This window comes from Ensifer adhaerens (genome assembly GCF_028993555.1).
Classification (GTDB): Bacteria; Pseudomonadota; Alphaproteobacteria; order Rhizobiales; family Rhizobiaceae; genus Ensifer; species Ensifer adhaerens_I.
In genome coordinates this window covers 1,697,501-1,753,936 of record NZ_CP118611.1, presented here as the reverse complement: position 1 = coordinate 1,753,936, position 56,436 = coordinate 1,697,501, and the positions used below count along the sequence as shown (strand labels likewise).

The window sequence follows — 56,436 nt, the reverse complement described above, 5'->3', positions numbered from 1 at the left end:
GATCGATCAGGCGCTGCAGCAAATGTTGCTGAACTTTCTGCGTCCATTGCACACGAGGTAAGTCACCCGTTGACGACTGTGCTTACGTCTTCGAACGCCTGCCGAAGGTGGCTCACAACAAATCCTCCCAACATCGAGCGGGCGCTGCTGTCGATAGAGCGCATCACCCGTGCAGCGAACACGGCCCGCGATGTGGTGAACCACATCCGGGTTCTCTCGAGACAACCTGCAGAGACGCGGGATCTGACAGCGCTCGCGGGTCTTGTCGAAGACGCCCGTGATCTCATGGTCGACGAGGCGTCGCGATACTCTGCCCAGATGGAGCTGGAGGTTGAAGCCGATCTCCCCCGCGTCGCGGTCGATCGGATCCAGATCCGACAAGTTCTCATCAACCTTATTCGCAACGGCCTGGAGGCGATGGAGTTCGTTGCACGCAGCAGGATCTTGAGGTTGTCGGTGGGGCGCTCCGACGACACTGTCCAGATCGCGGTCAGTGACCGCGGCATCGGTCTGGAGTTTCCAGACAAGATCTTCGAACCATTCTTTACAACGAAATTTCAGGGCATGGGGATGGGATTGGCGATCTGCCGCACGATCGCGGACGCTCACGGGGGACGTCTTTTCGCGAAGCAGAACGAGCCGCATGGAACCACGTTTGTGTTCGCGCTGCCGTTTGAGCCAGCGTCGCTCGCCCGAAGTGTTTGAGTAAGCCGGGTCAATCGACAAGTCCGAGTGTTTACCGCACTTAGGGGGTCGTCGATACCGGCGTCTGGTTGAGGTCGCTTTCTCAGCGGGTTGGTGGTCGGGGAAAGTGCCGGGAATGGCTAGCCCTTGCGTCGCTCAACAAGCCAGCATGCTGTCGTGGGCAATCGGGACGCCGAAGTACCTGCTTTCAGGATCGCTGACGATGCGCCTTGGATCCTCATCGGCTGCGAGAAGCATTCTTCCAAGGTCGTCGAGTTGCCAGATCTCCGGCCCTGCGATCTCGACGAAGCTGTCCCCTGTGCCTTCCTCAACAGATCGGATCAGGAAGTGGACGACATCGTCTGCAGCGATGGGCCTTATGAGGGTAGATGGAAGCAACAGGTCGTCGTCGATCGGATTCATGACTGTGACACTTTGAAGGAACTCGAAAAACTGTGTCGAGCGGACAACCGTGATGGATAACGGTGAGGCTCTGGCAATGTTCTCCTGGACGAGCTTTGCCCGGAAGTAGTCGTTTTCCACCAGCCGGTCCGTGCCCACGACCGAAAGAACGATGTGGCGCTGCACGCCGGCCTCGACGGCTGCGGCGACGAGATTGCGCCCCGCCGCGCGAAAGAAATGCAGCGCGTTGACATCTCCGAAGGCGCCCGCATTGCTGACATCAACTATGGCCTCCACGTCCTCGAGCGATTGGCGAAGCCCCTGTCCAGTGACAGCGTCGACGCCAAATGTCGGCGAGACAGCGATGACCTCGTGCCCGCGGGCGATCAGTTCCGATGTGACGCGCGAGCCGATGAAGCCGCTCGCACCTATGACTGCAATTCGCATCGTGGTGTTCCTTTTGGAAGAGCTCGACTAAGCCGACGCTTTCGATCCAGGCATCAGAAATCCGGCCTCAAACCGGGTCGACAACATCACCAGAGGTTTTCCTTCCCGCAGTTCGAGCACGCGCAGCGCCAGTCGGTGAGCTGGCAATACTGTGTGCGCAACGGCGAAAAGCACTTTGCAGACTGAAAACATGGCGGGGAATTGAACTGAAGTTTAGGTTCCCAGCCCTTCGCACCCAAACTGGTGGTGAGGTCAACAATGACCGCCGCGGCACTTTGCAAACAATCCCGTGCGCCCACGGGTTGCCAGGGCGCTCAAAGGTGGCCGGGGCGAAGTCGGGGATGATCAAGCGACATGGCGATCGACCGTCATTTTCGGCAGACGCCCTGTTCGAAGAAGGCGCCGGCCGATCTGTACCATGGTATAGGTTCGAGTGACGGTCTGCTGTGCTATTTGAACCGAACCCTGACGACTGTGGGCTCGGCGTCGAAGGCACGACTATCACACAGGGCTGAAGAAAAAGCGGTTGGCCATAGGTCCCGCCCTCCGCGTGAAATCGGAAGCACCAGGAAGCGCAATGCCGAAGCAACCTGACATCGCGGGAAACCTCGATCCGATTGTCTATGTCATCGATGATGACCCGGAGATTCGTGACGCGCTGCTTGACCTGTTGGCCGCCAGCAACAAACGGGCAGCCGCCTTTGCCAGCGGCAAGGAGTTCCTGGAAAGGGCCCATATCGATGCGGCCGGGTGCGTTCTCGTAGACTTCAGAATGCCAGGGCTGAATGGACTGGATCTTCAGGATCAGTTGGCGACGATGGGCAGCAATCTGCCGGTGATTTTTTTGACGGCTTTCGCAGACATACCAACCAGTGTACGAGCGATGAAAGCTGGTGCCGCCGATTTCATAACCAAGCCGTTCGACAGTTCGGTACTTCTTGATGCGATCGAGAACGCCATCGAGCTCAATCGCGAGCAACGGAAACACTCTGCGGAAAAAGACCATATAGACGAACTCATGGGTTCTCTCACCCCGCGCGAAAACGAAGTGATGCAGGCCGTCGTTCGTGGCCTGATGAACAAGCAGATCGCCTTCGAGCTTGGGATCAGCGAGATGACGGTCAAGCTCCACCGCATGAGCCTCATGCGGAAAATGCAGGTCAGATCATTGGCGGAGTTGGTGCGGACGGTCGAGCACGCGCGGCGCTGAAGGTGCCGTGTATCAACCGAAGACCCGGACGACTGTGACGCGCCATAGGTCCACTGTCGGTCCTCGTTACTGCAGGAGTTCGGCTTTACTGCAGGAGTTCGACTTTCTTTACCAGGTCCGCGAGCGAGCGCGCCTGCATCTTTCTCATGGCACTGCCGCGATGGAGCTTGACCATGATTTCGCTGATCCGCAGTTCATAGGCGACCTGCTTGTTCATGAGCCCGTCCGTGACGAGTTTCATGACCTGGCGTTCCCGCGGCGTGAGGCTTGCCGCGCATTCGGCGACATATCTGCGCCTGCAAGCCAGCTCGCGTTGCTCTCGCCCTCGTGTGATGGCGGTGTTGACGGCCATGAGCAAATCGTTCGTGCAGAATGGCTTCAACAGGAAGTCGACCGCCCCAGCTTTCATGGCCGAGACGCTCATCGACACATCGCCATGACCGGTCATGAACACGATCGGGACCTCGGATCCCGCTGCAGATAGCCTTCTTTGAAACTCAATGCCGCTGAGACCAGGCAACCGCACATCCAGAAGAAGACAACCGGTCCTTTCCGGATCCGCACGGTGATTGAAGTCAGTCGTATCCACGAAGGCGTCAGAATCGATGCCGACCGTCTGGAAGAAGTCGACCAGTGACGCCCGCAACTGTTCATCGTCGTCGATGATGTAGACCATCTCATCGGTGGGAATTCGCACATCGGTAGTTTGATACGCCGACATCGTTTCTCCCTCCAGTTCGGGTCACCAATCCATTGGCGCGCCGATTCTACAAAATGAGGCGAGGTTGGCTATAGAACCAACGTTTGCTGTGTGCCGTCCAATCGGTCCCGCTGCAGTCGGCGCTTTGCGCGTGCGGCTGTTGTGCTGTGCTGCACGGTGCAGGTCGGGCCAAACCACCGTATAGTTTTCGGCGGTCAATTCGATCGCCTAGCCTGCTCGTAAACAGCGCAAGCGACAATGTGGGGCGTCCGTCACGTCGCAGCGTGATGCTTGGCGCGACTGCAGGCGGATTGCACTCATGACATCCACAGAGGTCAGATTGATCGCTCCGGAAGCGCAGCCGCTGTTGGACGTGTCCGAGTACTGCAAGCGAACAGGCATCTGCGAAGCAGAAGAGCGAAGGCTGCTTTTGCTCCTCGGGCGGCATGCTTCCTGCCACGAACTGCAAATGAACATCGCAAAGCGTCGATTTCGTGCGCGTTAGCCGCCAGCCGAAAGTTGTTGTGCCAAACCTTGCGGCCATCGGCGAACTGACAATTGTGGCCCGGATATCGACGCGCCCTTGTATGCGGTGCCGCACCCCGAGAGAACAGGGGTTGTCAGATCCATTTGGCCTAGAAGTTCCATGCTGGTCGATATCAGCATGCCCGGCGTGACCTGGACCAGCGATCACCGAATCCGCCGCCAATTTCTGTGACCTCGTAAGATGATGATGTTTCGCCAGTCGCGGAGCGCGTTCCACCAGCCAGACTGCGAAGGGCCTCTATCACTCCGGCAAGCCTGCCAGCCGCAATCCGTCTGCAAACCGCGCAAAGTCGTCTGGTCGGTGAATCGGCAGCCATTCTCGGAGATTTGAAACGCGCAAAGACGGATCAAGTGCCCGAACGCGCTGCATATAGCGACTTGCCTCGTCGGAACGGCCCGCAAGCGCGTGGCTCGCCGCAGCGAGCGCAACTGCCACCAGCAGGCTCGGCAGGTTTGCGAGTGCTTTTTCGGCCCAGACCAAAGCGTCGTCATAATTTCCGGAAAAGAAATGCGCGATTGCCGTTCCTGTCTGCATTCGGAACATCTCCGGATCGAGCGGGCTCAGGCGAACGGCATGGGCAAGATCCTTGATTGCGTTCTCCGCCTCACCGCGGAAGACCCGCAGCACGCCGCCCAGAAACCACGCAAGCGCGAAGTTGGGATTGAGCAGTCGAGCCCTGTCGATCAACGCGATGCCGCCATCGAGATCGTCGGCGAGGTGACCGAGTGCATGACCGCCTCTCGTCAGCGCCACGGCGTCGTCCCGGCCAAGCTCAACCGCAAGCCGCGCCAGTCGTGCGCCTTCGGCGATCTCCGCCGGGCGGTCGACCATCCATCCGTTGAGTTTTCGCCAGAAGAAGCACCAGGCGGCGCCGGCATAGGCGGAAGCAAACTCATCATCGAGGGCGATGGCCTTGTAGAAGAGCGGCAGCGCTGCTTCGAGCGCTTCCCGGGTCCCGCTGTGCAGTTTCGCCATGCCGCGAAGGTAGTAGTCGTAAGCATCCAGACTTTCGGTCGGCTTGCGCTTGGCGCGCTCGATCTCGATCCGTTCGAGTTGCGGCGAGATCGCGCCGACGACGCTTTCGGCTATGCTATCCTGCAGCTCGAAAATGTCGTCGAACGTACCTTCGAAGCGCTCCGCCCAGAGATGTGCTCCGGTCGTGGCATCGACGAGCTGGCCGGTGATGCGTACTTTTTTACCGGACTTCCGAACGCTTCCTTCCAGAACATAGCGTACGCCGAGTTCCCGTCCCACTTCGGTCGCTTCCACGGCGCGGTCCTTGTACGTGAAGCTTGAATTGCGCGCGATGACGAAGAGCCAGCGGAACCGTGACAGTGCGGTGATGATGTCCTCCACCACGCCGTCGGTGAAATATTCCTGCTCCGGATCGCCGCTCAGGTTCTGGAAGGGCAGGACAGTTATGGAGGGCTTGTCGGGCAGGGGGAGCGCAGGGGGCACCATACTTGCCTCGTCAGCACTGCCAACGACGTGGCCCGGACCTTGCGAAAGAACACCGTTTCCAACATCGACGAGACTGACCTCGCCGACGAAGCGGAAACCCTTGCGGGCGACGGTGCGCACCAAATGTTGTTCTTCGCCGTTGTCACCGATGGCCTTGCGAACGGCGTTAATGTGGCTGGTGATCGTCGATTCCGACACGATCCGGCCGCCCCAAATGGCGAGCAGCAGATCATCCTTGCCAACGACTCTGTCGCGATTCTCGACGAGATGCACCAACAGGTCGAAGACCTGCGGGCCGACGGCGACAACCTGCCCGCTCAGGGTCAATTCCCGGCGTTCCGGATCGAGCAGATAGCCTGCGAACCTGAATTGCACCTCAGCCCTCCTGGCCGACTTTCCCCGGCCGGCGATTGCCATCGGCGGATAACTATCACGCTCTCGCGTGCTTAGGGCATCTCGCCACGATCACACAATCGCTTGGACGGACAATCAAGCTATCCTCATGGGTAATTCAAGGCAGGTCCAAGGACTTCCTTGCAGCATACGGGCACTCTCAGCGCAGATCGGCAGCAATGGTGCAGTCGAGAGAAAGCAGAGTGAACCCATGAAGATCGTCGTCATCGGAGGCACCGGCCTTATCGGATCGAAACTTGTGAAGAGCCTGCGCGAGCGCGGCCACGATGTCTTTGCCGCCGCGCCGAGTACTGGCGTCAACACGATCACGCGTGAGGGCCTGGCCGCAGCGATGGATCGGACCGACGTCGTCGTCGACGTCGCCAACGCCCCAGTTTGGGACGACAAGGCTGTTCTCGAATTCTTCGAGACATCCGGGCGTAACCTACTGGCAGCGGAAGCTGCCGCCGGCGTGCGCCATCACATCGCGCTGTCGATCGTCGGCAGCGAACGGCTGCCCGAGAACGGTTATTTCCGGGCGAAGGTCGCGCAGGAAGACCTCATCAAGGCGTCTGGCATTCCCTATACCATCCTGCGGGCCACGCAGTTTTTTGAGTTCGTCGGCGGTATCGCGCAATCGGCAACGGTCGACGGAGAGGTTCGCCTGTCGCCCGCGCTGTTCCAGCCCATCGCTTCCGACGATGTCGTGGCGACGCTTACCGATATAGCACTCGCGCCGCCGCGCAACGGAACGATCGAAGTCGCCGGACCGGAGGCCATACCGCTCGACGAGGTGGTCAGGCGTTTCCTGCGGGCGACAAAGAACGATCGAAAGGTCGTCCCGGATGTTCATGCACGGTATTTCGGCGCACTCCTCGACGACCAATCGCTGACCCCCGGCAAGAACCCGCGGCTCGGTGCAATTCGGTTCGATGATTGGGTCGGTCAACAAGTCGGGCACTGAAGTCGCAAGCGCCGGCAGGGGGCAAGGAGACCGTGCTCGTGCTTCGACATGCGGCTCTGAGATCCTCTTTGCCGTGAGGTCGCTTCGCAGCCGACGAAATCCAACAGGGACTGGGACAATGGATACGCTCGAGGACAAGATTGCCACCGTCACAGGGATCGCTTCCGTCGGCGTCGCCCCGAAGCGATCCGGCAAGAGGAAGAAGGTTGGCGTGTTGCTGTGCCTCGGCGCTGTGGTGGCCGTCGCAGGCGGCTGGGCCTGGGCTCGCCCGGGTGGTGAGGCGTCGACGGATAACGCCTATGTCCGCGGCGATGTGACCTCGCTTGCGCCAAAGGTTGCCGGTTATGTCGTGGCCGTCGAGGTGAAGGACAATCAGAGTGTTCGGGCGGGCGACGTGCTTTTCCGGATCGATGACAGGGACTATCGGGCTCGCCTTGCGCAAGCGGCGGCCAATGTTGAAGCCGCCAAGGCTCGGCTGGTCAATGTCGATGCGGAGACAGAGCTTCAGCACGCCCTTATTCGTCAGGCCGAAGCCCAGAAGCGATCGGCCGTCGCCGAGATGAATCTGGCTGCCAAGGCGTATGAACGTCGCCGCGAACTGATCCGCAGCAACACCATCAGCCAGGCGCATGTCGACGAAAGCGATGCGGCGCGATCGAGAACGGAGGCAAGCGTATCTGCGGCGTCTGCGACGATCGAGGCGCAGAAGCAGCGCATCGCCGTCCTCGCGGCGCAGCGTGAAGCCGCCGTCGCGGCCGTGGCACAGGCAGAAGCAGCGCGCGATCTTTCTCAGATCGATCTGGAGAGCACGATCGTTCGCGCCCCGGTCGATGGCGTTATCGGCAACCGTCAGGTTCGCGTTGGCCGGTTCGTTGCGCCGGGTGCCTCCCTGCTCGATATCGTTCCGGTCGACGACGTGTGGGTCGTTGCCAATTTCAAGGAAACGCAACTCGAACACATCCAGCCGGGTCAACGTGTCCGCATCACCATCGACAGCTACCCGGACCAGAAGCTTGAAGGCACGGTTGACAGCTTCGCTCCCGGCAGCGGCTCCGCCTTCAGCCTGCTGCCGTCAGACAATGCAACCGGAAACTTCGTTCGTGTCGTCCAGCGGGTGCCGGTCAAGATCCGATTTGCGAGTAATCCATTGACGGGGCGCCTCGTGCCCGGTCTGTCCGCACGGGTCGACGTGGATCTCGGGAGCGGGTCATGACGACGCACGTGGCCACGACCAGCAGCCGCGAGACGTCGGCGTCAGGCGCGCTACTTATCATCGGTATCGTGGTGGCGGCACTGACGGAGGCGATTGCCAGTACCGTTCTATCGCTCGGACGCGGTGATATCACCGGCGACATTTATGCCACCCCGGACGAGTTCGCCTGGCTCGACGTCGGCTACACTGCCTTCAAGTTCATCGGTTTCATGGTTGCGGCCCCGATGCTTAGCCGCGTCCGACCGCTGAGCCTCATTATCGCCTCGACGCTCATCATGGGACTTGCGTCCGGCATTGCGTCGATGACGACATCGCTGGACCTGCTGATTGCCCTCAGGGTCGTGCAAGGTCTCGCCGGCGGTATCCTCCTCGTTGCAGGGCAGGCCACCATCTTCTTTGCCTATCCGAAAGCGCATCAGCCAGTCCTACAGGCGTTGTTTGCCATGGGGGCCGTGGTCGCGCCTGCGACGATCGCTCCGGCGCTGCAGGGGTGGTTGCTGGACAGCCAGTCCTGGGCGTGGATCTTCTACTGTAACGTCATCCTGTCCCTGGCCGCCGCCGGGCTTTTGTTGATGGTCGATGATCCGGCGCCCACCACAACGCGGCCACGTCCGTTTGATTGGATCGGCTTCACACTTGTCTCGGTCGCGCTTTTCTGCGCCACCTATGTCTTCAGCCAGGGAAGCCGCTGGGACTGGTTCGAAGAGCCGCGCATCCTTTGGCTCTCCGTGTTGGGCGTTGCCTCGCTGCTCCTGTTCCTGGGGCAGCAGGCGCTCGGCAAGGGCAATGGCCTCCTCGATTTTTCCCTGTTCAAATCAGAGGATTTCGCCTTCGCCTTCATCGTCAGTTTCGTCGCTGGTGCCGCACTGTTCGGAAGCGCATTCCTGATCCCGTCCTTTGCCGTATCCGTGCTGGCGTTCACGCCAACCGAAGCGGGCCTGCTTCTCCTGCCGAGCGGCGCGCTCTTTGTCGGGGCATTGCTCTTTGCCGCCTTTCTCATGCAGGTCCGTCGTATTGCTCCATTCGCAACCGTACCTTTCGGCATCCTCTTGATCATGATTGCGATGTGGATGCTGTCCGGGTCGACCAGTGAAAGCGGGGCGGACGACATGATGGCCGCGATCCTTTTGCGTGGCCTTGGCCTCGGCTTCCTGTTTCTGTCGATCACGCTGATTGCTTTCAGCAATCTCAACAGCCGAAACCTCGCGTCCGGGATCGGGCTTTTCAACACCGGGCGCCAGCTCGGTGGCCTTGTCGGCGTCGCTGGGCTCCAGACCCTGATCGACCATAACGTTGCTGCAAATGGCGCCGTCCTCGGCTCCAGTATCAATGCCGGAGGTCAGGCCGTCATCGAACGCCTGACCAGCACCACCGCGATGCTTGCGGCGAGGGGGATGGATGCTGTTCCCGCCAGCCGGGCCGCGATAGCACTTCTCGGCCGCGCCGTTACCGGTCAGTCTGTCGTGATCGCATTCGACACCGCATTCAACGCCGTAGCGCTTCTGTTTGTCGTCGCAGCGCCCATCCTGGTGGCGATCAAGATCGGATTTGCCCGGCGGGCGAAAGCGCGCCGCGCGCGTTAGTGCAAGAATGGATGGCATGCGTGGCAAGCGGCGACCGTTGCGCCCATGGGCTGCCCTAAACCCAGGTATAGCTCGACCCTCAACACCGCTCCCACTTAGACTCCACCACATAACCGTGGGTGACACGTCTCGATCAGGCAAACAGGAGGGTATCATGTCCCAGGCCGAAGCAAGATCTCATACGATTGACCAGCAAGATACAAACACGACCTTGGACGCCTTGCACCGCAGTCGGTCGGCGCGCGACGAACTGGTGCCGTCGCGTTACGCGGTGCGGGTCGGTGACATCGAGGTGCTGGTGATCAGCGACGGGGTTCTGCCACTGCCAACCGCGATGTTGGGACACAATGCGGAGGCGGGTGATCGGGCAGCTTGGCTCGGCGACATGTTCCTGCCGCCGGATACTCTCGACTGGGCTCTCAACGTGGTCGTGGTGCGAAGCGGCGCCCAAACCATACTTATCGACGCAGGGCTTGGCTTGGACCCGGACTTGAATCTGCCGCGGGCGGGTCAACTGATCCGGCGGCTGGAGGCCGCGGGCATCGATCTTGGGTCCGTGACCGACGTGGTTCTTACCCACATGCACATGGACCACGTCGGCGGACTGCTCGTTGACGGCGTGAAGGAGCAGCTGCGTCCGGATTTGCGGATCCATGTGGCAGCCGCCGAGATCAAATTCTGGGAATCTCCCGATTTTTCCCACGCGGTCATGCCGCAGGGATTCCCGGACGCGCTCCGCGCGACTGCGAAGCGGTTCGCGAACGAGTACCGCAATCATCTGCGGCCGTTCGACGAGGAGTGCGAGGTTGCTCCGGGTGTGGTCGCCCAACGAACTGGCGGTCATACCCCGGGGCACTGCGTGGTCCGTGTGGCCTCTGGCAACGACCGGCTGATGTTTGCCGGCGACGCCTTGTTCGCGGTCGCGTTCGACCATCCCGACTGGTACAACGGCTTCGAACACGACCCCGAGGAGGCCGCCCGCGTTCGGGTGCGTCTCTTGACGGAGCTTGCGGCGACCGGATCGTCGCTGGTGGCCACTCACCTGCCGTTTCCGTCCGTCGGCCACGTGGCGGTCGATGGCGACCACTTCCGGTGGGTCCCGGTCTTCTGGGATTACTGACAGTTGGTCTTGCCGACCGATGGGCTCACAAGAGCCAACGGTTTGCCTGGTCTTCCGGGCGCCAAGCTTCCGCGGAAAGCCGGAGTTCCGGCTTATCAGGCCGCACTATTGGCAACGAGGGCGGCCACGCCCTCGTCTCTCCCGAGAGCATTGAAGGCGATGCAAACGTTGGTATATCTTTTGGGCGAATACAATCGTGATACGCTGGCGAAACTAAGCTGAGAACACGCCGCTCCGCTCATTTTCCTTAATGCCTGCTTGCACGTACCAGACGACCCACGACACGGCCCCGTTTCAGAAAAGATCGCCACGGATGTCCGGATCTCGAGCGAAGATTGTCGCGATAATCGATGATGACCGCAGCCTGCGGTTGGCGTTGCAGGACCTTTTGGAAGCCGTGGGGATAGTCGGCGAAGTCTACGAGTCGGCTGAAGATTTCATTTCGCAGGAAGGTTTCAGGACGGCCGACTGTATCCTGACTGACCTGCGCATGCCTGGGATGTCCGGACTAGAGCTTCTTAGAACGCTCAGGACGCAAGGGCACGAACAGCCCGTACTGATCATGACATCCTACGCAGATGCCGACGCCGAGGAGGCTGCGTTGAAGGGCGGGGCATCGGAGTTTCTGAGCAAGCCATTGAACAGCAACAGGCTGATCAGTTCCATCCGGCAGCTGTAGCGAGATCCTGGACGGCGAGACTGTGTCCGCCGGGGAACAATGATCTGCAATCCTTCTTGGGGCTCGTATCCGACGCTCGCGTCGTTGTCGTCATATTTGCTCGGACGAAAGAGCTCGCATGGTTTCGCCGGAGACTGGAAATGGACCAGCAAACTCAACTGCTTCCTGCGCTCGTCTGCATGCTTGGCCTTGCCGGAATTGTCGTCTGGCACCTGCAGGGAAGGGCGCGTCCAACGGCGCGGCTGGTGGTGCAGATCGCGTTCTTTGCGGCGATGACTGTTGTGCTCGCCTACAGTCGCATGAATCCGTTTCGCTTCGATCCGACATATCTCAACGACACGCAGACGCTGTTCGTGGCGGCAAAAACGCTCTGGTGGGTTCATCTCTCCTGGGCCGTGATCGGCTTCGTTCGGCTTTACCTTGTTCTCGATGGCCGCCCGCGAGAAGCGCGTTTGATCCAGGACCTGGTCGTTGCCGTCGTCTACCTCGGCGTACTGCTTTCCATCCTGGCTTTCGTATTCGGGGTGCCGATCGGCGGCTTGCTGGCGACTTCGGGCATCATTGCGATCATTCTCGGTCTCGCATTGCAGAGCACGTTGAGTGATGTCTTCTCGGGAATAGCGCTGACCCTCGGTCGCCCCTACGTCCTTGGTGATTGGATCTGTCTGAGCGATGGAACCGAAGGTCGGGTGGTTTCAAGCAACTGGCGTTCGACGCATCTCCTCACCGCAGCCCACAATCTCGTCGTCCTGCCGAACAGCGTTCTGGCAAAGGTGGGGCTGACCAATGTCAGCCAGCCGGACGAGAACCATCAGATCGTTGTCTCTGTGCGTGTGGCTCCGACCCGGATGCCGCGGATCATCGTCGAGGTGATGAACACCGTTCTCGACAGTTGCAATGCCATCGTGAGGCAGCCGCCGCCGACTGTCGGAGTTGTGGGGATCGACGCGAGCGCCATCACCGTGGAACTCCAGTTCCGGGTCACCAGCCCGGCCCAGCGTGGCCCGGCACGCAACGAGGTTATCGACCTGGTCTACCGGCATTGCAGGGCAAATGGATTGCAATTGGCGATGCCTCCGGAGAGCCCGCTGGCGCTGGACGCCACGAGGCCCGATCCACGTCACTTCGGCGCGCCGGCACAGGACCTGATCGGCGCGGTCCCGATCTTCTCGAACCTGAGCCAGGAAGAACGCGACGCGCTTGCCCTCTCGGCTACGCTACGCAACTTTCCGGCTGGAGCCGAAATTGTCGCAGAAGGCCGGGCTCTGGCCAGCTTGATGATCATCAAGAATGGTGTGGTCGCGATGAAGAGCGGCGAGAATGAGATTGCTCGCCTGGCTCCCGGCGACTTCTTCGGCGAAGATGGTCTGCTCGCCGGTATGAAGGAGAAGCATGGCCTCCATGCTGCCACCCGTCTCGCCGTCTATGAGCTCGGTCAGGCAGCAATTGCGCCACTCTTGTTCAAGCGCCCCGAAATTGCCGAGGATCTGGCGGCGCACCTCGCACAGCGGGAGGCGATCGGCGCAAGGCCGGAATTGCCTGCGAACCAGCGTGAGCGGCGCAGGCTGGATCTGCTCCACGCAATCCGATCCATCTTTCGAAGCCAACGAGAGAGCGCGAAAAGCTGAAGCGGCTACGTGGGGTTCTGAAGCGAAGACGCAATCTCTCTAGAGACAACATCGCCGTTGCTGCAAACCTACGTATATCTGTTTCTTCCCCGAGGCTGGCCATACGATCCCACACGTTGCAATTAACGTGAATTGAGGAGAAATCCATGCGAAGATTAGCGAGTGGCCTGCTGCTTGCGACGCTGATCACAGGACCGGCGGCGGCCTCCGACGAGCCCTACAATGCCAAGGTCACAGTGGTGTTCGATCACGCACTTCCGAATGTGCCCGGCAAGAGTATGCGCGGCGTTCTGGTCGAATACGGCCCGGGTGGCCATAACCCGTCACACACGCACCCCAAGAGCGCGTTTATCTACGCGACGGTGATCGAGGGCAGCATCAAGAGCCAGATCAACGACGGTCCTGTCAAAGTCTACAAGACCGGTGAGAACTGGATCGAAGTCCCGGGTGATCATCACCGCGTAAGCGCGAACGCCAGCGACAGCGAGCCGGCGAAGATCCTGGCCGTTTTCGTTCTCGACACCACCGAAACGAAGATGGTGTTACCCGCGAAGTAAAGCCCTTCTTCACAACCAGTTGCGGTGATCCATCGCCGAGCTTGCAAGGAGTACAGCAATGAAAATCGTCATTATCGGCGGCACCGGCCGCATCGGGTCAAAGGTTGCAGAGCGCCTCAGAAGTAAGGGTCACGACGTTGTGCAGTCGGCGCCGTCCACGGGCGTCGATACGCTCACGGGCGAAGGATTGGCCGATGTGCTCGCCGGCGCCCAGGTGGTGCTCGACGTCAGCAACTCGCCCTCCTTCGAACCGAGCGCCGTTCTCTCGTTCTTCGAACGGTCGACCTCGAACCTGCTCAAGGCGGAACTGGCGGCCGGTGTCGGCCACCACGTTGCGCTCTCCATCGTCGGTATCGAACGGTCGCCCGACAATGGCTATTTCCGTGCGAAAGTCGCACAGGAAGACCTGATCAAAAGGGGCGGCGTTCCCTACACCATTGTGAGGTCGACGCAGTTCCTGGAGTTCCTCGGCGGCATTGCCGATGAGGCAATGGTCGACAATACGGCCCGTGTCTCGTCGGGCGCGTTCCAGCCCATCGCAGCAGACGACGTCGCGACTTTTGTTGCAGAAGCGACGATCGGCAAACCTGAGAGCCAAACGATCGAGATCGCCGGTCCTGAAAAGAAGCCCATGAGCGATTTCATTTCAGAGTATCTAGCAGCTGTCGGCGATAGCAGTAAGGTTGTTGCCGACCCCGACGCCAAGTACTTCGGCTCGCGCGTCGACGATCAGTCGCTGGTTCCCCTTGGACCCGCCAAGCTGGGTAAACTGGACTTCAGGACCTGGAATGCTCAACAATCTCAGGCCGCCGCATGAGGTCTTTCGGTCGGGGGGCGATGCGTCGCGTATCGGCCCCCGATGCCTCTATTCCGGTGCGATCATCCGGCCCTTGGCGCGCGAAAACGGAGCATCCGATGTAGAGCGCCGCATGCGCCCTCTCGGGACATCTCGGCACAAGACTAGTGGCATTCGCGATCGAACAGGGCTTTTTTCTCGAGGATCTCCTGCCGAAGGTTAGGGCTAAACCAAGGTCTATCATCCACATCCTCCTCGATCATGGTACGTTTGGCAGCTAGCGACCACGGAACCGGCCGGGAGACCGAGCCATGGCCAATGTTTCAATCGACCCCATCGCGTCCCGCGATCCGATTTCACTCGTGGTGTGTGCAACAGCCTGTCAGGTGATCGGCGGCCTCGTTCCCCAAATGTCGCCCTTCGTTGTTGCCGGACTGATTGACGGTCTCGCATTGTCCGAGCGCGACGCCGGCGTCGTAGCCTCTGCCGAGCTTCTGGCGTTGGCCGCCACCGCGACTTTGATCGCGCCCATCTTGCCGCGCGTGTCCTACCGCCGCGCTGGTCTGTTCGCGGTCTTGCTAACCTTGGCGGCCCAGGCTGCATCAATCACTGCCGATGGATGGGCCATGCTTGTCCTGCTCCGGGCGCTGGCAGGCATCGGGGAAGGTGCGCTCTATGCCATGTCGCTCAGCATCGTCGCCTCTCATAGCCGCAATCCGGAAAAGATCTTTGGCTACTTCCAGCTTGTCTGGGCGATTGGCAGCGTGGCGCTGTTCAGCGTCGGCGGTGAAGTAGCTGCAGCCTATGCGCATAGAGGCGTTTTCGCTCTCATCGCGGGCCTGACGCTGACATTTTCACCACTTCTGTTTCTCCTCCCGAATCTTCGAGCCTTGAGGCAGGCTGAGACCCGGGCGATGCCGTCCGTCCCACTGCTCGGAAGCATACTGTTTGCCGCGATCGTTCTTTACGTGGCAGTCTCTGCCGGCCTCTTTGCGTTCAGCGGCCCAATGGGCGAGCGTATCGGTCTGGACACGGCCGCGGTGGGGTACATCCTCACGGTGTCCACTGTCGTGGGCCTTGCCGGGGCGGGCGCGGCCACTGCACTTAATGTCCGCTGGGGACGAGCAATCCCGATCTCCGTGTTCTGCCTTGGCTACGTGCTCGTCGCACTCGCCCTTTGCCTTTGGAAAGATCCGGTGGCGTACAGCGTCGCAATCATTGTCTCGGCCGTCCTATACTACTTTTCGCTTCCGTATCTGTTCGGTTTGGCGGCGGCGCTGGACCACAGCGGGCGTTGGGCGGCCGCAGCCGGGTCTGCGTACCTGCTCGGATTTGCAGCTGGGCCGATCTTTGCAGGGGTAGTTATTGCCGCTTCGGGATACGCAAGCCTCGCAGGGGTGTGTGTCGCCATGACGGTAGCCGCATGGGCGCTCGCCATGTTCGTCGTCGGTCGAGCGTTTGCAGCACGAGGCCTGGTCGGTAGGCTTGGCCGTTCGGCGACATAGCGCCCCGGAACCTCAGGCGACGGGCAGAGTGAACGCGACCGTCGCGCCGAAAGCGTCGTTGTTGGTGACCCAGAGACGGCCGCCATGGGCTTCAACGATCGATCGGCAGATCGGAAGCCCCATTCCCATGCCGTTGCTCTTGGTCGTGAAGAATGGTTCGAACACGCGCTCGGGATCCTTGAAACCGCTTCCGACGTCCTCGACGGAGATCCGGATGGTACCGGGGCGCTCACAGTTGGACATGATCTTCAGCGAACGCAGAGGGTTCGTCGCGTCCATGGCCTGGATGCCGTTGCGGATGAGGTTTACCAGAACCTGCTGGACCTGCACCCGATCGAGCGAAACCTTCGGAAGACGCGGGTCGAGGTTCATGTCGATGCGGGTCGTCGTTGCCGCTATTTCGTCCGACATGAGGTCAAGCACCTCGTGGACGAGGCGGTTTACATCTTCGACCGTCCGCGCCTGCGGCTGGTGTTTGAAGAGTGCGCGGATGCGACTGATAACTTCGGCTGCTGCCACAATATCCTGGGTAATGCGCTCTGCCGCAAGCTTCCCTCGCTCGATGTTTGGCGGATCGGCCGAAAGCCAGCGCAGGCATGCGTCGGTATCCGTGGCGATTGCTGCCAGCGGCTGGTTGACTTCGTGTGCGATCGAGGCGGAAAGCTGCGACAGGTTCGCCGCCTGCGTTGCCTGAGCGAGTTTCTCGGCGGATCGGCGCAAGGCGGCCGTTGTCTGCACCTGGTCTTCTATATCGTGGCAAAGCCCGAACCATTGGACGATATTGCCATCCTGGTCTCGCATCGGCTCCGCGCGACCGGACATCCAGCGGTACATGCCATCCGCACGAAGTAACCGATATCTCATCGAAAATCGTTCCCCAGTCGCAAGGCAACGGGTTAGCTCGGCAAAAACGGCGTCAGCGTCATCGGGATGAAAGATCGTGTCCATGACGGACGCAACGTCACTCACGTTTGAAAGATCAAGGCCCAGGTAGTCTGCCATGCGTTTGTTGACCAGCGTCGTGGTGCCGTCAGGTGTCAATCGCCATAGATTGCTCGGAACCATGTCGACCAGCAGGGACAACTCGAGCGACCGTGCGCGCAAGCTCTCCTCGGCCCTCTTTTGGTGTTCGATGTCGATGGTCTGACCATGCCATCCAGCGACGTGGCCGCGTGGGTCCCTTGTGGGTCTCCCCGAAGCACGAAACCAGCGAAACTCGCCGTCCACCCCACGCAGGCGATGGGCATTGTCGAATGGTTGACCCGCCTCCATGCTCTCCCGCCAGCTTGCAGCTACATAGCGCTGATCATCTCTATGGACACGCTCGAGCCATGCGCCGTGGTCACACAGGCCGACGCCGAAGTAGGCGTCCATGCTCCGATTGCGATAGATGAATCGGCCCGCCGGATCCATTGACCAAACGTGGCCAGGTATATTCTCGAGGAGATCAAGCGCGAGCGCGGCGGTATTACGGGTGTTTTCGTGAAAAGGGGCGCATTTCGTCAGTCCATCGTCGTTGGACATCTGTCGCTCCGCTGAAGACGACGGTCAAAAAATAGGACGTCACGCCGAAGCTCGGCGGTGGACCGACTGCCTTGGTGAATGAACGGCTGCATTATATCGCGAAGGACTCCGTTTTCAATCTGACCCCGGCGGACTGGGCGCGGCCCCTTTGTCGGCCGGTGCATAAACGGATGTATAGCTGCCGGATTGGGTGCACTTCCGCCACGATAGCAAACGACCACCTCGAAGGTGTCCGTCGACAGCGCCAGGCAGAAGGTTGAAGCACCATGACCCAGCGGTTCAATTACTCCCAGCTTTCGCCCGGCATGGTCAAAGCCATGATGGCGCTCGGCAACGAGATCAGGAACGGCTCGATCGAGGAGACCATACTGATCCTTGTCGACATGCGGGCATCCCAGATGAACGGATGTGCGTTCTGCATCGATATGCATGCGAAGGAAGCGATCATCAACGGCGAGCGCCCGCTGCGGCTCTTCCACATCGCGGCCTGGCGTGAAGCCCCGTTGTTCTCTCCGCGCGAGCGGGCCGCGCTCGCCTGGACAGAGGCGCTGACCAAGCTCCCGGACGGCGGTGTTCCCGACGAAATCTATGAAAGGGTGAGGAGCGAACTGTCCGAGAAGGAGATTTCCGATCTCACATTCCGGATCATGGCGATCAATGCCTGGAACCGCATGAGTATCGCTGCCCGCACCGTTCCCGGTTCCGCCGACAAGGCCTACGGGCTGGACAAGGCCGGTCTCTAGATGGACTTCTGTCGGGCCATGGCGGGCCTCCTCATGCTTGTCTGCCTTGTCTGTTGTGCCACGCAGAATGCCAAAGTTACAACGCTTCCGGTTACCGCATCACCGGCGCTGCAAAGCGCGCAGACCGTTCGATCGCAACGAAGCTCCGCAGCCTCCAACCTCCTCTACGTTACGGACCGATCCCCCGTAAGCGCTTCCGGCAGTAAATTGTCCTACGGTGCCGAGCGAGCCATCTTCTTGAGCTTCGGATCGGTATCGTTGACCTCAACGCGCAACTCAACCACCAGCAAAGGTGACCTTCGTGTCGGCGCGGTTTCCGAGGTCGGGCGGTTTCCGGCAACACCTTACGGTGTTGTTGCGACCGCGAACGGGCTTCGCCGCACACCGGAGGCAGTCGCGGCCCATGAACAGGCTGTTTCATCGCTGCAGACAGAAGTCGCCCGTCGTCTCGCAGGAGCCAGACGTAAGGAAGTCGTGGTCTTTGTTCACGGATACAACAACAGCTTCGACGACGCCGCGCTCGCCACAGGAGAAATCTGCAGATCGCTGCAAAACGAATTTGTCTGCATTGTCCTGACATGGCCTGCCGGAGGTTCTGGCGGCTCGTTCTTTGGCTACAACATCGACCGCGAGTCGAGCGAATTTGCCGTTGCAGACTTCAAGAAAGCCATTCGCATCATCGCCGAAACCAAGGGTGTCGAACGGGTTCACCTCTTGGCGCATAGCCGCGGAACCGATGTGCTCGCGAGTGTGATCCAACAACTCGCCATCGAAGCCTACGTCAGCCGATCCTCGCTTTGGCAGCGCTACAAGATCGCGAATGCGGTGTTTTTCGCTCCCGATATTGATCTCGATGTGGCTTCATCCAAGTTGTTCGCCTGGGTATCGGACCCAGATCTTGCCTTCGGCAGCAAATCAACTCCAAGCGCATTGCCGTCTCAAGGCGCTATGCACCTCACGGTCTATTCGTCGCCCAGGGACGAAGCGTTGAAGGCATCAACGCTGATCTCTGGCAGCGCCTTGCGGCTCGGTCAGCTTGCTGTCGGCAGGATTCCCAAGGACAGGAGCGAGGCGGCGTCCAAATGGGCTGGTTCCCATATGGGAGGGCTGGTCGATTTTATCGAGTTTTCGGGTCGCGGCGGCTTTACCGGCCACAGCTACTTCCTGTCCGACCCAACTGTTAAGGCAGACTTGGTCGCGCTCATCCGCGACAGGGCGAAAGCCGGCGATCCCCGCCGCCAGCTTGTCGAAATCAAGCGCCCTTTCTGGCTAATATCGGATGTCCAGCAGGCGTCGCGCTGATTGTCCCAAGGCTTCCCTCAAAGCCTGCGGCTCCCTCAACACCCAGTCCTATGGACTCCCACCCCCGGCTAGATTGTTGAGGACACGCGCGACATTGCGTCGAAGTCCGGCCCGTCTGTTTAAGCGCCAACCGCTGAGATTGCAGGGTTTTCACTGCGGAGCGGCAAGCGTGTGCACGCTCAACACCCAAGAACGTCGAGATCCGGAGCGGCAAGAGTATGCCGTGGCATGCTTGATCAGGTCAGTATTTGGGATGCGATGATGAATTCGACTGCGTCGCCAAATGTCACGAGCTTGCCGAATGACTCATCCGTGATGAATATATCGAACTCCTCCTCGATCATCGTCGACAGTTGAGAAATCGCCGGCGAGTCCGCTCCTAAATCATCGGCAAACGAGGCGTCTTCCAGAACCTCCGATGCTTTGACACCCAGAACTTCGACGACGATGCTTCTCAAACGGCAGGCGACATCGGCTCTTGTGGTTTCCATAGGCCTCCTCCCGCAGCCAGATCATAGCACCAAAGAGCCTGATGGTCGGCTTTGCTATCGGTGCTAGCCTTCAGTCTTGATCCGAAAGCCATAGAGAGCCACGTCCGTACTCGGAGCGCTTCCGCATCGTTTGGCGAGGACTAGAGATCAAGCCTTCTTTTTTCTTTCACCCCAGCCAAGTCTGTCATTGCAGCCAAGACGCCTGTGCATCCTCATCGTGAGCAAGGAATTGCGCCAGAGCCGAAAGCAATGCCTCCGCACTGTAGCGATCCAGCAAGACTTCGATGGTTTCGCCTGTCGAAGATGTGATTTCGAAAGTGCCCATTAGTGGGTCACTCGACAATACACTGACGGGGCTGCCCTGGAACTCGGCGTTCATAGTGATCCCGGTGTCCTTCATAGCCTTCCCTCCTACATTATATGAGGGAATTATAATATATGTGGGATCGAACTGAAGGGGATTCTGGGCAGGCGTATCGCGTTTGACCGTGCCGAAGCGCAAAGGCCGGTTGCTTACGCTTGTCTGCGGCATGATGTGGCGATCACACGTTGCGTTCCGGATGTGCAATGAGCTCATCGGTATTTGCCAAAAGTCGCCGCACGGCGTTGCGGGCCGCGTTCGGACGTCCGAGGCGAATGCTTTTCTCGATGTCCGCGTGGAGCTTCAGCGCGTGGACGGAGCTGCTGTCCTCACGTGTCACCAGCTGGAAAAGGTGGTTGAGCGCAGACTCGATCAATGCCCCGAGCGGGATCAGGAGATCGTTCCCGGACGCCCGCAGGATTGCAAGATGGAAGTGCGTGTCAGCCTGTATGCGGCTCTGCAGCGTTGTCGCCTGTTGCATGTCTTCCAGTGCGGCGCGGATTTCGGCCATCTGCTCTTCGCTCCGGCGGGCGGCTGCAAGCGCCGTCGCCTCCGGCTCCAGGATGTAGCGAAATTCCTGCACGGTCTTGAGGAACTGAAGACGGTCCGGTGAGAGCGCATACCAGCTCAGAACGTCGCGATCGAGCAGGTTCCAACGCTCCTTCGGCTCCACCCAGCTGCCGACTTTCGGACGCGAGGCGAGCAATCCCTTGGCCATCAATATCTTGATCGCCTCTCTCACCGCAGTGCGACTGACCTTGAAGATTTCCGTCCATTGAGTCTCGTTCGGCAGGATCGTGCCCGGCGGATAATCGCCACGCACGATCTTGAGGCCGATGTCATCGGCAAGCGACATGTGCACGCTGGGTCCCGACATACGTGGCGCATCAAGCCGCCGGCTCGCGCGCACCGCCTCCGCCGTAGTCGATCCGGGGGAGACTTTTCCTGATTGCCGTTCAGCCATTGTCGTCAATTTCTTGCATCTGTGCCACTCACCCCGGGCATTGCATCACCCGAGGTCAACGTATTTTCGCCAGCTGTGCTGCGGCTTAAAGCCCAGCATCGCGTGGGCTTTGCGGTTAGATAGAAGCGTCTCGTATTCGCCGAGCTGACCCTTGACCGGAACGCCATGGTAGAACCGGTCGATCAGTTCACGGGTCGGAATGTCGGAGGACGTGTCGTCGCTTGCAGCGTTGAAGACCTGAAACCCGAGACCATCCGTCTCCACGGCGTGAAGCGTGATCTGGCCTAGGTCGCGCGCGTCGACATAGCTCCAGGCGATGCGCTTGCGGAAGCCCGGATCGGCAAACCAACCGGGGAAAAGGCGGTATTCGTCCGGTTCGATGACATTGCCGATGCGCAAGGCATAAATGTCGGCACCGCTTCTGAGTGCAAAGGCGCGAGCGGTCTTTTCGTTGACGACTTTGGAGAGCGCGTAGCTATCCATCGGGTCGACATCGTAGTCCTCATCGAGCGGAAAATAGTGCGGGTTTCGCGGCTCGTTGGCAAAGACGAGGCCATAGGTCGTCTCACTCGATGCGATGACGATCTTGCGGATGCCAAGCTTAACCGCAGCCTCAATGACATTGTAGGTGCCCATCGCATTGACGCGGAAGAGCTCGTTGTCCGGCGCGATCAGGATGCGCGGGATCGCGGCGAAGTGGACGACGGCGTCTATCGGCTGCGGCGCAAGCGACGCGTCGAATTCGTGCAGGCCGGTATAGCTCGACAGTGCGTTGAAGACCTGGCCGCTGTCAGTGATGTCGGTGATCAGCGTACGCACCTTCGCATTGTCGAGAGGTCTCGTGTCGAGGTTGAGCACCTGGTGGCCGTGTTCGACGAGGTACTGCACGACATGACGGCCGGCCTTGCCACTGCCGCCGGTGAAGATGATCCGCTTGGTCATTATGCTCTCCATGTCCTGCAAGATGGGACTGATCCCTGTCGATGATAGTTCGCGTAAGGGATCTTCCAAGTGGCATCGTTGCAGCTTGCCGCGGCCAGCCGGAAAGAGGGCCGTTAAGCCCGGTTGTCACGGATATGGCATAGGCCGGGGCGCTCTTCATCGGACGCCCCGGCCGCTGTTTTCATTTCTGGATGCAGGTGTCCGCCGTGTCCTTGGTGCATTCGTCGAGCCCCGTGAATACGGGGTCGTCCACTGGTTTGCCGGCGATCAGGTCCAGCATGACCGATGGTGCCTTGTAGCCCATTTCAAATGGGCGCTGGCCGACGAGCGCGGTGACGAGACCTTCCTTGGCGATTGCCACTTCGTCGCCAATCGTATCGGCTGCGCCGATGACGAACTCATTCTTGGCGATCTTGTCGGCCATCGGCTTGAACAGGTCGCGATAGGGTTGCGGCGCGCCGAAGAGCGGCCAGCCGCCCATGATGCCGAAGGCATCGAGGTCGGGATTGGCGGCGAGGATATCCGTCATCGCCTGCACGCCCTTGGCGCCGTCGTCATTGGTAAAGACCGGGCAGCCCGCGACTTCCGTCCAGCCGCCTTCACCCTTCAGTTCGGCCAGTCCTTCCTTCCCGGTCAGCACGTCGCGCATGCCCTGGGCGCGCCTGAGGATGTTGTCGGCACCCGGGTTGCCCTCGATCGTGCAGATTTTGCCGCCGTTCGGCTTGGCCTTCTTGATGTAGTCGGCGATCCGCGCCCCCATCGTGTAGTTGTCTGTGCCCAGATATGTCTTGCGCAGGCCCGCGTCCTCCTTGGCGAGGTCGGCGTCGAGCGTCATGACCGGAATTGTCGGATTGGCGGTCTTCAGTGTCTGCGCGATCAGCTTGGCATTGGATGGCGAAATGGCGATCGCAGCCGTGCTGGTCTTTCCGAGCATGTCCTGGACGATCTGCGCCTCACCGGCTTCATCGGAGGTCGACGCCGGTCCGGTGTAGAAGCACTCATATTCAGAGCTTGTGTTTTCCTTGTTCCACTTCTGGCATCCCTGGTTGATTGCCTCGAAGAACGGATTATCGAGGCCTTTGACGACAATGACGAGCTGCTTCTTCGTCTGGGCGCCGGCGGAGCCGGTGGCCAGCGCGAGTGCCGCAACTGCAAGCACCAATGCTTTCCTCATTCTATCCTCCCGTTGAAACAAGCGGACACCCTCTGTCCGCGGCACAAATCAACCCGGATACCAGACGATGCGAGGATCGTTCTGCGGACGCTCGTATTGCCAGGCCTGGTCGATAAGCTTTTCGAGATCGTATTCGGGCTGCCAGTCCAGCAGGTATCTCGCCTTGCTGTTGTCCAGCCAGTTCGAGTGAAAATCACTTGGAACATCAACGGACGGTAAGCCACGCGTGCGCCTGAGGTAGCTGGCAACCTCGCCATAGTCGACCGGACGGTCCATGGCGATGTTGAAGCGCTGGCGTTCTGCGCGCGGATTGTCGATCGCACTGAGCACCGCCGACACGAGGTCGCTGACGTGAACGAAGTTGCGCTTGAGCGGTCTTCCGTCGGCATCGCGCAGCAATGGCACAGTTCCGGTCTCGGCGTGACGCTTGGCGTCCTCGGGCGTGAAGAACGTTTTCCAGTCGGGGCCACCAAACACATCGTCGCCGAAGGAAAGCGAGTGCTTGAAGTCGTCCTTTTCCATGATCCACGGCGCCCGAAGGCAACAGACGTTCAACCCGTATTGGATCGCGTACTGCTCGACGATCACCTCCTCGAGCACTTTGGAAAGCGCGTAGCAGCCGGGATAGGCGCGGTGCGGCGTGGCCTCCGTGATTGGTCCGTCATGAGGATAGAAGAAATGGCCGACTGCGGCGTCGCCGCCGATCAGGATGAACTGCCGGGCCGTGGGGCTCGCTCTGAAGGCTTCGAGCAGCCAGTAAAGGCCCTTGACGGTGACATCGATGACGTCGGCCGGTGTCTCCTTGCACGTCGCGAGGTGCACGACGTGGGTTACGCCGGCGATTGCGCCTTCTGCGACCGTGCGATCGGCGATGGAGCCACGGATGATTTCAAGTCTCTCGGTCGGATCGAGCACGCGGTTGTGGCAGAGCGCGCGGATGCGCGCCTCTGAAAAACGTGGCCGGCCAAGCAGCGTTGTTATGAGGTGCCGCCCGACCTTGCCCGTTGCCCCGGTGACAAGGATAAGCATGCTTATCTCCCAGTGATAGCTAGTATATGATCTCTTTGTCCGACAATGTCCATTTGTCATACAAAACAGGTTTATCCTGTGAGGGCTGATTGACGCATTCATGACGATTTGCGTAAATAAGCGGTCGCTTGCCTGCGAGGAGGCGGATAAGCGGCGGCGCGCCTCACGGAGTGGCACGTCTTGGCGAGTCTGAAAGGCTGGTCGTGCTGCTAGAGCTCAGCAATATTTCCAAGCACTTCGGGGCCATCCAGGCCGTGAGCGACATTTCGCTGTCGCTGGAAGCGGGCCAGGTTGTCGGTCTGATGGGCGACAACGGCGCCGGCAAATCGACGCTTGTCAAAATGATCGCAGGCAATTTCCGTCCGAGCAACGGAATCATGCGCCTTAACGGCAGCGATATCGTCCTGCATCGCCCCATCGAGGCACGGCAATTCGGCATCGAGATCGTTCACCAGGATCTGGCCCTTTGTGACAACCTTTCCGCGGCCGCGAACGTCTTCCTCGGCCGCGAACTGAGCCGCGGTATCGGCCCCTTGCGTGTGCTAGATTACAAGGCAATGTACCGCCGCGCCGGAGAGATCTTCAAGGAACTGCGCTCGGAGACCAGGCCACGCGACCTCGTACGGCAGATGTCGGGTGGCCAACGGCAAGCGGTTGCGATTGCGCGCACGATGATCTCGCAGGCGAAGATCGTCTTGATGGACGAGCCGACAGCGGCAATTTCCGTGCGCCAGGTGGCCGAAGTGCTGCATCTGATCCGGCAACTGCGTGATCGCGGCATCCTTGTCGTGCTCATCAGCCATCGTATGCCCGACGTCTTCGATGTCGCCGATCGCGTCGTCGTCATGCGCCGGGGCCGCAAGGTGGCGGACAAACCGATTACTCAGACCTCGCCGGAGGAGGTGACGGGGCTTATTACTGGTGCGATCGAGGGTGGATGAGGGGCAAGCGAACTCAATCTTCTGCACCGGGAAATGGGAGGAACGATGGCAACGACGCTGGACCAGACGATTGCCCGCAGGCAGCGCACGATCGGAGGAACGATCCTGGGTAGCCAGACCTTCTGGGTTCTGGTCGCTGTCATCCTTGCCTGCATTTTTCTGTCCTTCACAACTGACAGCTTCGCGACGGCGAAGAACCTCTACAACATCACCCGCAACGTCACCTTCGTCGCGATCATCGCACTCGGCATGACGCTCGTTATCATCACCGGCGGGATCGACCTCTCGGTGGGCTCGGTACTCTGCTTGTGCAGCATGGTTCTCGCGGTGACGATGCACGCGGGCTTCGGCATCGAGACGGGGATTGTCGCCGCGGTTGCGACTGCATTGGTTATCGGCGCGTTCAATGGCATCCTCATTGCCTATGTCGGCTTTCCGCCCTTCGTCGTGACCCTCGGCATGCTCTCGATTGCCCGAAGCCTCGCGATGGTCGCGTCCAACAATACGGTGGTCTTCGAGTTTGGCCCGGACCACGACAAGCTCTTGGCGCTCGGCGGTGGATCCGTCTTCGGTATCGCCAACCCGGTGATCTACATGATCGTGCTGGCACTGCTCACCGGCTTCGTGCTGCGCTGGACGCGGATTGGCCGCTACATTTACGCCATCGGCGGCAACGAGCACGCGGCCATTGCCACGGGTCTCCCCGTGCGGCCAATCAAGGTCTGTGTCTACATGATCTCGGCGCTCTCGGCCGGCATCGCCGGCATCATCCAGACTGGCTGGCTCGGTGCCGTGACGACCAACATCGGCGCCGGCATGGAACTGCAGGTGATCGCCGCGGCCGTGATCGGGGGGGCCAACCTCGCCGGCGGCGTCGGCACTGCCTTCGGTGCGCTCGTCGGCGCAGCGCTGATCGAGGTGATCCGGAACAGCCTTGGGCTTCTCGGCATCAACGCCTTCTGGCAGGGAACGTTCATCGGCAGCGCGACGGTTCTTGCAGTTCTTTTCGATCGTATCCGCAATTTCCGCCAGAGCGAGTGAGGCACCCGCCGAACCGCAACTTCGAGTTCCGTCCGCTGCGCGGCGTCGATCTCAAGATCGGCTAGGCGTTGCCCGGAACAAGGAGGAACTGGCTGCCGCCAGGGATGGCATCATCAATGTTGCTCCGTCCCCGGCAAGGCTAGACGGTTGAGAGGGTTCTTCAGCGAGATCATTGGCTTATGACCAACACCCAGACGAAGCCGGAGGCCATCTGTTAAGTGTGAATGGCCCTGGCGGCGTCGCGGAATGAAACGAGTCTCTGGCGTCCGTCATCCCACAGCACGAGCCTAACGCAGCGCAAGCTTTCCCAAAACGTGATGCGGCCAATATCCGCGAGCTGAGGGTGGTCGCGCAGAACTTCGGGCAATCTGTAGTAAGGGATCCTGCTCGACAGGTGATGCACGTGGTGAATGCCGATATTGCCGGTCAGCCATCTCAGTACCAGCGGCAGGTCATAGTGGGATGCACCGTGGAGGGCTGCCCGGGGAAATTGCCAATCCTCGCCGGCCGACCAGTGAGTCTCCTCGAACTGATGTTGCACATAGAAGAGCCAGATGCCGGCGGCGCCCGCCAGGAGCACGATCGGCAGGTGGATCAGGAGGAAAGGCACGAGCCCAATCGCCCAAACCATCAATGCGGCGCACATCAGAATCGCGGCGTTCGTGGTCATGGTTGAGACCCAGGGCAGTGCACCTACCTTCATCATCCCGAAAGGCACACGCTGCTTAAGGAGAAAGACCCAGGCAGGGCCGATGCCGAACATCACAAGCGGGTGCCGGTACAGGCGATAGCCCAGGCGTTTCATGCGTGAGAGTGCAAGATATTCCGAGATCGTGAGCGTGGTGATGTCACCGGTACCCCGTTCGTCCAGATTACCCGCTGAGGCGTGATGCGCGGCGTGCGCCCGGCGCCAATAATCGTAAGGCGTCAATGTAAGCACTCCGATGGCGCGACCCGTCCAATCGTCGAGGCCGCGACGCGCGAAGAACGAACCGTGGCCGCAATCGTGCTGGATCATGAAAAGGCGTAGGAGGAAGGCTGCAGCCGGAATGATTGCGATCAGCCCGTACCAGAACCCATGCGTGAGGGAAAAATAGGCGGTGGCCCAGAAGCCGGCGAACGGCACGACCGTGACAAGAAGCTCCAAGGCGCTGCGCCCAATACGGGGCTGACGGTACTTCGCGAGGATCTTCAACCACGCTCTGGCATCATGTTCTACAGGTGATGCCGGTGGGTAGACATGTGTGTTCATCAAAACTGGTCCGTGTTTCCTCGCCCGCAAATGATCTGCCAGGCTTATGGCTTGCGCCGGAGTTCAAGTGCAATGGTTGGGAGTGTTCAGGCCGATGAGCCCTGTGCGTTGCGTAACGGGGATCGCGTTCGGCCTCGTCGGTCAAGATTTCGGGATGGATGCGCTATCGGGGGCAAAGTGAATGTCGTGGACGGTGTCATGGATTGGCAGCAGTTTTGGCGCTGCGTGTCGAGATGATCGTATCCTACAACGTGGGTGCACAACGCAATAGCGTTGAGCGCAATTGTCTCCTGCCAGAGGCGGCGTTCGCAACGATCGCAAATCAGGGATGGCCACGCAGCACGCACGAGTCGGTGCTATCAGGTAGCCGAAAGGCTGAAAACGGAGTTTCCCGGTAATGAGCGCGCCGCGCTGTCTGAAGCTGTCGACCGCTCGCCATCGATAAGTCGATGTCCCTTGGCGCTATCAGCTATGGCAGAGGCGGGATGTCAGCCGCCTCTGCTCTCTATTTCTGATTCTTGCCGAGGCTGAGCCCGTTGTCGGCGAACTTGTCTTGAGTGCCCTGAACGGCGGCGACGGTGCCACGGACTTGTTCTTTTTCGGCTTTCGAACGTCGCGATGGCTTCTTACCTGGCCTTTGGCCATTTGAATCCTCCTGGATTCTCGATTGATTGAGGGTTGCAGCCCCCCTTCGATATTCTACCCTTCTTGACTCGTAAATAACTAACTAGTTACATTATTGTCTGACGAATGCTCGTGGCGAATTGGGAGGTTCGAGTGAAGATATACGGGATGCAGCATGTAGGGTTCACGGTGCCGGACCTCGACGAGGCTGTTGGCTTTTTCGAGACAATCTTCGGAGCGGTGACGTGTCTTGAAACAGGCAAGGTGGAGGCTGACGACGCGTTCATGCTCCGGCGCCTCGGCGTTCCGGCGGGCCGGCGGATCGAGAACATCAAGGTTCTGAGGGTCGGGAGCGGCACGAACCTCGAGATATTCCAGTATTCCGGAGAGCCCGGGGGGCCGGAGCCGCTGAAGCGCAACAGCCAACCGGGCGGATTCCACATGGCCTTCGAGGTCGACGACTGCGAACGCGCGGCAGAACGGCTGCGTGCCGCCGGCGTCGACGTACTGGAAGGGCCGACCCTTGTCGAAAGCGGCGCGATGGCCGGGCTTACCTGGCTCTATCTGAAAGCTCCCTGGGGTCAATTTTTGGAGATCGTCAGCATGCCGGGGCCGCTCGGATACGAAAGCGCCGGCGGTCCAAGGCAGTGGTCGCCCGTCAGCGGCAGCTGAATTCCGGGTCGTAGTCGCGGCATCTCGCCCGCGGCCAAATTCAAAGCAACGACATGCAACCATTGGCCCAAAGCCGGAAAGGAGAGCCATGCCTCAAGAAATCCTGATAAGCGCAAAGCAGACATTTGTGCTCGGCAACTATGAAGACGGTGCGCTGCTGCCCGGACAGATCCGTGGACGAACGCTCTGTACCCTGATCAGTCAGGGCACGGAGCTTGGCTGGGCCAACGGTGACGTGTTCCCCATCCGGCCGGGCTATGCGGCGGTATTCGAGGTGACCGAGACCGGAGAGGAGGTCGATGGCGTCAGCGTCGGTGACCGGCGCTTTGCAATGGGGCAGCACCGTGCCACGCAGACCCACGATGTCCGATATACCCTGGCGTTGCCCGATGGATTGTCCCCGGATCGCGCGGTTCTCGCCCGCTTGATGGGGGTGTCGATGACGAGCCTGATGACAACGAAAGCGCGTCCGGGTGACCGTGTGGTCATTTCGGGGACCGGGCCGGTCGGCTTCCTGGCTGCACATCTCTTTGCGATCGGTGGCTATCGCGTGACGGTGGTCGATCCGGACCCGGTAAGGCGCGCTCAGATCGCGCGGAGTGGAATTGTGGATTGTCGGGCGTCTATAGGTGACGCATCGGATCTTGTCGGAAAAGTCGCCCTCGTCGTCGATTGCTCAGGCCATGAGGGTGCCATCATCGACGCTTGCCTTCTTGTTCGCAAGCTTGGCGAAGTCGTCATGGTCGGCGTTCCCTGGAGGCGCGCAACCGAAATCTCGGCGCACGAGCTCATGCAGGCGGTCTTCTTCAACCTGGTGACGCTACGCTCAGGCTGGGAATGGGAGGTCCCGATCCTTGGCCGCGACTTCGTTTGGGAAGAACTGCTCGAAGGGTACAACAATGCGCCGCACAGCATCTTCGGCGGCTTCTCGCGCGCGCTGGAATGGCTTTCCGAAGGACTGATCGAGGTTGAAGGCTTGATCCGCCACGTGACGCCCAATGATCCGGCGTCGCTCTATTCGGATATTGCGCGTCGCGCGATCGAAGAACCCTTCATCGTTATCGATTGGACTTAGGCGCCGGGCTGACATCGCCCGGTTATCGTTCATGTATGTGCCTGGCGCGACGCGCTAGGCACATACCAGTCGCATGATGGTGTCGACGTTGAATTGCAGGCGTTCGTCGATCGCTTCCTTGGCCATGAGGTCGCGTTCGAAAATGATCGATCCGGTGAAACGGTTGGTCAGGTAGTAATAGCCGATCGCGGCAATGGTGATGTTGAGCTGTACGGGATCGACTCCCGGTCGAAAAACCCCCTGCGAAGCACCACGCTCGAGAATGTCGCCGACCATGTTGACGAACTTGCGGCTGGCGGCCTTGATGACCTCGGACTTCTTCAAATGCTTGGCGCGATGAAGGTTCTCGCTGTTGACCAGCGTGATGAACTCCGGGTTCTTCAGGTAATATTCCCAGGTGAATTGGACGAGCTTGGCAAGGGCCGCCTTCGGTTCCAGGTCGTCGAGCTTGAGTTTTTGTTCAGCCGTACGGATGTCGATATAGGCATCTTCGAGAACGGTCTGGAACAGCCGCTCCTTGCTCTCGAAATAGTGGTAGATCATCCGCTTGTTGGCGTTGGCCTTCTCGGCGATCACGTCAACCCGCGCGCCTCCCAAGCCGTTCTTCGCAAACTCTTTCTTGGCCGCTTCCAGAATGCGCGCCTTCGTTGCCTCGGCGTCCCGGATGCGCGGCTTTCGGGCTGATTTTTCCGTGTCTTCGTTCGTGATGCTCAAAGCCCTTCCTCCGTCGCCCTCGCGCATGCTGCGCCGCCAGTCATACACGCCACAAAGCTGATCCGTCAAAGCGGTTTCGTCAGATCGGCCGGCGCCTGCGCCTATTAAAAGCACTTGACTCGGGGTTTTGTAAAGAAGTAACTAGTTAGTGCGTTAAGTGGGATTGACGAGGCCGGAGGAGGCCAAGGCGACAAGCGTTCGCCGCCACCTGCGAACCCGCTTTTTCAACCCGTGTGGGACGGGGAACGCTCACCGTGGATATGGGAGGATTGGCATGTCGACCTTTATTAAGGATTTTATCGAGCGCGAGACGGTCAGCCGTCGCAACTTCTTGTTTGCCGCTGCAGCCGGCGTTGGCGCGATGGCCGTGCCGATGGCGTTCGGTCGTGGCGCGGCGCAGGCTGCGTTGTCGGATCCGGCGATTGCCTGGAGCTATCGCGACAGGGCGTCTGCCTACTGGAATTCGGTCGTTTCCGGTGGTGAGGCTTTCGTCGAATCACTCGGCAAACCGAAAAGCGCGCTCGTCAGCCTCATCAACGAGGGGTCGACGGAAAAGTCGCTCGCCGACATCAAGGCGTTTCTTGCCAAGAACAACGGCAACTGCGCGATCGCCTGCGATGCCAATGACAGCCCCAACGCAAGGCCTGTTGTCGAGGCAGTTCAGGCGGCCGGCGCCTACATCTCAACGATCTGGAACAAGACCGACGACCTGCATCCTTGGGATTTCGGCGACAACTACGTTTCCCATATGACCTGGTCGGATGAGAAGCCCGCTGAACAGACCGCGCGCATCCTGTTTGAGGCGATGGGCGGCCAAGGTGGCGTGGTTCACCTCGGCGGCATCGCCGCCAACAACCCGGCGGTTGAGCGCCTGAACGGTCTCAAGAACGCGCTCAAGGATTTCCCGAATATCGAGTTGCTCGATGCGCAGCCGGCCGACTGGGATACGCAGAAGGGCGCGGCCCTCATGGCGTCGTTCCTGACCCGCTACGGCGACAAGATCAAGGGCGTGCACTGCGCCAACGACAACATCGCCTATGGTGTCATCGAAGCGCTGCGCGCCGAGGGTATCGAGGACATGCCGATCGTTTCCTATGACGGCAATCCGGAGGCCGTGCAGATGGTAATGGACGGCAAGCTGCTCGCGACCGTCTTCACCAATCCGCACTGGGGAGGCGGCATCAGCGCAGCACTCGCCTATCACGCGGCGATCGGCAGCTTCAAGCCGTCCGAAGAGCCGAAGGAACACCGCGAGTTCTATGGCCCTACGATCCTGGTCACGGCCAAGGACGCGGCGGAGTTCAAGGCGAAGTATCTCGACTCCGTTCCGACCTACGACTGGAAGGACTTCTGGGGGCCGTCCAACGGTCAGATCCAGTACTGAGTTTCGACCAGCTGGGCGGCAGCCTCTATGCCGCCGCCCCGTTCCCCTTGTGACTTTCCAAAAGAGGGGTGTCTGACGTGACACGTCGCCTATCGCGCGAAACCTTGATCAAATGGGCGCCGCTTCTGGTGCTGATTGCACTGGTGATCTTTTTCACTGCGCTCAACCCGACTTTCTTTTCCTCGCGGAACTTCGCCCGTATCGCGATTGCGGCGGCTCCGGCGCTCATGGTTGCCGTCGGCGTCACCTTCATTATCGTCATGGGATCGATCGACCTCTCTATGGAAGGAACGGTCTCCCTTACGGCCGTCACCTTTGCATTCATCTTTGCCTATTTCGGCGGCTCGCTCGCCCCTTCCGGCTGGGTCGCCATTCCGCTCGTTCTCCTTCTCGGTGGCCTGATCGGACTGCTCAACGGGCTGGTCCATGTGAAGCTCAAGATACCGTCCTTCATGGCGAGCCTTGCCATGGGCTTCGTCGGCACGGGGGCCGCGATCCTGCTCACCGGTGGAGACATCGTGAAGGTGAGCGATGCGACCTTTCGTGGGCTTTTGACCGTGCGCTGGCTCGGCTTCCCGTTGATGGTCTACGTCGCTGCCTTCTTCCTTGTCGTCGCCTGGTTCATCCAGACCCACACGACGCTTGGCCGCAACTTCTACGCCGTTGGCGGAGGTGAGGATCTCGCGCATGCCTCGGGTCTCAACGTCACTCGCGTCCGGGTCACCGGCTTCGCGCTTGCCGGCGTCTTCTATGCCATCGCGGCGATCCTCGTTGTCGCCCGTATCGGCCAGGCGGAATCGGTGACCGGAGCGAATTTCATGTTCGTCTCAATCACCTCGGTCGTTGTCGGTGGCGTGGCGCTCTGGGGCGGTATCGGCGGTGTCTGGAATGCCCTTGTCGGCGTTCTGATCGTGAACGTCATCGACAACGGCATGGTCGTTATCGGCCTGCCTGACTTCATCCAGGACGGCATGCTCGGCCTGCTGGTCATCCTTGCCGTCGTGCTTTCGACCGACCGCAAGATGCTTTCCTTCGTCAAGTGAGGCACGCCATGTACGAGCTCAAGGCTGTCGACAAGAAATTCCCCGGCGTACACGCGCTGAAGGCCATCGACTTCCACATCAAGCGCGGCGAGATCGTTGGGCTTGTGGGGGAGAATGGCGCCGGCAAATCCACCCTGATGAAGGTGATCTACGGCGCCTACCAGCCCGATGGCGGCAAGGTCCTCATCAACGGAACGCCCGTTCGCTTCGCCAATCCGCGCCAGGCGATGGAGAAAGGCATCGGGATGGTGTTCCAGGAACAGTCCCTGATCCCGAACCTCACCGTCATGGAGAACATCTTCCTCGGCTACGAACGACAGTTTACCCGCTTCGGTGTCGTCGATTGGAAGGCCATGGCGAAAGCCGCAAACCGTCAGCTCGCCAAGGTGAAACTCGATATCGACCCGGCGATGGTGACATCGAAGCTCTCCTTTGCCCAACGTCAACTCGTCGAGCTTGCCAAGGTGCTGACGCTCGAGGAGCGCGTGGAGGGCGATCTCGTCATCCTGCTCGACGAACCGACCTCGGTTCTGTCAAAGGAAGAGGTGCAACTGCTTTTCAAGCTCGTCCGAGAACTGGTGACACGGGCCTCCTTCATCTTCGTCTCGCATCGCATGGACGAGGTGATGGAGCTTTCCGACCGCATCTACGTGATGAAGGATGGCGAGGTCGTGGATGTCGTCGACCGGGGCGCTGCCCCGGCCGAGGCTATCCAGCACAAGATGGTCGGCCGCAACGTCGACAAGCAATATTACCGCGAGCACCTGCAAAAGCCGTTCAACGCCTCGAAGGTGCTCGTCGAAATGGACCGTGTGGGGCTTCCCGGCCGAATCCAGGACATCTCGCTCAAGCTGCATGCCGGCGAAGTGCTTTGTCTGGTTGGCACCGAGGGTTCCGGACGCGAGGCAATCCTCAGGACGATCTACGGCATGCTGACGCCGACCACGGGCCGCCTCAGCCTCAAGGGAGGCGATGCGACCGATCTTTCACCGCGGCAGTCGGTTTCTCGTGGCGTCGGCTATGTGCCCCGCGAGCGCAAGATCGAGGGCATTGTCGCCGGCATGAACGTCTACGAAAACATGACGCTTTCGCAGATGAAACACCGCTCGAAAGGTGGTGTGCTGCGCGTCGGCGAGGAGCGGGCACTTGCCCGCGAATGGATCAAGAAACTGTCGATCAAGGCCCATTCCGAGTTTGCGGATTGCGGCAATCTTTCAGGTGGCAACCAGCAGAAGGTGGTTCTGGCCAAGTGGCGTTCGGCCGGCTCCGACATCATGCTGCTCGACCATCCGACGCGCGGTCTCGACATCGGCGCCAAGGAAGATGTCTACGACATGATCCGCGCCATGAGTGCGGCGGGCGTCGGCATCGTGCTGGTCGCCGATACATTGGAAGAGGCAATCGGCCTTTCGCACACCATCATCGTCGTCAAGGACGGGCGCATCCAGAAGCAGTTCGCCTGCGAGCCGGGTTCCAAGCCCACGCCCTATGACCTTTTGCACTACATGATCTGAGGGACCAATGGATATTCAGCGCCTCAAACCGCACCTTCCCTGGATAACGCTCCTGGTGCTCGTCGCCATCGTCGGGATCACCGATCCCGGCTTCCTGCGACCCACGAACCTGCTCGGCATTGCCGGCGACATCGTGCCGCTGTTCATCATGGCGCTCGGTCTCACCTTCGCCATCTATATCGGCGGCATCGACCTGTCGGCCCAGTCGATGGCAAACATGGTGACGGTCATCGCCTCGGTTTACCTTGCCTCGTTCGGTGCCTGGGTTGCCGTGCTTTGCGTCGTTGCCGGCTTTCTCCTTGGCACGCTTTCTGGTTTCGTGACGACACGGCTCTTCGTGCCGTCCTTCATCTCCACGCTTGCGGTCGGCGGCGTTGCGTTCTCGGTTGCGCAATGGCTTTCGGGCCAACGCGCGCTCAACATGGACGCCACTCAGCGCAACGAGACCTTCGGCTGGATGATTAGCCATACCTGGGGCGTCCCCAATGAACTCCTGATTGCGGCCGGACTCGTTGCTCTCTGCCTCTTCATCGAGCGGCGCACGACGCTCGGCCGCGTTCTGAAGGCGGTCGGCGCCGGCGAGCTGGCCGCTGCCGCGTCAGGTCTCGATGTCGCGCGCTACAAGATCCTTGCATTCGCGATCTCCGGTGCACTTGCGTCCATTGCCGGCCTGCTCTTTGCGGTCAAGCTCTCCGGCGGCGCACCGACGATCGCCAATGGGTTCCTGTTGCCGGCAATCGTTGCCGTGCTGGTCGGTGGCACGCCTTTGACAGGCGGTGTCGGCGGCGTGATGAACACCGTCGTCGGCACCCTGATCGTCGCAGTCATCCGTTCTTCGATGCTTTATTTCGAGATCGACGCGACCCGGCAGCAGATCGTCTTCGGCGCCGTGTTGATCATCGCCATTGCACTGACGATCGATCGCGCCAAGCTGCGCACCGTGAAGTAGGAGAGTGGCGATGACGACCATGCGCGCCGCCGTGCTCACTGCCGCGAAACGCTTCGAGGTTCGGGAGGTCGCCATGCCGATCGTCGGACCGGACGATGTGCTCGTCCGGGTCGCGCGCACCGGCATCTGCGGTACGGATATCCATATCTTCAACGGCCATTATGCGGCCGATCGGCTTCCGCTCGTCCCAGGACACGAATTCTGCGGCACGATCGCCGAGCGTGGCGCCAACGTTCGACATCTTGCTGTCGGAGCGCGCGTGGTGGTCGATATCAACATCGGCTGCGGCAGCTGTTTCTGGTGCCGCCGCAACGAGGTTCTGAACTGCGCCGAGGTCACGCAGGTCGGCATCGGTCGGGACGGTGCCTTTGCCGAATATGTAGCGGTTCCGGCGCGACTGGCGATCCCGGCTGAGGCTGACATCGCCGATGCGGTGCTTGCGCTCACGGAGCCGGTTGCCTGCGTCGTTCGCGCGGCGCGCAAGGCGCAGGCGACGTTCGGCCAATCGGTCCTCATCTTCGGTGCCGGACCGATCGGAAACCTGCATGTGCAGATGATGCGGCTTGTCGGCGCTGCGCCGATCATTGTCGCCGACCTTTCGCCGGACCGTTGCCGCATGGCGATCGAGGCCGGGGCGGATGCGGCGGTGTCGGATCCAACCGAACTGAAGGCCGTGGTTCACAAGATGACTGGTGGACGCGGGGCCGATCTTGTGATCGAGAGCGTCGGCAACCGGAAGCTCTACGAACAGGCTTTCGATCTCGCGCGCCGCGGCGGCCACGTCGCCTTTTTCGGCATCACCCCGCCCGGCGAGACCGTAGCGCTCGACAGCCTGCGGACGGTGTTGGAAGAAGGGAGCCTCAAAGGTTCTGTTGCCGGGATGGGCGAGGATATGCACGACGCACTCACGCTTCTGTCGCATGGCCGGTTCCGCACGCAGGAGTTCACCAAGGCAAGCTATCCGCTGGAGGCCATTCAGGAAGCCTTCGAGACGATCGGCGAGCGGCCGCAACACCTGAAGACCCAGATCGCCATCGCGGCGTAAATTATCGAAGTGGAGGTACCAGATGGACCAGACGAACACGTTTCTTGCTCCCCCGTCCGCAGCGCGCAGCTTCGGGTTCTTCGTCGACGGGCAGTGGAAAGAAGGGACCGACCACTTCGAACGCAGATCGCCGGGCCATGGTACGCCGGTCACGCGCACCGTTCGCTGCACGGTCGATGATCTGAACGCGGCGGTGGCTGCGGCGCGCATTGCGTTCGAGGATCGCCGCTGGTCCGGGATTTCCGGTGCAGCGCGCGCCGGCGTGCTCTTGCGCGTCGCCGAAATCCTGCGTCGCCGCCGGGACGAGATCGCCTATTGGGAGACGCTCGAAAACGGCAAGCCGATCTCGCAGGCGCGCGGCGAGATCGATCATTGCATTGCCTGCTTCGAGGTCGGCGCAGGTGCCGCACGCCTCCTGCACGGCGACAGCTTCAATTCGCTCGGTGACGACCTGTTCGGCATGGTGCTGCGCGAGCCGATCGGCGTCATCGGCCTGATCACACCCTGGAATTTCCCGTTCCTGATCCTGTGCGAGCGCGTGCCTTTCATTCTGGCGTCCGGTTGCACCATGGTGGTGAAGCCGTCCGAAGTCACCTCCGTGACCACGCTGCTTCTGGCCGAGGTTCTGGCCGAAGCGGGCCTGCCTGCGGGCGTCTATAACGTTGTCACCGGTTCCGGCCGCTCGATCGGGCAGGCGCTGGCCGAACACCCTGACGTCGACATGCTTTCCTTCACGGGATCGACGGCCGTGGGGCGCTCCTGCGTCCACGCTGCCGCCGACAGCAACTTCAAGAAACTGGGCCTCGAGCTCGGTGGCAAAAATCCGATCATCGTCTTTGCCGATTCCGACCTTGAGGACGCCGCTGACGGCGCCGCCTTCGGCATCAGCTTCAACACCGGACAATGCTGCGTTTCCTCGTCGCGCCTGATCGTCGAGCGCTCTGTTGCGGCGGAGTTCGAGAAACTGCTTGTCGAGAAGATGAAAAAGATCCGGGTCGGCGATCCCTTGGACGAAGGCACCCAGGTCGGCGCCATCACCACCGAGGCCCAGAACGCCACGATCCTGGACTATATTGCCAAGGGCAAGACGGCCGGCGCCAGGCTCCTCACTGGCGGCGAAACGATTGATCTTGGCCACGGCCAGTACATCGCGCCGACGCTTTTCTCCTGCGTTTCCCGCGACATGGCGATTGCGCGCGACGAGATTTTCGGCCCGGTTCTGTGCTCCATGCATTTCGACACGGTCGAGGAAGCCATCCAGCTCGCCAACGACACCGTCTATGGCCTGGCGGCGAGCGTGTGGACGAAGAACATCGACAAGGCGCTGACCGTGACAAGGAAAGTGCGTGCCGGTCGCTTCTGGGTCAACACGATCATGGCGGGTGGTCCTGAAATGCCGCTCGGTGGTTTCAAGCAGTCCGGCTGGGGCCGCGAGGCTGGCATGTACGGAGTGGAGGAGTACACACAGGTGAAGTCCGTTCACGTCGAGATCGGCAAGCGTTCGCATTGGATCGCATGATGTCGCAAGGCTATGATTATGTGATCGTCGGAGGAGGATCCTCCGGTTGCGTATTGGCGGCGCGGCTCTCTGAAAATCCGTCGGCGCGCGTCTGCCTCATCGAGGCCGGCGGGCGCGACAGCCATCCGCTGATCCACATGCCCGTCGGCTTCGCCAAGATGACCTCCGGCCCTTTGACCTGGGGGCTGAAAACGGCGCCGCAGAAACACGCCAACAACCGCGAAATCCTCTATGCCCAGGCAAAGGTGCTCGGTGGCGGCTCCTCGATCAATGCCGAGGTGTTCACGCGTGGGCATCCTGGTGATTACGACCGCTGGGTCGAGGAGGGTGCCGAAGGCTGGGGCTTCAAGGACATTCAGAAGTACTTCCTGCGTTCCGAGGGCAATTCGATCCTCTCGGGTACGTGGCACGGAACAGATGGCCCGCTCGCTGTGTCGAACATTCCCGAGCCGCAGCGCATGACGCGCGCCTTCGTGCAAAGCTGCCAGGAACTCGGCATACCCTACAATCCTGATTTCAACGGTCCGGTCCAGGAAGGTTCTGGCGTTTACCAGACAACAACGCGGAACAACCGTCGTTGCTCTGCGGCGGTCGGCTACCTGAGGCCGGCCCTGAAGCGCAAGAACCTCACGGTCATCACCGGGGCGCTCGTGCTGCGCGTCGTCTTCGAAGGGCGACGTGCCGTCGGCGTCGACTATCAGGTCGATGGCAAGCGGATGACCGCGCGTGCCGATAGCGAGGTGCTCTTGACCTCGGGTGCGATCGGCACGCCGAAGCTGATGATGCTTTCAGGCGTCGGTCCCGCCGCGGCGCTTCGCAGCCACGGCATCGACGTGATCCAAGATCTGGCTGGCGTCGGCGAAAACCTGCAGGACCATTTCGGCGTCGATATCGTCGCGGAGTTGAAGGATCACGACAGCCTCGACAAGTACAACAGGCTGCATTGGTCGATCTGGGCGGGCCTTCAATATACGCTGTTCAACTCCGGCCCCATCACCTCCAACGTGGTTGAGGGCGGGGCATTCTGGTACGGCGACACGACGAGCCCCTATCCGGACCTGCAGTTCCATTTCCTCGCAGGCGCCGGCGCGGAAGCCGGCGTGCCTAGCGTGCCCAAGGGTTCCTCCGGCATTACGCTCAATTCCTACACGCTACGCCCGAAGTCACGTGGCACGGTGACCCTGCGCTCGGCAGATCCGCACGACCTTCCGATCATCGATCCGAACTTCCTCGCCGATCCCGAAGACGTGAAGATCTCGGTCGAAGGCGTGAAGATCAGTCAGGAGATCTTCGCCCAGCCTTCGCTGCAGAAATACATCAAGGTCAGGCACTTCCCGGGCCGGGATGTCCGCACGGACGCGGATTACGTCGCCTATACCCGCCAGTATGGCCGTACCTCCTATCATCCGACCTGCACCTGCAAGATGGGCCGTGATGAGATGTCTGTGGTCGATCCGCAACTGCGTGTGCACGGGCTTGATGGCATCCGCATCTGCGACAGTTCCACCATGCCGAGCCTTGTCGGGTCCAACACCAATGCGGCAACGATCATGATCGGGGAAAAGGCCGCAGACATGATCCGCGGCAATGCCTGATCAGAGTGGCCGATAGTGAAAAAAAGGGCGGCTTGTGGGCCGCCCTTTTCATATCAGTCCCATTCAGGAACCCAGGGAAGTTGTCCTGGTTTGATGATGCGGTAACCGGTGGCGGTCAGCGCGTCGATTCTTTGCATGTCGATCGACGAGAGGGTGAAATCCATGATCTCGAAGTTCGCACGGATGTTTTCCGGCTTGGTGGACATGGTATTGAGCGGAACGCCTTTCTGGATAATCCAGCGCAGCGCCACCTGCGCCGCGGACTTGCCGTAGGTCTCGCCGATCTTGGAAAAAAGGCCGTGCTTGAAGATCTCGCCACGGGCGATCGACGCGTAGGATGTGATCGGGATTCCCGTTTCGGCGGCGGCTGCGAGCAGTTTCTCCTGGTTGACAAGCGGGTGGAATTCCACCTGGTTGGTCACGAGCGGAACGTCGATGACGGACCGTGCCTCCTGCATCATGGCCGCCGTGTAGTTCGATACGCCGATAGACTTTGTCAGCCCTCTTTCCAGTGCGGATCGAAGCATCAGGAGTGAGGGGGCGATCTCTCCGTTGGCCGGCGGCCAGTGCAAAAGAAGAACGTCGACGCAATCGGTCTTCAGGGCTCGAAGGCTCGCCTCGACCGAGGGGAGAAACGTCTCGTCCGTGTAGTTGTCCGGATGCACCTTCGTGGTGATGCAAAGCTCAGAACGTGGAACACCGCATGCGGCCAGCGCATCGCCCGTGTCAGTCTCGTTGCCATACATCTGCGCCGTGTCGAATGCCCGATAGCCGACGTCGATAGCGGCCTCGATCGCCCCTCGCAGTTCGTTCCCCTTCAGCGGATACGTGCCAAAGCCGCGCTGAAAGCTCTTCTGGAAGTAGATGTTCATGCCTCCCCCTTGGTCGATTGCCGCGCTGGCGTCGAATACCGGTCATTCGAAAATCGCGCCGGCCGGCTTGTCTTGTCGCGAATTAACATATAACTAGTTAGTTACTTCAGGCAATGAAAAACGGAGGAATTGGCGATGAAGAAGGTGAAGAGCGCGCAGGAGGCGGTGCGGCTCATCAAGGATGGCTCGGTCGTCGCCGTGAACTCTTCCTCGGGTCTTTGCTGCCCCGATGCCGTGTTGAAAGCGCTCGGGGAACGCTTCGACGGCGAAGGCCATCCGCGCGGCCTCACCTCCATTCATCCGATCGCCGCCGGCGACTTCTTCGGGACGCGCGGTGTCGATCACATCGCAAAGCCCGGAATGCTGGTGAAGATCATCGGCGGCTCCTATCCCTCCGGGCCGAGCAATGCCGAGCCGCCGCTCATCTGGCAGATGATCCTGAAGGAGGAACTCGCCGCGTTTAACGTGCCTTCCGGCATCGTCTTCGACATGTTGCGCGAGGGCGCTGCCAAGCGTCCGGGCGTGTTGACGAAGGTGGGGATGGAGACCTTCGTCGATCCCGAGCAGGATGGCTGCGCGATGAATGACCGGGCGCGGGCCGAGCCGATTGTCAAGCGCGTGTCGTTTGAGGGCGAGGACTGGCTGCATTTCCCGGCCATCCGCCCCGATGTGGCGATCATTCGGGCAACAACCGCCGATGAGAAGGGCAACCTGACCTTCGAACAGGAGGGTGCGACGCTCGGCGCGATGGAAATGGCGCTGGCCGCTCGCAATTCTGGCGGTCTTGTGATCGCTCAGGTCAAGCGCGTGGCGGCCAGTGGCACCCTTCGCCCCCACGATGTGCGCGTGCCCGGCATCCTCGTCGACATCATCGTCGAGGCGCCGGATCAATTGCAGACGACGGCAACGCCCTACGACCCAGCGATCTCAGGCGAGCTGTTCCGGCCGCTCGAGACGTTTCGCACGCCGGCGCTCGACGTCGGCAAGGTCATCGCTCGCCGCGTGGCGCAGGAGCTTGAGGATGGCTGGGCAGTCAATATCGGCTTCGGCATTTCCGCGAACGTGCCGCGCATCCTCATCGAGGAAGGGCATCACGGGAAGGTCACCTGGGTGATTGAGCAGGGGGCAGTCGGCGGTGTTCCGCTGCTCGACTTCAAGTTCGGCTGTGCATCCAATGCCGAGGCCTTCGTCGCTTCGCCCCACCAGTTCTGCTACTTTCAGGCGGGCGGATTTGATTGCTCGTTGCTGTCCTTCCTGGAAATCGACGCCGAGGGCTCGGTCAATGTCAGCCGTCTTGCGGCCACTCCGCACCGCACGGCCGGCGCCGGCGGCTTCGTCGACATCACCTCCCGCGCGAAGAAGATCGTCTTCTCCGGCAACTTCAATGCCGGCGCGAAGATGCGCGTCGAGGATGGCCGGCTGGTGATCGACAAGGAGGGCCGCATCGCCAAGTTCGTGCCCAAGGTGGACCAGGTGAGCTTCTCCGGCAAACGCGCCTGCGCACAAGGACAGGACATCAGCTACGTCACGGAGCGCTGCGTCATTCGCCTCGACAGCGAAGGGCTCGTTGTCACCGAAATCGCTCCGGGTCTCGACCTTCAACGGGACGTGCTTGATCAGGCGGCAACGCCCCTTCGGGTTTCAAAGACGCTGAAGCGGATGGACAGCACCCTGTTTCGCCCCGAAGCCATGGGGCTTACGCTGTGAGCGACCCGCGGATTGACCTTGTCATCACTGATCGCGTCGCGCGGCTGACGCTCCGTCGCCCGGAAAAGCTGAACGCGATCGATGCGGACATGGTGGAGGCGCTCTCGCAGGCCTGCCGAGCCATCGAGCGTTCGACTGCGCGCGTCGCGATTCTGTCGGGCGAAGGCGAAAGATCCTTTTGTGCCGGCGGCGACATCGATGCGTGGAGAAGTCTCGACGCCGACATGTTCTCCCGTCGATGGCTGCGTGATGGCCACGATGCCTTCGATGCGCTGGCGCGGCTTTCCGTGCCGCTGATCGCCGTCTTGAACGGCCATGCGCTCGGCGGCGGATTGGAGCTCGCAGCCTGTGCCGACCTGCGCATCGCCGAGGCGCATGTGAAGATCGGCCAGCCAGAACCGGGTCTGGGCATCATCCCCGGCTGGTCCGGCACGCAACGCGCCTCGCGCCGGTTCGGAACACAGCTGGTGCGACGCATGGCGCTTTTCGGCGAGGTCTACGGCGCCGAGGAGGCACTGTCACTCGGGCTCGTCGACAGGGTGGTGGCAAGAGGCGAGGGGCTTGCTTCTGCACAAGCCGATGCCGCCCGTGTGCTGCAACGTTCGCCGCGCGCGACGGAACTCACCAAAATGCTGATCAATGCCGCCGAGGGTGAGGAAAGTGAGCGGGTTTTGGACGCCTTCGCGGGCGCTGTCGCGGCGGCGTCGAGTGATCTGACGGAAGGCTTGGCGGCCTATCGCCAGAAGCGTTCGCCCCAGTTCAACCGATAGCTCGGCGCCGTACTCCGGCGACCCGGCCCTTTATAGCGGTGCCCCATGAAATCTGACGACAAAGAATTCCTCGCGGACCTCTTTCGTGCGGCGATCGAAGCCGCGGACCCGGAAAATGCCCTGCGCGCTCATCTCCCAAGCCAGCCACGCGGACGGACCGTGGTCATCGGCGCCGGTAAAGGTGCGGCCCAGCTCGCCGCCGCTTTCGAAAGGCTCTGGCGCGGTCCGCTCGAAGGTGTTGTTGTGACGCGCTACGGCTATGCCGTCCCGTGCGAGCGCATCCGCGTACTTGAGGCCGCCCATCCCGTACCCGATGCAGCCGGATTGCGGGCAACTGATGCACTTTTCGAAGCTGTGCGCGATCTTACCGAAGATGACCTTGTCGTTGCGTTGATCTGCGGCGGCGGTTCGGCCCTGCTGCCGTCGCCGCCGGACGCGCTGACGTTGGAAGATGAGGTGCAACTCAACCAGGCCCTGCTTGCAAGTGGCGCGCCGATCTCGGTCATGAACGCCATCCGCAAGCAGGTCTCGGGGATCAAGGGCGGTCGTCTTGCCGCCGCCTGCCATCCGGCAAAGCTCATTACTTTGGTGGTGTCGGACGTGCCGGGTGACGATCCCGCACAGGTTGCCAGCGGGCCGACCATTCCGGACATGATGGATCGCGTGCAGGCGCGTGGCCTGGTCGAGACCTGGGGCATAGCCCTTCCGCCGGCGGTTGCTGCGTGGATCGAGGGCAACGAAGGCCTGGCACCCCTCCCGGGCGATCCGGTCTTCGCCAGAAACGAGGTCCGGGTGATCGCCTCGGCGAGCCTCTCGCTCGAGGCCGCCGCTGCGCGCGCCGCGTCCCTTGGCGTTCCCGCCGTCATCCTCTCCGATTCGATCGAGGGGGAGGCCCGCGATGTCGCCCGCGTTCACGCGGCAATTGCGCGTGAAGTCGCCGGTCGCGGCCGGCCGTTCTCGCGCCCTTCTGTCATTCTTTCGGGCGGAGAAACCACCGTCACGATCAAGGGAGGCGGCAAGGGCGGGCGCAACACGGAATTCCTGCTGTCGCTTGCGCTGGCGGCCGAAGGCATCGCCTTTTCGGCAATCGCCGCAGACACCGATGGCATCGATGGCTCCGAAGACAATGCCGGCGCCTTTGCCGACGGGCAGAGCATGGCGCGCTTGCGCAACCTGGGCCACGATCCCTCGGCCTTGCTTGCCGACAATGATGCGTGGACGGCCTTCCATCACCTCGGCGACCTGTTCGTTCCCGGGCCGACCGGAACCAACGTCAATGATTTCAGGGCAATCCTTATCCGATAGGCAGGACCCGCGCCATCGCGGCGCGGGCCCGATTTGCCTCAGGCCGGAACGGGTGCGTCGTCGCGCAGCAGGCCCTTGTGCTTCAGGTCCGCCCAGAAATCTGTCGGGATCGGATGCGAGAACCAGGCCAGGTTCTGTTCCAGCTGCTCGACCGTGCGCGTACCCGCCATGAAGGATGGAACGGCCGGATGGGCGACAACGAACTGCAGCGCGGCTGCGGCGAGTGGCACGTTATAGGCAGCGCAGACGGCTTCGATCCTTGCAACCTTTTCCAGGATTTCGCGCGGTGCTGGCGCATAGTTGTACTTGGCGCCTTCCTTGGCGCCGGTCGCCAGGATCCCCGAATTGAAGCCGCCGCCCACGACAACGGCGGCGCCGCGCTCCTGGCAGAGCGGCAGGAAGGTATCAAGCGCGTCCTGTTCCAGCAGCGTATAGCGCCCCGCCAGCAGGAAGCAGTCGAAGTCGTGCCGCAGCAAGGCTTGCTCGCAGACCTGCCATTCGTTGACGCCGACGCCGATGGCTTTCACGACCTTCTCCGCCCGCAATCTCTCCAGCGCCCGCCAGGCGCCGTCCATCGCGTGCTTGAACACTTCAGGCTGCTCGCTGCCGCGCGTGAAGACGTCGATATCGTGGATGAAGCACATGTCCATGCGCTCCAGTCCCAGCCGTTGCAGGCTGTCCTCGAAGGCCCGCATCGTGCCGTCGTAGCTGTAGTCGAAATGCATCGTGAAGGGTGCGGCATTCGTCCATGGGGTAAAGTCGATGGTGTCGCGCCGCGCCGGGCGCAGCTTCCGGCCCACCTTGGAGGAGAGCACGAAGTCGTCCCGCTCCTTCCAGCGCAACGCATGACCGCTGCGTAGTTCTGCAAGGCCATGGCCATACATCGGTGCGGTGTCGAAGAAGCGGACGCCGGCCTCCCAGGCACGCGAAAACATCGCTTCCGAGGTCGCCTCGTCGATCTCGCGAAAGATGTTGCCGAGAGGTGCTGTTCCGAAGCCGAACGCGGTCACCTCCAGATCCGTCCTACCGAACTTTCGCTTTTCCCCAGGGTGCATGCTTTCCTCCATAAGTAACTGAATGGTGAATAGTATGCATGGCCCTAAACGGCTGTGCAAGCTGCATCCTTTCCTGCCGCCAAGTTTTTCGTCTTGACGGCATCGAGCTTCAGAATATATGTAACTAGATAGTTACTAGAGATGAGGCGAGGCAGATGTATCTCACCGAAACGCAGGAGCAGGTGCGCGACATGGCGCGCGCCTTTGCCGACGAAATGATCCGCCCGATGGCCGAGGAGCTCGACCGTGAAGAGCGCTTCCCGGTGGGGCTTTACGACGAAATGGCAAAGCTCGGCCTTTTCGGCATTGGCGTGCCGGAAGAACTCGGCGGGCCGGGTTTCGATACGCTCACTTACGCACTTGTCATGGAGGAACTCAGCCGCGGCTACGCGTCCGTTGCCGACCAGTGCGGCCTGATCGAGCTCATTTCGACCTTGCTCGTTCGCCACGGGACCGAAAGCCAGCAGGCGATGCTTCCGGATATCCTCGGCATGCGCGCCAAGGTCGCCTATTGCATCACCGAACCGGAGGCCGGCACCGACGTTTCGGGCATCCGCACCACGGCAGAGCGTGACGGCAACGGCTGGCGGCTCAATGGCGGCAAGATCTGGATCCACAACGCGCCGGTCGCCGACTATGGCTTCGTGCTGGCCAGGACCGACAAGGAAGCGGGAAACCGCGGCATGTCGATCTTCATCGTCGATCTGCATGCGGCGGGCGTCGAAAAGGGGCCTAAGGAACACAAGATGGGACAGCGGGCGAGTCAGGTCGGCGCGCTGAACTTCGACGACGTCAAGCTTTCGGCCGACGCTCTCTTGGGCACGGAAGGGCGCGGCTTCCACATGATGATGTCGGTGCTCGACAAGGGCCGGGTCGGCATCGCGTCGCTCGCCGTCGGTATCGCCCAAGCCGGACTCGAAGCAGCGCTGGACTACGCCGGAACGCGCAAGCAGTTCGGCAAGGCCATCGCCGACTTCCAGGGTGTGCAATGGTTGTTGGCCGATATGGCCAAGGACATCGAGGCTGCCCGTTTGCTCGTCCATTCGGCCGCTTCCAAGATCGATAGCGGCGCGGACGCCACCAAAGCGTGCTCGATCGCCAAGTGTTTTGCCGGCGATGTCGCCGTGCAGCGGACGGCAGATGCGGTGCAGGTCTTTGGCGGCTCCGGCTACATTCGCGGCTTCGAAGTCGAGCGCCTCTACCGCGACGCGAAAATCACGCAGATCTATGAGGGCACGAACCAGATCCAGCGCATGATCATTGCGCGCGAACTCCTGAAGAAGGGCGCACGGGCATGACCGGGTCTGAGCCTCGCCCCGTCGCACTGGTGACCGGTTCCTCGCGCGGGATCGGGCTTGCCGCAGCGGAGGCCCTGGCGCGGGAAGGGTTTGCGGTTGCGGTCAACGGATTGCCGGATGATGCAGAACTGCCGTCAGCGGTCGAACGGATCGCCGCTTACGGTGCCCCGGTCATGGCTGCAGCCTTCGATGTCAGCGCCATTGCCGGCCACGATAGCGCGCTCGCAGCCATTGAAGCCGAACTCGGCCAGATCACCACGCTCGTCAACAATGCGGGTGTCGGCGTTCTCAAGCGCGGCGACATGCTGGAGGTGTCGGAGGAAAGCTGGGATCGCTGTTTTGCCGTCAACACCAAGGGCATGTTCTTTCTGAGCCAGGCCTTTGCCCGGCGTCTTGTCGCCCGTAGCAAGGGGCCGCTCTTCCATTCGATCATCAATGTCACCTCGTCGAACGCCGTCGCCGTGGCCGAACAGCGGTCGGAGTACTGCGCGTCGAAGTCGGCAGCCGCGATGGTTTCCAAGACGCTCGCCGTCCGGCTCGGACGGGAAGATGTCGCCGTCTACGATGTTCAGCCCGGCCTGATCGCCACGGAGATGACCGCACCCGTCATCGACGCCTATCGCGAGCGGGCGGAACAGGGGCTCACGCTCTTTCCGCGCGTCGGAAGGCCCGAGGAAGTCGGCGCCCTGATCGCGTCACTCGCGACGGGGCGTCTTCCCTACACCACCGGAATGACGATCCCGGCCGATGCCGGCATGCTCGTCCCGCGCTTTTGAGGTCCCCATGAAAATCGCGCTTCCCGACACTGAAGGCCGCCTGTCCGATTATACCCTGAGCGGCACGCCGATCGCGGCTGCGACGCTTGGCAAGAGACCGGCACGCGTCGTCTACTCCGCGGCTCACGTGGTCGCCGACCCGTTCACGGCCAGCGACCCTTCAGGCCGCGCCGCCGTCGACTGGGAAAGAACCATGGAGTTCCGCCGCTATCTCGCGGGCCTCGGGCTCGGCATCGCCGAGGCGATGGATACGGCGCAGCGCGGCATGGGCCTCGACTGGCCGGGCGCTTTGGAACTGATCCGCCGCACCCGCGAAGAACTGCCGGACGCTGTCGTTGCCAATGGCTGCGGCACGGATCATCTCGACCCGGCGACCGTCACCAGCATCGACGACGTTCGAAGAGCCTACCTGGAGCAGGTCGAAGCGATCCAGAAGGTTGGCGGGCGCCTTATCCTCATGGCGTCTCGCGCCTTGGTGCGGGTCGCTGAGCGACCGGACGATTACATCAAGGTCTATTCCGATGTGCTGGCCGCCTGCGACGCGCCTGTGATCCTGCACTGGCTTGGAGAGATGTTCGATCCGCAGCTCGCCGGCTATTGGGGCAGCAAGGATTTCGAACCTGCGATGCAGACCGCGCTTGCCGTCATCAACGCAAATGCAAGCAAGGTCGATGGCATAAAAATCTCCCTTCTCGACAAGGAGAAGGAGGTCGTCATGCGACGCCGGCTGCCTGTCGGCGTGAAGATGTATACGGGTGACGATTTCAACTATCCAGAACTCATCGAGGGCGACAGCGAAGGATTTTCGCACGCCTTGCTCGGCATTTTCGATCCGCTTGCGCCGGCCGCCGCCTATGCGGTCGAACGGCTCGGCGATGGGGATCGCGCAGGGTTCCGCGCCACGCTTGATCCGACCGTGCCGCTGGCGCGGCTGATCTTCCGGGCGCCGACGCAGTACTACAAGACCGGTGTCGTCTTCCTTGCCTGGCTGAACGGCTTTCAGAATCACTTCGTGATGTTGAACGGCGCGCAAGCGATGCGGCCGCTTCCCTATTTCGTAGAGCTTTTCCGGCTGGCTGACCAGTGCGGCCTCTTGCGCGATCCGGCGCTCGCCGTGGATCGGATGAAGAAGCTGCTTGCGCTCTATGGAGCGTAGCCATGCGTGATTTCACCACGGACCATTCCTCCCTGGCGCTGAACACCGCCAGCCTGGGACACAACCTCGATGGCCACGGCGCAGGGTGGTCGCCAGAGCGCATCATCGACGCCTGTGCCGAACGCGGCTTCGGCTCGATCGTCTTCTGGCGCCGCGAGATCGGCTCGCGCGCGATTGAAATCGGCGAACGAGCGCGGGCAAGCGGCCTCGCGGTTGCCGGTCTCTGCCGGACACCGTTTCTCGTCGGCACGGAAGCTGTCGATCGGCAACGGGTGATCGACGAGGCGAAGGCGTCGATCGACATGGCCGCAGGGCTCGGTGCATCGGTGCTGACGATCGTGGTCGGCGGCGTGCATCCGGGAACCAAGGGCACGAGAGAGAGCCTGAAGATCGTCGCCGATCGTGTCGGTGAGATCGCGCCCTATGCCGCCGACCGGAACGTCAAGCTGGCGCTCGAGCCGCTCAATCCCGTTTATGCGGGAAACCGTTCCTGCCTCACGACGCTGCGCGATGCCGTCGATATCTGCGAGATGGTTGGCGCCGCGAACCTCGGCGTCGCCGTCGATGTCTACCATGTGTGGTGGGACAGCGAGATCGCGGCGCAGTTGCAGCGTGCGGGCGCCGAGAGGATTTTCGGCTATCACCTCTGCGACTGGCTTGCCGACACGCGCGACGTGCTTCTCGATCGTGGCATGATGGGCGACGGCGTCGCCGATCTAAAGGCTCTGCGACGAAGCGTCGAAGGCGCTGGTTATGCCGGCCCCTGCGAGGTCGAGATCTTTTCCGCAAACAACTGGTGGAAGCGGGACCCGAGCGAGGTGCTCGATGTGATGGTCGAACGCTTCCGCACATTCTGCTGACAATTTGGGAGGTAACATGAAGATCCTGGTCACCGTGAAGCGGGTGGTTGACTACAACGTCAAGATCCGCGTGAAGGCAGATGGTTCGGGCGTCGAGCTTGCCAATGTGAAGATGTCGATGAACCCGTTCGACGAGATCTCGGTCGAGGAAGCGCTGCGGCTGAAGGAAGCCGGCAAGGCGGACGAAGTCGTCGTCGTCTCGGTCGGTCCGGCCAAGGCCGAAGAGACGCTCAGGACCGCGCTTGCCATGGGTGCCGACCGCGCCATCCTGGTTGAGACCGAAGACCAGGTCGAGCCGCTCGCCGTTGCCAGGATCGTCAAGGGCGTTGCCGACGCCGAACAGCCGGGGCTGATCATCGTCGGCAAGCAGGCAATCGATGATGACAGCAACCAGACCGGCCAGATGCTGTCGGCGCTGCTCGGCTGGGCGCAGGGCACCTTTGCCTCCAAGGTCGAGATCGGCGATGGCAAGGCGCCAGAGGGCACAGCAAGGGTGACGCGCGAAGTCGATGGCGGCCTGCAGACCATCGACATCAAGCTGCCGGCGGTCGTCACCACCGACCTGCGCCTGAACGAGCCGCGCTACGCCTCGCTGCCCAACATCATGAAGGCGAAGAAGAAGCCGCTCGACAAGAAGTCGCCGGCCGACTTCGGCGTCGACACGTCCGCCCGCCTGAAGGTGCTGAAGACCGAGGAGCCGTCGGGCCGCAAGGCCGGCATCAAGGTCAAGTCGGTCGCCGAACTCGTCGAAAAGCTTAAAGTCGAAGCCGGCGTGCTCTGAAATCCGTGAGGCCCGCCTGCAAACGGCGTGTCGCTGCGCTTCCGGTGCTCACGTACCAAAAGTACGCTGCGCGCCGGTTCTCCCGCCCCACCGTTTTAGCCAGGGCCTGACGGATTTCGGGAACGAACCATTTTTCTAAAGGACAAGATCATGGCCATTCTTCTTCTGGCTGACCACGACAGCAACCACCTTTCCGACCAGACCGCCAAGGCGCTGAGCGCGGCCGCCAAGATTGCCAGTGGGGCTGGAGCCGACGTGCACATCCTCGTCGCCGGTGCCGGCGCCAAGGTTGCGGCCGAACAGGCCTCCAAGCTTGCGGGCGTTGCCAAGGTGCTGGTTGCCGACGACGCCTCGCTTGCCAACAACCTCGCCGAACCGCTGGCCGCGCTGATCGTCTCGCTTGCGGGCAGCTACGACACCATCGTTGCCGCCGCCACCTCGGTCGGCAAGAACGTCATGCCGCGCGTTGCTGCGCTGCTCGACGTTTCCCAGGTCTCGGAAATCATCGAGGTCGTTTCGCCCGACACCTTCAAACGCCCGATCTATGCCGGCAACGCCATCCAGACGGTGCAGACGACGGAAGAAAAGCGGGTCATCACCGTGCGCACCGCCTCGTTCGCCTCTGCCGCTGAAGGCGGTTCGGCGGCGATCGAGACCGTCTCGGCTGCCGCCAACCCGGGCGTTTCCTCCTTCGTCGCCGATGCGCTGTCGTCGTCCGATCGTCCGGAACTGACCTCGGCCAAGATCATCATCTCCGGCGGCCGTGCGCTCGGCTCCTCGGAAAAATTCCAGGAAGTCATCCTGCCGGTGGCCGACAAGCTCGGTGCTGCCGTCGGCGCAAGCCGTGCCGCCGTCGACGCCGGTTATGCCCCGAACGACTGGCAGGTCGGCCAGACCGGCAAGGTGGTCGCCCCCGATCTCTACATCGCCTGCGGCATCTCCGGTGCGATCCAGCACCTCGCCGGCATGAAGGATTCGAAGGTCATCGTCGCGATCAACAAGGACGAAGAGGCACCGATCTTCCAGGTCGCCGACTACGGCCTGGTTGCCGATCTCTTCGAGGTTCTGCCGGAATTCGAAAATGCCGCAGGTGCCTGACGTTCTTCGCGGTAGCTCCCCGCGTCAAGATCCTGGCGTCAAGCGCGCAGGTGAAGGGGCGGCCGGCTTCCCGCCGGCCATCCGTCATTCAACTGCGTGCGCCTGTTCGAAGCCGGGCTCGCAATCGGTAATCGGCGTGTCGCGGAGATAGAGTTTACGTCCATCGCTGCCGAGTTCGCGGGCGGCCTTGTGACCACTGTGCACGGCATGAGCGATGGCCCCCGGAGCGAGCGCGTCACCGATGGTCGTCACACTGCCAATGCCTGCCGTCCTGAGGTCCGCCTGCCGGAGGTCCAGGGCCTGGCGCAGCGCGCCGCGGGGACGGCGCAGGCCGACGATCAGGATGGAGCGACAGTGCATCCTGGTTTCCTCTCCCGTGAAAACCTGGGCGAGGGTAGCCGTTTCGCCGTCGAAGCCGACGAGAGTCTGCAATGTGGTTACCGGGATGCGGCGGCGCAGAAGCGCCCGGTGCACCAGCGGCAACTCGTTCGTCATGATCGTCCAGGCCGACGCCTGGCCGGCGGGCGTCACGTAGGAAACGCCGAGACCCTTGCCCGCCAGATGCTCCGCCAGGACGCCGCCGTAATAGTAGTTGTCGAAATCGAAGACCAGCACCGGTCCTTTCGGCAGCCGCCCGGCGGCGATGTCGTCCGGCGTATATATCTCAGGATGCTCCAGGTGGCCGACCGGTATCTCCAGCGACGAATAGAGCATGCGGGTCCACTCGGCGCCGGTCGCAAGCACGAGGTGATCGGGGGCCAGCTCGAGGATGTCGTCGACGCCAAGCGGACTCTCCAGATACATCGACACATCAGGAAGGTCGGCCAGACGACCGAGGCGATAGTCCACGACCCGGTTCCAGGCGGCAAGGCCGGGTAGGGTCTTCTCGAAGTTCAATCGCCCGCCCCAGCTCGTGCCGGCATCGGCGAGCGTCACGTCATGGCCCTGGCGGGCAGCCATCAGCGCATATTCGAGCCCCGCCGGCCCGCCGCCGACGATCAGGACATTCTCCTGCTTCCGTGCCGGTGTCACCCGCTCCGGGTGCCAACCCCGGCGCCACTCTTCGCCCGCCGTCGGGTTCTGCGTGCAACGCACCGGAACGCCGTCATGCCAACTCGAAATGCAGATGTTGCAACCAATGCACTCGCGGATTTCCTCGATGCGGCCCTCCTTGATCTTGTTGGGGAGGAAGGGGTCGGCGATCGAGGGGCGGGCACCGCCGATCAGGTCGAGCACACCGCGACGGATCTGCGAGACCATCGTGTCGGGCGACGTGAAGCGGCCGACACCGACGACGGGCTTGTCCATCATGCGTTTCACAAAATCGATCACGGGTTCATGGCTGCCTTCGCCGGTAAAGCGCGAGGCGGAACAGTCCGTCGGACTTGAATCCATCTTCACATCGAAGAGATCGGCATGGTCGGAGAGGAGCGCGATCAGTTCGTGTGCCTCCGACTGCTGATGTGTGCCGGGCCGTGCGCGCAATTCCTCCAGGCTGACGCGTAGTGCCACGCCGCAATCGGCGCCGACAGCATCGCGGGTCACATCCAGCATTTCCCGGACGAAGCGGATCCGGTTCTCGATCGGCCCGCCATATTCGTCGGTGCGGTGATTGTACTCGGGCAACAGGAATTCGTAGCCGAGATAGCCCATGCCGGCATAGACATAGACGATGTCGAAACCGGCGCTTCGCGCCTTCCGCGCGCCTTCGGCCTGCCAGCGCAGGGCGTCGCGAATATCCGACCGGTCCATGACGCGCGGGCGCAGATTTCCCATGAAGCCGACATGCGTCGCCATCCACGGGATACCCGAGGGCGACAGCGGCGGCAGACGGCTTGCCCGGTTCATCACCGCCGCGCCGCCGTGCCAGAGCTCCACGCCTGCGAGCGATCCGTGGCGATGGACGGCCTCCGTCATCATGGCGTGGGCGCGGATATCGTTCAGGTCCCAGAGCGTCGCAAAAGGCAGCGGCGTATCGTCGGAGCTTGCATCGATGGAACAGGCGCCCGTGCAGATCACGCCCCACCCGCCTTCCGCTTTCGTCTCCCGAAAGGCGGCGCGGACCCGCGGCAGCGCGTTGGTCATGCCGCTGGCATGCGGCACCTGGTAGAAGCGGTTCGGAGCCGTGACCGGACCGATCCGCACAGGTTCGAACAGCACATCGTAGCGAGAATCCCGCGTCATGCTTCCAGCCCTCGTTCCCCGCCCGCCATGCCTCGGCGGGTCATTGGCAACAGGATAGGCATGGGGAACGCCGTTTCGCAAGAGAAATTATAAGATCGTATAATAACTGAAATAACCGTTTTTTCACAACGTGATATTGCAAGTTGCTATTGACAAAGTGACAGTGAGAATTCCCGATAGCTGCAATTGATGCTTGCCAACAGGCAGCGAAATCGCGCACTGCTGGGCGGGCAAGAGGCAGAGGCAAATTGGCAAGGAAAGTCGTAGCGAAGGGCAGGGCGCGTTTCCGCCGTGAAACGCCGGAAGACCGCCGCCGACAGCTCGGCGAGGCGGCGCTTCGCTGTATCGTCAAGCATGGCAATGCCGGTGTTTCCGTTCGCCAGATCGCGGCGGAAGCGGGCGTGACGCAAGGGTTGATCACCCATCATTTCGGTGAGATCAACGAGCTCGTCGCTTATGCCTTCGACATCATGGCGGAGGGCCTGTTGCAGTCCCTGTTGACGGCCGTGGACGAAGCCGAGCCGACGCCGCAAAAGCGCTTGGATTCCTTCATCAACGTATCTTTCTCGCCGATGCTGTTCGATCGCGATGTCCTGGGCGTCTGGGTCGTGTTCTGGGGTCTCGTTCTCCATTCGCAGCGAATGAGCGCTTCGCAGCAGAATGAGTATTCAGGCTATGTGACCGCCGTCGAAGGTTTGCTTGGCGATCTTGCCGCCGACGAAGGGTTTGCTATCGCCGACATCCGCCTGACCGCCGTCGCGTTTACGGCACTCCTCGATGGTCTCTGGCTCGCCTGGTGCCTCAACCCCGGCTCTTTCAAGCCTGAGGAAGGCGCGCAGCTTTGCCGCAACTGGGTCGAGGGACTGCGACGCGGTGCCTATGCCTAGCGGCATGTGAAGGTCGCCTTCTTCGGCGCGGCCGCATCCACGAGATCGGCGCGCCGAAACAGATTTTTGAGAACCCGCAGAGACCTTTGACGGCCGTCGTGTTTCTCTTCCACGATATCGACAGCGAGTTACCGCAGCTCAACGCAGCGTGGGCGGCAAAGGCATTCGACACCGGCGTTTTCGGCAGTGGGCCGCCTTCGGTTGTGCCGGGAGTTGAGACTAGTGACGATGAAAAGGCCGAGCCAGTGCATCGGCAAGGGCAAGCGGCGTTTCTACTCGTGCGGAGAACCACAGCCACGCGGCGGAGCCAGGAGACGTGAGGTCGAGGCCCTGCGGATCGATGCCGGTGACGCGCCACTTCTCCTGCTTTGCCCCGGCTTCTTCTGCCAGACGGGCAACCAGGTCCGGTTGTGTATTGATCTTTTCAATTTCGTCGAACTCGGCAGCCATGAACTCCTCTGCACCACGCAGGTCGGTAAGGACATCGTCGACCGATATCTGCGCCGCATTGCGAGCGGGGGCCCCGCTGAGGTTGAGCGCCTCGACGGTCATTCGGCATGCCATGGCATGGCATCGCCAAGTCCGAGCTAGATTCGGCGCGGCTGACCAGGGTGAGCCAAACCTCCGAGATGTGTAGGCGGCATCAGCTTTCCAAGGAGAGAGCCTAGCCAATCGTTTGCAATTGCCGAATCTCAACGCATTCGTGGCCTTTGGGAGCCACGAACGCCAGGGAAGCGGTGGATGCCCCCTTTTGCACGTCCCTTCAGCGCGTGTTCGGGCCGTTGACCTTTCCATTCTCGGCGCTACGCCTCGACCGCTTCCAAGCAGAGTGCCGGCCAATCAGTAAATGCTCTTCCGCGCGCAGCTGCGCGGCAATGATGAGGCAAAGGTCGGTGACCTGAGACCCTGATCTTCCTCCAAATTTTGGTAGAGTCCGTCACGGCGAGGAGACGGGCATGAAGCATTCACGGTTCACGGACGAACAGATTATCGGGATTTTGAAGGAGCAGGAGAACGGCTTGAAGACGGCCGATGTCTGCCGCAAGCACGGTATATCCGAGGCGACCTTCTACAAATACAAGGCGAAGTTTGGCGGCATGGAGGTTTCCGATGCCCGCAAGCTGAAGGCTCTGGAAGATGAGAACGCCAAGCTGAAGAAGCTGTTGGCCGAGACCATGCTCGATAATGCCATTTTGAAGGATGTTGCCGCAAAAAAATGGTGACGCCCGATGTGAAGCGGGATGCTGTAGCTCATGTCTGCGAGAAGCATGGTGTGAGCCAGCGTCGGGCGTGCGAGGTTTTGTCCATTGATCGGTCGAGCGTGCGATACCGCAGCATCCGGCCCGATGACGGTCATATCCGTGAAGCTATGAAGATGGTGGCGTCCGAGCGCCGTCGTTTCGGTTATCGGCGCATTCACGTCATGCTGGATCGGCAGGGGATCGTCATGAACCTGAAGAAGCTCCGGCGTCTCTATCGGGAAGAGAAGCTGACCGTGCGCAAACGTGGCGGTCGCAAGCGTGCCTTGGGCACGAGACGGCCTTTGGCATTGCCGTCGCGTCCCAATGAGCGCTGGAGCCTCGACTTCGTCAGCGACGCTTTCACGGATGGTCGTCGCTTTCGGGTCCTGGCTGTCGTTGACGACTTCACCCGCGAATGCCTGGCGCTGGTCGCCGACACATCGCTCTCAGGGGTGCGGCTTGCACGGGAACTGGATGCCATCATCGCCCGGCGCGGAAAGCCACGGATCGTTGTTTCCGACAACGGCACGGAGATGACGAGCATGGCCGTTCTCAAGTGGTGCCAAGGCACGCGCGTCGAATGGCATTACATCGCACCAGGCAAACCGATGCAAAACGGTTTCGTGGAAAGCTTCAATGGCAGCTTCCGTGACGAATGC

Annotated in this window: 51 protein-coding genes (1 of these 51 running past the window's edge); 35 read left to right on the top strand and 16 right to left on the bottom strand. The window is 61.2% G+C overall.

The features are described from left to right. Positions 1 to 78 precede the first annotated feature (78 nt). The gene (locus tag PWG15_RS28105; RefSeq protein ID WP_275027233.1) at positions 79 to 705 is read left to right on the top strand and encodes a sensor histidine kinase; all 627 of its coding nucleotides are present in this window, start codon (positions 79 to 81) and stop codon (positions 703 to 705) included. A 135-nt stretch (positions 706 to 840) separates the two neighbouring features. Here PWG15_RS28105 and PWG15_RS28100 read toward each other — a convergent pair whose 3' ends face one another. Next, positions 841 to 1,533 carry an SDR family oxidoreductase gene (locus PWG15_RS28100; protein ID WP_275024791.1) on the bottom strand — a complete coding sequence of 231 codons (693 nt, stop codon included), beginning with the start codon at positions 1,531 to 1,533 and terminating at the stop codon, positions 841 to 843. Between the two features lie 577 nt (positions 1,534 to 2,110). Between PWG15_RS28100 and PWG15_RS28095 the strand changes: the two genes are divergently transcribed. Further along, positions 2,111 to 2,743, top strand: coding sequence for a response regulator transcription factor (locus tag PWG15_RS28095; protein ID WP_275024790.1), 633 nt, complete (start codon positions 2,111 to 2,113; stop codon positions 2,741 to 2,743). Between the two features lie 85 nt (positions 2,744 to 2,828). Here PWG15_RS28095 and PWG15_RS28090 read toward each other — a convergent pair whose 3' ends face one another. Both PWG15_RS28090 and PWG15_RS28080 read right to left on the bottom strand, forming a co-directional pair. Beyond that, positions 2,829 to 3,464 (bottom strand): response regulator transcription factor, encoded by a 636-nt coding sequence (locus PWG15_RS28090; RefSeq protein ID WP_275024789.1) that lies wholly within the window; start codon positions 3,462 to 3,464, stop codon positions 2,829 to 2,831. 766 nt (positions 3,465 to 4,230) lie between these two features. Next, positions 4,231 to 5,826, bottom strand: coding sequence for a winged helix-turn-helix domain-containing tetratricopeptide repeat protein (locus tag PWG15_RS28080; protein WP_275024787.1), 1,596 nt, complete (start codon positions 5,824 to 5,826; stop codon positions 4,231 to 4,233). 229 nt (positions 5,827 to 6,055) lie between these two features. Here PWG15_RS28080 and PWG15_RS28075 point away from each other — a divergent pair, with 229 nt between their 5' ends. The 9 genes from PWG15_RS28075 to PWG15_RS28035 all read left to right on the top strand — a co-directional run bounded on the left by PWG15_RS28075 (position 6,056) and on the right by PWG15_RS28035 (position 15,889). After that, positions 6,056 to 6,808: an SDR family oxidoreductase gene (locus PWG15_RS28075; RefSeq protein ID WP_275024786.1), complete on the top strand. Its 753-nt coding sequence runs from the start codon at positions 6,056 to 6,058 to the stop codon at positions 6,806 to 6,808. Between the two features lie 118 nt (positions 6,809 to 6,926). Beyond that, positions 6,927 to 8,021, top strand: coding sequence for an HlyD family secretion protein (locus PWG15_RS28070; protein ID WP_275024785.1), 1,095 nt, complete (start codon positions 6,927 to 6,929; stop codon positions 8,019 to 8,021). Next, positions 8,018 to 9,604 (top strand): DHA2 family efflux MFS transporter permease subunit, encoded by a 1,587-nt coding sequence (locus PWG15_RS28065; protein WP_275024784.1) that lies wholly within the window; start codon positions 8,018 to 8,020, stop codon positions 9,602 to 9,604. The genes PWG15_RS28070 and PWG15_RS28065 overlap by 4 nt, the downstream gene beginning before the upstream one ends. Positions 9,605 to 9,758: 154 nt before the next feature. After that, positions 9,759 to 10,724: an MBL fold metallo-hydrolase gene (locus tag PWG15_RS28060; protein WP_275024783.1), complete on the top strand. Its 966-nt coding sequence runs from the start codon at positions 9,759 to 9,761 to the stop codon at positions 10,722 to 10,724. A 313-nt stretch (positions 10,725 to 11,037) separates the two neighbouring features. After that, entirely contained in the window at positions 11,038 to 11,403 is a 366-nt protein-coding gene (locus PWG15_RS28055) for a response regulator transcription factor (protein WP_275024782.1), read from the top strand. A 140-nt stretch (positions 11,404 to 11,543) separates the two neighbouring features. Beyond that, a complete protein-coding gene (locus PWG15_RS28050) occupies positions 11,544 to 13,031 on the top strand; it encodes a mechanosensitive ion channel family protein (protein ID WP_275024781.1) in 1,488 nt (495 codons plus the stop codon). A gap of 146 nt (positions 13,032 to 13,177) precedes the next feature. Continuing rightward, on the top strand, positions 13,178 to 13,588 hold the full coding sequence (locus PWG15_RS28045) for a cupin domain-containing protein (protein WP_275024780.1): 411 nt from the start codon (positions 13,178 to 13,180) through the stop codon (positions 13,586 to 13,588). A 58-nt stretch (positions 13,589 to 13,646) separates the two neighbouring features. Then, on the top strand, positions 13,647 to 14,405 hold the full coding sequence (locus PWG15_RS28040; RefSeq protein WP_275024779.1) for an SDR family oxidoreductase: 759 nt from the start codon (positions 13,647 to 13,649) through the stop codon (positions 14,403 to 14,405). Positions 14,406 to 14,695: 290 nt separating this feature from the next. Continuing rightward, positions 14,696 to 15,889: an MFS transporter gene (locus PWG15_RS28035; protein WP_275024778.1), complete on the top strand. Its 1,194-nt coding sequence runs from the start codon at positions 14,696 to 14,698 to the stop codon at positions 15,887 to 15,889. 12 nt (positions 15,890 to 15,901) lie between these two features. On the opposite strand, the gene PWG15_RS28030 is transcribed toward PWG15_RS28035, so the two are convergent. Further along, on the bottom strand, positions 15,902 to 17,413 hold the full coding sequence (locus PWG15_RS28030) for a PAS domain-containing sensor histidine kinase (protein ID WP_275024777.1): 1,512 nt from the start codon (positions 17,411 to 17,413) through the stop codon (positions 15,902 to 15,904). Positions 17,414 to 17,679: 266 nt separating this feature from the next. Between PWG15_RS28030 and PWG15_RS28025 the strand changes: the two genes are divergently transcribed. Both PWG15_RS28025 and PWG15_RS28020 read left to right on the top strand, forming a co-directional pair. Then, positions 17,680 to 18,156, top strand: a complete 477-nt coding sequence (locus PWG15_RS28025; protein ID WP_275024776.1) for a carboxymuconolactone decarboxylase family protein — start codon at positions 17,680 to 17,682, stop codon at positions 18,154 to 18,156. Further along, positions 18,157 to 19,458, top strand: coding sequence for an alpha/beta hydrolase (locus PWG15_RS28020; protein ID WP_342457058.1), 1,302 nt, complete (start codon positions 18,157 to 18,159; stop codon positions 19,456 to 19,458). A 236-nt stretch (positions 19,459 to 19,694) separates the two neighbouring features. On the opposite strand, the gene PWG15_RS28015 is transcribed toward PWG15_RS28020, so the two are convergent. From PWG15_RS28015 to PWG15_RS27990, 6 genes are all read right to left on the bottom strand, one after another. Continuing rightward, complete coding sequence (locus PWG15_RS28015; protein ID WP_275024774.1) at positions 19,695 to 19,949, bottom strand: acyl carrier protein; 255 nt, start codon at positions 19,947 to 19,949, stop codon at positions 19,695 to 19,697. Between the two features lie 184 nt (positions 19,950 to 20,133). Next, positions 20,134 to 20,349, bottom strand: a complete 216-nt coding sequence (locus PWG15_RS28010) for a hypothetical protein (RefSeq protein WP_275024773.1) — start codon at positions 20,347 to 20,349, stop codon at positions 20,134 to 20,136. Positions 20,350 to 20,491: 142 nt separating this feature from the next. Next, positions 20,492 to 21,274, bottom strand: coding sequence for a FadR/GntR family transcriptional regulator (locus tag PWG15_RS28005; protein WP_275024772.1), 783 nt, complete (start codon positions 21,272 to 21,274; stop codon positions 20,492 to 20,494). A gap of 45 nt (positions 21,275 to 21,319) precedes the next feature. Continuing rightward, positions 21,320 to 22,216: an NAD-dependent epimerase/dehydratase family protein gene (locus PWG15_RS28000; RefSeq protein ID WP_275024771.1), complete on the bottom strand. Its 897-nt coding sequence runs from the start codon at positions 22,214 to 22,216 to the stop codon at positions 21,320 to 21,322. Positions 22,217 to 22,397: 181 nt separating this feature from the next. Beyond that, positions 22,398 to 23,390, bottom strand: coding sequence for a sugar-binding protein (locus PWG15_RS27995; protein WP_275024770.1), 993 nt, complete (start codon positions 23,388 to 23,390; stop codon positions 22,398 to 22,400). Positions 23,391 to 23,438: 48 nt separating this feature from the next. Continuing rightward, positions 23,439 to 24,419, bottom strand: a complete 981-nt coding sequence (locus PWG15_RS27990) for an NAD-dependent epimerase/dehydratase family protein (protein ID WP_275024769.1) — start codon at positions 24,417 to 24,419, stop codon at positions 23,439 to 23,441. A gap of 146 nt (positions 24,420 to 24,565) precedes the next feature. Between PWG15_RS27990 and PWG15_RS27985 the strand changes: the two genes are divergently transcribed. Together PWG15_RS27985 and PWG15_RS27980 are read left to right on the top strand one after the other, a co-directional pair. Then, positions 24,566 to 25,360, top strand: coding sequence for an ATP-binding cassette domain-containing protein (locus PWG15_RS27985; protein WP_275027232.1), 795 nt, complete (start codon positions 24,566 to 24,568; stop codon positions 25,358 to 25,360). A gap of 45 nt (positions 25,361 to 25,405) precedes the next feature. Then, positions 25,406 to 26,401 (top strand): ABC transporter permease, encoded by a 996-nt coding sequence (locus tag PWG15_RS27980; protein ID WP_275024768.1) that lies wholly within the window; start codon positions 25,406 to 25,408, stop codon positions 26,399 to 26,401. A gap of 214 nt (positions 26,402 to 26,615) precedes the next feature. Here PWG15_RS27980 and PWG15_RS27975 read toward each other — a convergent pair whose 3' ends face one another. Then, a complete protein-coding gene (locus PWG15_RS27975; RefSeq protein ID WP_275024767.1) occupies positions 26,616 to 27,653 on the bottom strand; it encodes a fatty acid desaturase in 1,038 nt (345 codons plus the stop codon). Between the two features lie 792 nt (positions 27,654 to 28,445). Here PWG15_RS27975 and PWG15_RS27970 point away from each other — a divergent pair. Further along, positions 28,446 to 28,949, top strand: a complete 504-nt coding sequence (locus PWG15_RS27970) for a VOC family protein (protein WP_275024766.1) — start codon at positions 28,446 to 28,448, stop codon at positions 28,947 to 28,949. A gap of 88 nt (positions 28,950 to 29,037) precedes the next feature. Next, a complete protein-coding gene (locus PWG15_RS27965) occupies positions 29,038 to 30,024 on the top strand; it encodes a zinc-binding dehydrogenase (RefSeq protein ID WP_275024765.1) in 987 nt (328 codons plus the stop codon). Between the two features lie 54 nt (positions 30,025 to 30,078). On the opposite strand, the gene PWG15_RS27960 is transcribed toward PWG15_RS27965, so the two are convergent. Beyond that, positions 30,079 to 30,765, bottom strand: a complete 687-nt coding sequence (locus PWG15_RS27960) for a TetR/AcrR family transcriptional regulator (RefSeq protein WP_425536773.1) — start codon at positions 30,763 to 30,765, stop codon at positions 30,079 to 30,081. Between the two features lie 247 nt (positions 30,766 to 31,012). Here PWG15_RS27960 and PWG15_RS27955 point away from each other — a divergent pair, with 247 nt between their 5' ends. From PWG15_RS27955 to PWG15_RS27925, 7 genes are all read left to right on the top strand, one after another. Continuing rightward, a complete protein-coding gene (locus tag PWG15_RS27955; protein WP_275024763.1) occupies positions 31,013 to 32,122 on the top strand; it encodes a sugar ABC transporter substrate-binding protein in 1,110 nt (369 codons plus the stop codon). A gap of 77 nt (positions 32,123 to 32,199) precedes the next feature. Beyond that, the gene (locus PWG15_RS27950) at positions 32,200 to 33,165 is read left to right on the top strand and encodes an ABC transporter permease (protein ID WP_275024762.1); all 966 of its coding nucleotides are present in this window, start codon (positions 32,200 to 32,202) and stop codon (positions 33,163 to 33,165) included. Positions 33,166 to 33,173: 8 nt separating this feature from the next. Next, a complete protein-coding gene (locus tag PWG15_RS27945) occupies positions 33,174 to 34,679 on the top strand; it encodes a sugar ABC transporter ATP-binding protein (protein ID WP_275024761.1) in 1,506 nt (501 codons plus the stop codon). A gap of 7 nt (positions 34,680 to 34,686) precedes the next feature. Then, on the top strand, positions 34,687 to 35,628 hold the full coding sequence (locus tag PWG15_RS27940) for an ABC transporter permease (protein ID WP_275024760.1): 942 nt from the start codon (positions 34,687 to 34,689) through the stop codon (positions 35,626 to 35,628). 10 nt (positions 35,629 to 35,638) lie between these two features. After that, on the top strand, positions 35,639 to 36,673 hold the full coding sequence (locus tag PWG15_RS27935; RefSeq protein ID WP_275024759.1) for a zinc-dependent alcohol dehydrogenase: 1,035 nt from the start codon (positions 35,639 to 35,641) through the stop codon (positions 36,671 to 36,673). Positions 36,674 to 36,695: 22 nt separating this feature from the next. After that, positions 36,696 to 38,192: an aldehyde dehydrogenase family protein gene (locus PWG15_RS27930; RefSeq protein ID WP_275024758.1), complete on the top strand. Its 1,497-nt coding sequence runs from the start codon at positions 36,696 to 36,698 to the stop codon at positions 38,190 to 38,192. Continuing rightward, entirely contained in the window at positions 38,192 to 39,787 is a 1,596-nt protein-coding gene (locus PWG15_RS27925; protein ID WP_275024757.1) for a GMC family oxidoreductase, read from the top strand. The genes PWG15_RS27930 and PWG15_RS27925 overlap by 1 nt, the downstream gene beginning before the upstream one ends. A 53-nt stretch (positions 39,788 to 39,840) precedes the next feature. Here PWG15_RS27925 and PWG15_RS27920 read toward each other — a convergent pair whose 3' ends face one another. After that, positions 39,841 to 40,659: an aldo/keto reductase gene (locus PWG15_RS27920; protein ID WP_275024756.1), complete on the bottom strand. Its 819-nt coding sequence runs from the start codon at positions 40,657 to 40,659 to the stop codon at positions 39,841 to 39,843. Between the two features lie 135 nt (positions 40,660 to 40,794). On the opposite strand from PWG15_RS27920, the gene PWG15_RS27915 reads away from it, so the two are divergent. The 3 genes from PWG15_RS27915 to PWG15_RS27905 are packed head-to-tail and all read left to right on the top strand — an operon-like array spanning position 40,795 to position 44,441. Next, positions 40,795 to 42,366, top strand: a complete 1,572-nt coding sequence (locus PWG15_RS27915; RefSeq protein WP_275024755.1) for an acyl CoA:acetate/3-ketoacid CoA transferase — start codon at positions 40,795 to 40,797, stop codon at positions 42,364 to 42,366. Then, on the top strand, positions 42,363 to 43,136 hold the full coding sequence (locus PWG15_RS27910) for an enoyl-CoA hydratase/isomerase family protein (RefSeq protein WP_275024754.1): 774 nt from the start codon (positions 42,363 to 42,365) through the stop codon (positions 43,134 to 43,136). The genes PWG15_RS27915 and PWG15_RS27910 overlap by 4 nt, the downstream gene beginning before the upstream one ends. 45 nt (positions 43,137 to 43,181) lie before the next feature. Beyond that, complete coding sequence (locus PWG15_RS27905) at positions 43,182 to 44,441, top strand: glycerate kinase type-2 family protein (RefSeq protein ID WP_275024753.1); 1,260 nt, start codon at positions 43,182 to 43,184, stop codon at positions 44,439 to 44,441. A gap of 38 nt (positions 44,442 to 44,479) precedes the next feature. Here PWG15_RS27905 and PWG15_RS27900 read toward each other — a convergent pair whose 3' ends face one another. Further along, entirely contained in the window at positions 44,480 to 45,496 is a 1,017-nt protein-coding gene (locus PWG15_RS27900; RefSeq protein ID WP_275024752.1) for an aldo/keto reductase, read from the bottom strand. A 155-nt stretch (positions 45,497 to 45,651) separates the two neighbouring features. On the opposite strand from PWG15_RS27900, the gene PWG15_RS27895 reads away from it, so the two are divergent. The 6 genes from PWG15_RS27895 to PWG15_RS27870 all read left to right on the top strand — a co-directional run bounded on the left by PWG15_RS27895 (position 45,652) and on the right by PWG15_RS27870 (position 51,465). Further along, positions 45,652 to 46,794 (top strand): acyl-CoA dehydrogenase family protein, encoded by a 1,143-nt coding sequence (locus PWG15_RS27895; protein ID WP_192443281.1) that lies wholly within the window; start codon positions 45,652 to 45,654, stop codon positions 46,792 to 46,794. After that, positions 46,791 to 47,570, top strand: a complete 780-nt coding sequence (locus PWG15_RS27890; RefSeq protein WP_275024751.1) for a 3-ketoacyl-ACP reductase — start codon at positions 46,791 to 46,793, stop codon at positions 47,568 to 47,570. Before PWG15_RS27895 ends, PWG15_RS27890 begins: the two co-directional genes overlap by 4 nt. Positions 47,571 to 47,577: 7 nt before the next feature. Next, complete coding sequence (locus tag PWG15_RS27885) at positions 47,578 to 48,726, top strand: dihydrodipicolinate synthase family protein (RefSeq protein WP_275024750.1); 1,149 nt, start codon at positions 47,578 to 47,580, stop codon at positions 48,724 to 48,726. A 2-nt stretch (positions 48,727 to 48,728) separates the two neighbouring features. Further along, positions 48,729 to 49,586: a sugar phosphate isomerase/epimerase family protein gene (locus PWG15_RS27880; RefSeq protein WP_275024749.1), complete on the top strand. Its 858-nt coding sequence runs from the start codon at positions 48,729 to 48,731 to the stop codon at positions 49,584 to 49,586. A 16-nt stretch (positions 49,587 to 49,602) separates the two neighbouring features. Continuing rightward, the gene (locus PWG15_RS27875; RefSeq protein ID WP_275024748.1) at positions 49,603 to 50,367 is read left to right on the top strand and encodes an electron transfer flavoprotein subunit beta/FixA family protein; all 765 of its coding nucleotides are present in this window, start codon (positions 49,603 to 49,605) and stop codon (positions 50,365 to 50,367) included. Between the two features lie 150 nt (positions 50,368 to 50,517). Continuing rightward, positions 50,518 to 51,465, top strand: a complete 948-nt coding sequence (locus PWG15_RS27870) for an electron transfer flavoprotein subunit alpha/FixB family protein (RefSeq protein ID WP_275024747.1) — start codon at positions 50,518 to 50,520, stop codon at positions 51,463 to 51,465. Between the two features lie 84 nt (positions 51,466 to 51,549). Here the strand turns inward: PWG15_RS27870 and PWG15_RS27865 are convergent, their stop codons facing one another. Beyond that, positions 51,550 to 53,649, bottom strand: a complete 2,100-nt coding sequence (locus tag PWG15_RS27865; protein ID WP_275024746.1) for an oxidoreductase — start codon at positions 53,647 to 53,649, stop codon at positions 51,550 to 51,552. 248 nt (positions 53,650 to 53,897) lie between these two features. On the opposite strand from PWG15_RS27865, the gene PWG15_RS27860 reads away from it, so the two are divergent. Continuing rightward, positions 53,898 to 54,536, top strand: a complete 639-nt coding sequence (locus PWG15_RS27860; protein WP_275024745.1) for a TetR/AcrR family transcriptional regulator — start codon at positions 53,898 to 53,900, stop codon at positions 54,534 to 54,536. A gap of 219 nt (positions 54,537 to 54,755) precedes the next feature. Here the strand turns inward: PWG15_RS27860 and PWG15_RS27855 are convergent, their stop codons facing one another. Continuing rightward, positions 54,756 to 55,088 (bottom strand): hypothetical protein, encoded by a 333-nt coding sequence (locus PWG15_RS27855; protein WP_275024744.1) that lies wholly within the window; start codon positions 55,086 to 55,088, stop codon positions 54,756 to 54,758. A 404-nt stretch (positions 55,089 to 55,492) separates the two neighbouring features. On the opposite strand from PWG15_RS27855, the gene PWG15_RS27850 reads away from it, so the two are divergent. Beyond that, positions 55,493 to 56,436 (top strand): IS3 family transposase gene (locus PWG15_RS27850; protein ID WP_425536772.1). Its coding sequence is split into 2 segments (ribosomal slippage): positions 55,493 to 55,745 and positions 55,745 to 56,436, totalling 1,101 coding nucleotides; it runs 156 nt beyond the window's last position; the frame shifts between segments, so codons are not numbered across the junction.

What these genes read in the sequence shown, in the direction of transcription:
- PWG15_RS28100 (WP_275024791.1), bottom strand. Translation starts at nt 1,533, where the DNA reads ATGCGAATTGCAGTCATAGGTGCGAGCGGCTTCATCGGCTCGCGCGTC.
- PWG15_RS28095 (WP_275024790.1), top strand. Translation starts at nt 2,111, where the DNA reads ATGCCGAAGCAACCTGACATCGCGGGAAACCTCGATCCGATTGTCTAT.
- PWG15_RS28090 (WP_275024789.1), bottom strand. Translation starts at nt 3,464, where the DNA reads ATGTCGGCGTATCAAACTACCGATGTGCGAATTCCCACCGATGAGATG.
- PWG15_RS28075 (WP_275024786.1), top strand. Translation starts at nt 6,056, where the DNA reads ATGAAGATCGTCGTCATCGGAGGCACCGGCCTTATCGGATCGAAACTT.
- PWG15_RS28070 (WP_275024785.1), top strand. Translation starts at nt 6,927, where the DNA reads ATGGATACGCTCGAGGACAAGATTGCCACCGTCACAGGGATCGCTTCC.
- PWG15_RS28065 (WP_275024784.1), top strand. Translation starts at nt 8,018, where the DNA reads ATGACGACGCACGTGGCCACGACCAGCAGCCGCGAGACGTCGGCGTCA.
- PWG15_RS28060 (WP_275024783.1), top strand. Translation starts at nt 9,759, where the DNA reads ATGTCCCAGGCCGAAGCAAGATCTCATACGATTGACCAGCAAGATACA.
- PWG15_RS28055 (WP_275024782.1), top strand. Translation starts at nt 11,038, where the DNA reads ATGTCCGGATCTCGAGCGAAGATTGTCGCGATAATCGATGATGACCGC.
- PWG15_RS28050 (WP_275024781.1), top strand. Translation starts at nt 11,544, where the DNA reads ATGGACCAGCAAACTCAACTGCTTCCTGCGCTCGTCTGCATGCTTGGC.
- PWG15_RS28045 (WP_275024780.1), top strand. Translation starts at nt 13,178, where the DNA reads ATGCGAAGATTAGCGAGTGGCCTGCTGCTTGCGACGCTGATCACAGGA.
- PWG15_RS28040 (WP_275024779.1), top strand. Translation starts at nt 13,647, where the DNA reads ATGAAAATCGTCATTATCGGCGGCACCGGCCGCATCGGGTCAAAGGTT.
- PWG15_RS28035 (WP_275024778.1), top strand. Translation starts at nt 14,696, where the DNA reads ATGGCCAATGTTTCAATCGACCCCATCGCGTCCCGCGATCCGATTTCA.
- PWG15_RS28030 (WP_275024777.1), bottom strand. Translation starts at nt 17,413, where the DNA reads ATGTCCAACGACGATGGACTGACGAAATGCGCCCCTTTTCACGAAAAC.
- PWG15_RS28025 (WP_275024776.1), top strand. Translation starts at nt 17,680, where the DNA reads ATGACCCAGCGGTTCAATTACTCCCAGCTTTCGCCCGGCATGGTCAAA.
- PWG15_RS28020 (WP_342457058.1), top strand. Translation starts at nt 18,157, where the DNA reads ATGGACTTCTGTCGGGCCATGGCGGGCCTCCTCATGCTTGTCTGCCTT.
- PWG15_RS28015 (WP_275024774.1), bottom strand. Translation starts at nt 19,949, where the DNA reads ATGGAAACCACAAGAGCCGATGTCGCCTGCCGTTTGAGAAGCATCGTC.
- PWG15_RS28010 (WP_275024773.1), bottom strand. Translation starts at nt 20,349, where the DNA reads ATGAAGGACACCGGGATCACTATGAACGCCGAGTTCCAGGGCAGCCCC.
- PWG15_RS28005 (WP_275024772.1), bottom strand. Translation starts at nt 21,274, where the DNA reads ATGGCTGAACGGCAATCAGGAAAAGTCTCCCCCGGATCGACTACGGCG.
- PWG15_RS28000 (WP_275024771.1), bottom strand. Translation starts at nt 22,216, where the DNA reads ATGACCAAGCGGATCATCTTCACCGGCGGCAGTGGCAAGGCCGGCCGT.
- PWG15_RS27995 (WP_275024770.1), bottom strand. Translation starts at nt 23,390, where the DNA reads ATGAGGAAAGCATTGGTGCTTGCAGTTGCGGCACTCGCGCTGGCCACC.
- PWG15_RS27990 (WP_275024769.1), bottom strand. Translation starts at nt 24,419, where the DNA reads ATGCTTATCCTTGTCACCGGGGCAACGGGCAAGGTCGGGCGGCACCTC.
- PWG15_RS27980 (WP_275024768.1), top strand. Translation starts at nt 25,406, where the DNA reads ATGGCAACGACGCTGGACCAGACGATTGCCCGCAGGCAGCGCACGATC.
- PWG15_RS27975 (WP_275024767.1), bottom strand. Translation starts at nt 27,653, where the DNA reads ATGAACACACATGTCTACCCACCGGCATCACCTGTAGAACATGATGCC.
- PWG15_RS27970 (WP_275024766.1), top strand. Translation starts at nt 28,446, where the DNA reads ATGCAGCATGTAGGGTTCACGGTGCCGGACCTCGACGAGGCTGTTGGC.
- PWG15_RS27965 (WP_275024765.1), top strand. Translation starts at nt 29,038, where the DNA reads ATGCCTCAAGAAATCCTGATAAGCGCAAAGCAGACATTTGTGCTCGGC.
- PWG15_RS27960 (WP_425536773.1), bottom strand. Translation starts at nt 30,765, where the DNA reads ATGCGCGAGGGCGACGGAGGAAGGGCTTTGAGCATCACGAACGAAGAC.
- PWG15_RS27955 (WP_275024763.1), top strand. Translation starts at nt 31,013, where the DNA reads ATGTCGACCTTTATTAAGGATTTTATCGAGCGCGAGACGGTCAGCCGT.
- PWG15_RS27945 (WP_275024761.1), top strand. Translation starts at nt 33,174, where the DNA reads ATGTACGAGCTCAAGGCTGTCGACAAGAAATTCCCCGGCGTACACGCG.
- PWG15_RS27940 (WP_275024760.1), top strand. Translation starts at nt 34,687, where the DNA reads ATGGATATTCAGCGCCTCAAACCGCACCTTCCCTGGATAACGCTCCTG.
- PWG15_RS27935 (WP_275024759.1), top strand. Translation starts at nt 35,639, where the DNA reads ATGACGACCATGCGCGCCGCCGTGCTCACTGCCGCGAAACGCTTCGAG.
- PWG15_RS27930 (WP_275024758.1), top strand. Translation starts at nt 36,696, where the DNA reads ATGGACCAGACGAACACGTTTCTTGCTCCCCCGTCCGCAGCGCGCAGC.
- PWG15_RS27925 (WP_275024757.1), top strand. Translation starts at nt 38,192, where the DNA reads ATGTCGCAAGGCTATGATTATGTGATCGTCGGAGGAGGATCCTCCGGT.
- PWG15_RS27920 (WP_275024756.1), bottom strand. Translation starts at nt 40,659, where the DNA reads ATGAACATCTACTTCCAGAAGAGCTTTCAGCGCGGCTTTGGCACGTAT.
- PWG15_RS27915 (WP_275024755.1), top strand. Translation starts at nt 40,795, where the DNA reads ATGAAGAAGGTGAAGAGCGCGCAGGAGGCGGTGCGGCTCATCAAGGAT.
- PWG15_RS27905 (WP_275024753.1), top strand. Translation starts at nt 43,182, where the DNA reads ATGAAATCTGACGACAAAGAATTCCTCGCGGACCTCTTTCGTGCGGCG.
- PWG15_RS27900 (WP_275024752.1), bottom strand. Translation starts at nt 45,496, where the DNA reads ATGCACCCTGGGGAAAAGCGAAAGTTCGGTAGGACGGATCTGGAGGTG.
- PWG15_RS27895 (WP_192443281.1), top strand. Translation starts at nt 45,652, where the DNA reads ATGTATCTCACCGAAACGCAGGAGCAGGTGCGCGACATGGCGCGCGCC.
- PWG15_RS27890 (WP_275024751.1), top strand. Translation starts at nt 46,791, where the DNA reads ATGACCGGGTCTGAGCCTCGCCCCGTCGCACTGGTGACCGGTTCCTCG.
- PWG15_RS27885 (WP_275024750.1), top strand. Translation starts at nt 47,578, where the DNA reads ATGAAAATCGCGCTTCCCGACACTGAAGGCCGCCTGTCCGATTATACC.
- PWG15_RS27880 (WP_275024749.1), top strand. Translation starts at nt 48,729, where the DNA reads ATGCGTGATTTCACCACGGACCATTCCTCCCTGGCGCTGAACACCGCC.
- PWG15_RS27875 (WP_275024748.1), top strand. Translation starts at nt 49,603, where the DNA reads ATGAAGATCCTGGTCACCGTGAAGCGGGTGGTTGACTACAACGTCAAG.
- PWG15_RS27870 (WP_275024747.1), top strand. Translation starts at nt 50,518, where the DNA reads ATGGCCATTCTTCTTCTGGCTGACCACGACAGCAACCACCTTTCCGAC.
- PWG15_RS27865 (WP_275024746.1), bottom strand. Translation starts at nt 53,649, where the DNA reads ATGACGCGGGATTCTCGCTACGATGTGCTGTTCGAACCTGTGCGGATC.
- PWG15_RS27855 (WP_275024744.1), bottom strand. Translation starts at nt 55,088, where the DNA reads ATGACCGTCGAGGCGCTCAACCTCAGCGGGGCCCCCGCTCGCAATGCG.